We start from the raw sequence: 57,671 nt of genomic DNA, 5'->3' as shown, positions 1-57,671 counted from the left end.
TTGCAAAATGGTTTGCAGGCCTTTCAACTCCCTATCAAACTCAAACAGCCAAAGCTATGGTTCCCAAATGGCATGGGAAAACAGGATTTGTATACGGTCAAGCTAGGTGTTGCTGATGGTCAAAAAATAGTGGTGCAAGCCCAAAAGCGTATAGGCTTGCGCACGGTCGAGTTGCGTCGTGAGCACGATCAATGGGGGCAATCTTTTAGTTTTGTGATTAATGGTATTCCCGTGTTCGCTAAGGGAGCCAATAGTATTCCCTTTGACATGTTTGCCAATCGTATTAGCTCGAAGAAACAGCGCGGTATTTTGCAAGCGGCACGCGATGCAAATATGAATATGGTGCGGGTATGGGGTGGCGGTTACTACGAAAGCGATGCCTTTTATGATGCGGCGGATGAATTAGGTCTGATGATCTGGCAAGACTTTATGTTTGGTGGCGGCGTGGTGCCTGCGTATCAGGAAAGTTTTCGTAAAAATGTCATCGAGGAAGCAAGGCAACAGGTAATGCGCTTACGCCATCATCCGAGTATTGTTTTATGGTGTGGCAATAATGAAGAAGAAACCGCGTGGAAAGACTGGGGTATCGGTAAAACTTTAAGTAAAGATAATCCGGCTTTTGCCGAACAGGTGTGGCAGGGTTATGTTCAATTATTTGGACATGATTTACGTAAGCTCGTCGCTGAGTTAGGTATGAATATTCCGTACTGGTCGAGTTCGCCGAGTAATGATTTAAGTGAAAAATCGAATGACAGTGAGCGCGGTGACAAGCATTATTGGGAAGTCTGGGCGGGATCGCAAGCGGTCGAAAATTACTTGCGCGAGACGCCACGATTTATGTCTGAATTTGGCTTGCAAGCCTGGCCCGATATTAAGACGATTACTAGCTTTAGCAAAACTTCAGAGCAAGCCATTGATAGTCCTGTGATACGCCAGCATCAGAAATTTTTAGCGGGTGAGGGCAATCAACGTATCTTGCATTACATCAGAGCTAACTACGGAGAGCCGCGTAGCTTTAAAGATTTTGTGTACCTAAGTCAGGTCATGCAAGCCGAAGGGATTAGTCTGGCGATAGGACATCATCGTGCCAGTCAGCCGCGCACCATGGGCTCCTTATACTGGCAATTAAACGATGTCTGGCCCGGCGCATCGTGGTCAGGGATAGATTATTTTGGACGTTGGAAGGCTATGCATTTTCAAGTCGCAAGAGCTTTCGCGCCGCGAGCACTGGTGGCTGAGCGTGATGCCGGTTTGACGAAAGTGAGTTTGATTTCTGATGTACTGCCAGATCAGTTGAATCAACAAAAAATGACGGCACAGTTGAGAATGCGAGTGATCAATTTCTTTGGACAGGTGCTTAAACAAAAGGACTGGAACCTCGATGCGCCAGTCAATACTAGTTTGACTGTCGCGACTTTGAGCGATGCTGAATTAATGGGAACGCTGGATCCTAAACAACATGTCGCGGTGTTTGAGTGGTGGCAAGCGGAAAAACGGATCGCCAGTGCGGAATTGTATTTTGCGCCGGCCAAGGATTTGCAACTGTCTGTTGCCGAGATTTTCACTAGTTGGCGTAAGCACGGAAATTATTATGAATTGACATTGAAAAGCCCCGTATTGTGTCGCGCACTGTGGATAGATTTTGCGGGAATGGATGTGAAATTATCTGATAATGCGATCACACTATTGCCGGGCGAGTCGCGTGTCATTAAGGTAGATAGGGTGAATAGGGTGGAAGGCAAGGGTAGTCAATTTACTTTGGCGCGCTTGAAGTCTAATTTGGGTTTGAAATATTTAATGGCGCAATAGTGGCGTAATCGTGGCGCGACAATAGTTTTAGCGTTTAATGATTTCAATATGCAATTCTAATAGGCGCTTCTAATAAATAGATTGAGCTTGCAGACCAGCGTGTTGAATTGTCAGTTAATGAATATTAAATCTTACTTAGCCACCCCCGACAGGCAATGCCGTCGTATCTTTAATCTGCTGCAAGGCAAAGCTGGATTTCACATCTAATACCGCCGGGTGTTTCAAAAGCGTGTCCATCATGAAGCGTGAGAAATGGTTCATGTCTTCGACCCTTACCCTTAGCAGATAATCCATTTCGCCGGTCATGGCGTAGCAGGCGACGACTTCTGGCCATTGTTCTACTGAGGCCGCAAAGTCGATGCGTGGTGAGCGTGTGCTGCCTTTTGATGGGGTGTCGGTATGCTTATCTAAGCGCACGTTGATGTAAGCGAGTAGGCCTAAGCCTATTTTTTCTGCTTCAATCAGCGCAACATACTTGCGGATTACGCCCGCGTCTTCTAGTCTCTTAATACGACGTAAACAAGGCGAGGGCGAAAGATTGACTCTTTCGGCGACTTCCTGATTGGTGAGCCTGCCATCGACCTGCAAAATCGCCAGAATTTTACGATCAATTTTATCTAATTCAATTTGAGTCATTTTATGCTCTGTATTTGATTTTAATGGCAATATTATTGCTCAAATAATTGATTTTGTGCAGTATTTTGGAATTTTATGGCGTTCTCTACGCTTTATACTGGTAAATTAGTTTGGCGCAGAAAAGCAGTTTTATTGCCATGTTGTAGGTCAATAAATCGAGCATCACTGACTGACATCAGGTGCCATAAAAATAATTTTTTACCTAGGAGATAAAAATGGATTTACAAACTTGGGAAAACCCTATGGGTACAGACGGTTTCGAATTTATCGAATATGCCGCACCGGACCCAAAAGAACTGGAAAAATTGTTTTTAGAAATGGGTTTTGCAGCGATTGCAAAACACCGCACCAAGAATGTCACCCTGTATCGCCAAGGCGATGTCAACTTCATTATCAATGCTGAGCCAGACTCTTTTGCGCAACGTTTCGCACGTAAGCATGGTCCTTCTGTATGTGCATTTGCGATCCGTGTTAAAGATGCAAACTATGCTTACAAACGTGCTTTGGAATTAGGTGCTTGGGGCTTTGATAATCAAACGGGTCCTATGGAATTGAATATTCCTGCGATCAAAGGCATCGGTGATTCTTTGATTTATTTTGTCGATCGTTGGCAAGGTAAAGATGGTGCCGCAGAAGGCGCTATCGGTAACATCAGTATTTATGATGCTGACTTTGTAGCGATCCCAGGTGCCGACCCGCATCACAAAGGCAATGGCTTAACCTATATCGATCACCTGACACATAATGTGCATCGTGGCCGTATGGCAGAGTGGTCTGATTTCTACGAAACTTATTTTAATTTCCGCGAAATTCGTTATTTTGATATCGCTGGCAAATTGACTGGTTTGAAATCAAAAGCCATGACATCACCTTGCGGTAAAATCCGTATTCCTATTAACGAGTCTTCAGATGATAAATCTCAAATCTCTGAATACCTCGATCTCTACCATGGCGAAGGCGTACAACATATCGCGATGGGCACGGACAATGTGTACAAGACGGTGGCCGACATGAAGGCGTCTGGCGTGACTTTCCAAGACACGATAGATACTTACTATGACCTGGTTGATCGTCGTTTGCCAGGACACGGAGAGAACGTTGAAGAATTGCGCAAATTGCGTATTTTGGTGGACGGTAAGAGCACAGAAACCTCACGTGAATTGTTATTGCAAATTTTCACCACCACGGTAATCGGTCCTATCTTCTTTGAAGTCATTCAACGTAAAGGTGACCAAGGTTTTGGTGAAGGTAATTTCCGCGCTTTGTTTGAGTCGATTGAGTTGGATCAGATACGTCGTGGTGTATTGAAGGATGAGACTAAAACTACAGCCTAATGTGTGCTGAATTTTAATCGTAGATTAGAAAAAAAGCTGACATCCATGTTGGCTTTTTTTTGGAGATAAAAATGGAAACCACAGTTTCAAACGAAGATTTTCTTGCCACTGTCGCCGAGAAGTCGAATGGCGCGGCTTTGCGCGGCGACTACGAACATATGGATGCACACTATGTCGTGCAACAAGACTGGGCTGCTTATACCGAAGAAGAACATGAGCTCTGGCGCAAGCTGTATCAACGTCAGGCGGCCTTGCTGCCTGGACGGGCATGTGACGAATTCATCGAAGCGCTGGCAAAAATGGACATCAGTGCCGGCATTCCTGTATTTGAAAAAACCTCTAAGGCGTTATTCGCAGCCACGGGTTGGACTATAGTCGCTGTGCCAGGTTTGATTCCCGAATTAACCTTCTTTGATCATCTGGCGAATCGCCGTTTCCCGGTGACTGTTTGGTTGCGCAAGCCAGAAGAATTTAATTACATCGTTGAACCTGATGTATTTCATGATTTCTTTGGTCATGTTCCTTTGTTATTTAATCCGGTCTTCGCTGACTATATGCAACGTTACGGTCAAGGCGGATTGAAAGCAATGCGACTCGGCGGCTTGGATGAGTTGGCGCGCTTGTATTGGTACACGGTGGAGTTTGGTTTGATTAATACGCCAGAAGGTATACGCATTTATGGCGCGGGTATTTTGTCTTCAGGCGGCGAAGTGGAATACTGCCTGACACCAGGTACTAAGTCGCGCCATATCCGTTTGGATATTGAGCGTTGTCTTCGTACTTTGTACAAGATAGATTCGTATCAGGAAACCTATTTTGTGATCGACAGCTACCAACAATTATTTGATGGTACTGCACCCGATTTCACACCTATTTATGAAAGACTCAAATCGATGGATGTATTGCCAGCGAATTCTCTGCTTGATGGAGAAGTTGAATTGTTGCCTGCGCCTTGATGGTTAGAGTTTGCATAGTTGAAAAAAGCAGTGTCCTTAAATGAGGGCACTGCTTTTTTTTTGAGCCTTACGGTTGAGTTTTATCCGCAGGTACTGGCGCGGCTTCTGTCACAGACCGATGTTTATCTAAAAAGGCAAACATCTTTGCATTAAAAATCGCCGTTTGCTCCATGTGGGGCAAATGACCAGACTGATCAATTTCTACATAGTCAAGATTGGCAATAGCGCTTTTCACACTGTCGGCATTGGCGACAGGCAAGACGGTATCTTGTTTGCCCCAAACCAGCATGACCGGCAATTTAGCTTGATTAATAGCGGCGTACATAGCGGGAAAATCAGCGGTTGATAAACGTAAAGCAGAGCGTCGTAAAGCACGTCCGAAACCGTGGTATTGCATTTGTGGGCGATAGCGATCGGCCCAGCCAGGGAATTGCTCAGGATGTAGAAAATCGGAACTTTGGCCTTCTGCTTTGTTTGGCAATTCCGCGACTTGGAATAGATAGGCACCTAGCAAAGGTGTTTTTGAGATCGCGCTCGGTGTGGACTGTTTAGTACTGGGACCAACCAATACCAGGCTGCGAATTTTTTGCGGATAGTTGGCAGCAAAATGCGTGACCACGTAGCCACCAAACGAGAGTCCAAACAAATCGATAGGCTGTTTGATCTGTAAATGATCTAGCAGCTCATTGATTTGCCGCGAGTACATTTCGCCGTCGTATTGTGCATCAGGCCGGTCTGATAAACCACGTCCATAAAGATCGAGTCGGATAACGCGATAACCGGCATCGCGTAAGGCCACAAAAGTAGGATCCCAAATATAAGACGGCACAGAAAAACCATGCACTAACACCGCTACCCGACCTTGTTTCGGGCCGGCTTCCTCATAGTGTGTTACCCCATCGCTGAGCTTGACAAAGGCACCGCTCGCGGCCTGACGGGCTCTATCGCTGATGGCTAGTTTCTCAGGATTTTTGAATTGATAGTAACCGTACAATGCAGCCCCTACTAATGCGAACATTAGGGTAAGGCGATGACCGAGTTTCATAGTTTCGATTCCTTAAATTTGCTGCAAAAATTAGTTAAAGTGAATTGATACAGAGTGCATCACTTAATGGGCGCTGGTACTTCAGTGATGCGTATCTTGAAAGGCTTTCTTTGATTCTTTGTACACATTGGTTTCGCCCTCCGGGCGCGTTTTAAAGCGGCGGTGTGTCCAAAAATATTCGGCAGGCATTTTCAGAATTTCTTTTTCTATATACGCATTCATATGGCGGGTAGAACTGACGATGTCCTCGTGCGGATAATCGCTCCAAGGCTGGTCAAATTTCACGTCCCAACCATCATAGCCAGGGCGGATGCTGGCAATGACAGGAACTACTTTTGCTTGAGTCGCTGCGGCGATGCGTGGTAGCGCAGTTAAAGTCGCGGCGGGCACGCCAAAAAAAGAAACAAACTCGGCATCTTTACGACCAAAATCCATATCTGGCAACATGAAAAAAGGCAGATTGTCGCGCATGGCACGGATGATGGGTTTAACACCTTCTGCGCGGGAAAATAGCTTGACGGGGCGGAAGCGTGAACGTCCCTGACGCAGGGCTTTATCAAAGGTCTTATTGCGTTGTGTCGTGTAGATAGAACACAAAGAAGACTCCAGCATGACGGCAACACCTGCCACGTCGAGGCTAACAAAATGAGGACACATGAAGATAGTCGGACTACTCACCATCTCTGCCATAGGCAGGCTGTATTCGACATGAATCAGTTTGCGTAAACGTTGTTCCGAAGACCACCACAAGATGCCACGTTCCAATACGCTACGTACATAAACCTGAAAATGCCGGCGTGTGATTTTTATTCGCTCAGCTTCAGGCATGTCGGGGAAACAGAGACGCAGATTGGTCAGGCAAATATGGCGACGGCGACTTAGGCTTAAAAACAATAAGCTACCCATACCTTCACCAATACGAGCCAAGATAGGCAGCGGCAACCAGTGCAGCAACCACATAAGTATTAAAGCAAATCTCATGTGTTTTCCTGTACTTGAGTTTCGTCTGGGCCGGTCACGCCGTCCGGTTTTTTGTAGCGGTGATAACTCCAGAAATATTGACTCGGCGCTTTCGCGATAAGTTTTTCCATCGCCGTATTTATTGCTCGGGCCTGCTGCATTGAATCGCCGTCCAAAGACTCTTCAAATGCTACAAAACGTTGAACGAAACCGCGCCCAAATGGCAGGCGTTCGGCATAAGTCAAAATGATAGGTGCATTTGTCATGGCAGCCAATTTCGCCGACAAAGTCATGGTGTAGGCGGGTTTGCCGAAGAAGTCGGCCCACACGCCTTCGCCTTCTTGCGGCACCTGATCGGGAAGTAAACCTATTGCTTCGCCTTTTTTTAAGGCCTTGGCCAACGCACGTACGCCAGATAAATTAGCTGGTGCCAGCAACATACCGCTGGAGGCACGTGCATCTTCGAGTAGAGGTTTGAGTGCTTCTTTGCGAGGCGGACGATACAGAACCGTCATCTTGGTACGTAAGGCGATGGATTTGCCGGATAATTCAAAACAACCTAAATGCGGCGTCAAAAAGATCACCCCTTTTTTTGCGTCGATAGCGGCTTGGGCGATCTCCCAATTTTCTAATATCACTTTCTCGGCAAGGCGCTCAGGTTTGCCCAGCCAGATCAGGGGTAATTCCATAATATTCTTACCCGCTTCACGCAGTGCAATACCAAGTTGGTCTTCGTATCCGGCCAATGCCATATTGCTACGCATACGTTGACGATACTTGGGCGAGGCAGCGTAAACCAGATAGCCGAGGGCGACACCGATAAAGTGCAAAAAGGGTAGAGGGAAAATTGATAAAAAACGGAACAGACGAATTAGCATGAGTCTGGAAACGATAGTGAAATACTAATAATGATGGATATTTTCATATTGATACACCGCAAAAATCTAAGGCAATTCGACATGAATCCTGTAAGAGGCGTAAAATAGCACACATTGGTATCTGAAAGAAATGACTCTACACCGCTTGAGTTCATATCTTGTTCTGAAAAAGGTACCCCCGCCGAGTTAAACAGACAACTTGCGAAGCGGGTAATAAATTTCGCTAAAGCGTCGCAGGATCTCTTTCTTACTGCGACTTAACGTCACATTTTATAGGAGCCTGCGATGGCAAATGATTTTCTCTTCACCTCAGAATCCGTTTCTGAAGGTCACCCAGACAAAGTTGCAGATCAGATCTCTGATGCGATTTTGGATGCTATTTTCGAACAAGATCCACGTTCCCGCGTCGCCGCTGAAACTTTAGTCAATACAGGCTTAGTCGTATTGGCAGGTGAGATCACGACGAACGCCCATGTTGACTATATTCAGGTCGCGCGCGATACCATTAAACGTATAGGTTACGACAATACGGAATACGGTATTGATTACAAAGGTTGCGCCGTTTTAGTCGCTTATGACAAGCAATCAAATGATATCGCTCAAGGTGTGGATCATGCCTCTGACGATCACTTAAATATTGGCGCTGGTGATCAGGGTTTGATGTTTGGTTATGCTTGTGATGAAACTCCAGAGCTGATGCCCGCACCAATTTACTATGCACATCGTCTGGTCGAGCGCCAAGCACAGTTGCGCAAAGATGGGCGTTTGCCGTTCTTGCGTCCAGATGCTAAAGGTCAAGTCACGATGCGTTATGTCGATGGCAAACCACATAGTATTGATACCGTGGTATTGTCAACCCAGCATAGCCCAGATCAAAGTGACGGCAATAAAATGAAGCCTTCGTTTATCGAAGCGATCATTGAAGAAATTATCCGTCCGGTCTTGCCTGCAGAATGGTTGAAAGATACTAAGTTTCTGATCAATCCTACAGGTCGTTTTGTCGTAGGCGGTCCGCAAGGCGATTGCGGGTTAACTGGTCGCAAAATTATCGTTGATACCTACGGCGGTGCTTGCCCACATGGCGGCGGTGCATTCTCTGGTAAAGACCCTACAAAGGTCGATCGTTCTGCTGCTTACGCGGCGCGTTATGTGGCAAAGAATATCGTTGCGGCTGGACTGGCGAAACAATGTCAGATTCAAGTCGCGTATGCAATTGGCGTGGCACGTCCTATGAATGTCACTGTCTATACTGAAGGTACAGGCGTGATTCCAGATGAGCAAATCGCAGCATTGGTGAATGAGTATTTTGATTTACGTCCACGTGGCATTATTCAAATGTTAGATTTGTTGCGTCCGATTTATCAAAAAACTGCGGCTTACGGCCACTTCGGTCGTGAAGAACCTGAGTTCACTTGGGAACGTACCGATAAGGCGCAAATCCTGCGTGCAGCCGCTGGCTTGTAATTGAGTTAGTAAGTGAGTTTGTAAGTGATTTGAAATACGATAGGATATTTCCCTTGATTTTAAAACTCACATTATTGTTGTCCGTGTTTAATAGAAATAAACGAAATATGATGGGAGCGATGTTGCTAGTGAGCGCATCGCTCTTTTCTTTTTCTGGAAGCGCGTGGGCCGAGAGCGCGACTGCAAATGCTACTGTAAGTGCAGGCGCAGCTAACCGATCCATCAATGAGTGGTGCAAGCAGATCACGCCACGTTTACCTAAAGTTTCTTTTAATGATTGTCGCCAAAGTAAATTAAGTCCCAGCGGCGGCAAGTCGATTAAAGGCCAGCCTTTGATGAGCCGGGATTTTGCAGCTGATCCGCGTGCCAAGCAGGCAACCCGTGTGCTGCTGATTGGTGGCATTCATGGTGATGAAAAGACCGCGACTGCTGTGGTTTTTAAGTGGCTGGAGACTATGCAGAAAACTGGGGTTCAAGAATTTCAATGGAAAGTGGTACCCTTGGTTAATCCTGACGGACTGCTTGCCGGATCCTTATCCAATAAGGCGACGCGGGTGAATGCGCGTGGTGTTGATTTGAATCGCAATTTCCCGACCCCCAATTGGGAAAAAGAAGCTCTGCAATACTGGCAAGTTAAAACCAAGAGTGACCCACGCCGCTACCCTGGCAAAGCGCCAATCTCTGAGCCTGAGAGTAAATGGATATTTAATACCATCAAATCATTTAAACCCGATGTGATCATTTCTGTGCATGCACCGTTTGGTGTGCTTGATCTGGATGGTCCGGCAGAACCTCCGACTCGATTTGGCCGCCTGCATTTCAATCGGGTTGGTGTCTATCCCGGTTCACTGGGTAACTATAGTGGCATGCATCAGGAGATTCCGGTGTTGACGATAGAATTGCCGCACGCCTTGACTATGCCGAATCAAACCGAGATCGCCAGAATTTGGCAAGATATGCAGGGCTGGATTCGAAATAATGTTGCCGTACGTAGCAAATAAAAACAAATAAGAATTAAAGAAGCAAGTAAATTTACTGAGATCATCTTGTTTACCTTAGCGTGCTTGCGTTTATACTTTTCTTATTCCTATCTGGAATGAAATCTATTTAATCAATTTCCTTTTGAAAAAACCCTATGAAAACAAGAATGAAATTATTAGCCGCCTGCTTATTGCTGGTCGGTGCGCATAGTGCTATGGCGCAGAGCGATGATAAACATCAATGGCTGGAAGATGTGGGCGGGGACAAAGCCTTAGATTGGGTCAAGGCACGCAACCAAGAGACGCGTCAAAAATTGGATAATGACGCCGGATTTTTAAAGTTGCGCAGCGACTTACAAGTTATTCTCGATTCCAAAGACCGGATTCCAGGCATACAAAAAATTGGTAATGCCGTGTACAACTTCTGGATGGATGCCGAGCACCCACGTGGTGTGTGGCGTAAAACTAGCATGGCGGAATATCGCAAGCCGCAACCAAAATGGGAAACGGTTTTGGATATTGATGCCATCGCCAAAGCGGAAAATGAAAATTGGGTATTTAAAGGTAGCCAATGTCGTGAGCCAGATTATGATCGTTGCATTATCAATCTCTCACGTGGCGGTGCGGATGCGGTGACGATACGTGAATTTGATTTGAAGACTAAGCAATTTGTGAAAGATGGTTTTGCTTTGCCCGAAGCCAAAATGAATGTGTCTTGGCGTGATAAGAATACCTTGTTTATCGGTACCGATTTTGGTGCGGGTTCGCTGACTGATTCTGGCTATCCGCGTATCGTCAAAGAATGGACGCGAGGCACACCGATCAGCACGGCGAAGACTATATTTGAAGGTCAAAAAGAAGATATCAGTGTGTCTGCAGGTCGCAGTAGTCATCGCGGCATCACGCACGAGATCGTGAATCGTGCCGTGACTTTCTATACCTCAGAAGTATTTTTGATGCGCGGTAGTAAATTACAAAAACTCGATATCCCGGCGCAGACAGGTTACGAGTTCTTCGGTAAACAGTTTATCGTGACACCGAATGAAACCTGGACCACCGGCGGTAAGACTTATCCGCAGGGCAGTGTCTTGGCGATTGATTTTGAGGCTTTCTTAAAAGGCGATCGTCACTTTACTGTTTTGTTCCAACCGACAGAAAATGCCTCCTTCACAGGATTGGCATCGACAAAGAATTTTTTACTCATGCAATTGCTGCAAGATGTAAAAAGCAAGCTGGTGGAATTGAAGTTCAGCAAGGGCAAATGGCAAGCGCGTAATGTCGATTTGCCGACTATGGGGGCAGTCGGCGTTAGTCCCTTAGATGCAGATAAATCCGATGAGTATTTGTTGAGCTATTCAGACTATCTGACGCCTAGCGTTTTGCAATTGGCCAAAGCAGGTACTGACCAACGGGAATTATTAAAGTCAGCTCCCAGCTTTTTTGACGCGAGCCCGTATCAAACCGTGCAGCGCTTTGCGACCTCGAAGGACGGTAGCAAAGTGCCTTATTTTATGGTGCATAGAAAAGATATCAAACTCGACGGTAGCAATCCTACGCTGCTCTACGGCTATGGCGGTTTTCAAGTCTCATTGACACCCTCGTATTCAGGTGGCACTGGCAAAGCCTGGCTAGAAAAAGGTGGTGTATATGTGGTGGCGAATATTCGTGGTGGCGGTGAGTATGGTCCGCGCTGGCATCAGGCAGCATTGAAACAGAATCGTCAGCGCGCTTACGATGATTTCGCAGCGGTGGCAGAAGACCTGATCAGTAGCAAAATAACGACGCCGAAACATTTGGGTGCAATGGGTGGCAGTAACGGTGGCTTGCTTGCAGGCGTAGCATTGACGCAGCGTCCTGACCTGTTTAATGCGGTGGTCAGTCAAGTGCCTTTACTCGACATGCAGCGTTACAACAAGTTACTCGCCGGTGCTTCTTGGATGGGCGAGTATGGCAATCCTGATGTGCCTGCCGAATGGGACTACATCAAACAATACTCGCCTTACCATAATGTTAAAGCGGAAGTGAAATACCCGAATGTCTTGTTCATCACATCGACTCGCGACGACCGTGTACATCCGGGTCATGCACGTAAAATGGCAGCGAAAATGCTGGAGCAAGGTCATCAAAATGTTTGGTATTACGAAAATATCGAAGGCGGTCACGGCGGTGCGGCAAACAACGCGCAACGTGCGGATATGAGTGCGATTACGTATTCTTTCTTGTGGAATACGCTTAAGTAAAAAACATTCGCCGCAGAGGCGCAGAGATCGCAGAGAAAATTCTTTGAATAAAAACTCTGCGATCTCTGCGCCTCTGTGGCGAAAGATCTTCAATTGAAAGCTGTCGCATGACCCTGTACCAACTCCTAGCACAATTTATTCGCCAGCATTGGCGTGCTTACGTCGCTGCTGCTGTGATGTTATTTCTGGTCGCGACGTTGACGGTTTTGATTCCCCGCAAGATTGGTCACATCATTGATGCGATGGTTGTGCAGAATTTGGCGGGTGAGGCCTTGATATGGGAGCTCGCGATCGTTGTCATGATGGGTGTTGCGATTTACTTTTTACGTGTCGGTTGGCGTTTGCAGTTATTTGCAGCGTCATATAAATTGGGCGCGCAACTGCGTTTGCGTTTGTACCAACGCCTGAGTATGCAAGGGCCTGCTTTTTTTCAACAGCAACGCACCGGTGATCTGATGGCGCTCGGTACCAATGATGCTGATGCGATCGAACTTGCTGCGGGTGAAGCCGCCTTGGCAGGGTTTGATGGTCTGATGACCTTCGTATTGGTGATCAGTATGATGACGCTGGGCGTAGATTGGCGCCTGGCATTAGCGACTTTATTGCCATTTCCTTTTATGGCATGGGCATTTAAACGGATTACGCACCACGTTCACGATGCGTCCAAAGATTCTTTAGAACGTTTTAGTAAGCTCAACGATCATGTGCAAGAAACCATCTCCGGTGTACGTACTTTGCGTGTGTTGGGTCTGGAGCAGCGCAGCGCGGCACAATTTGCTCAATTGGCAGAAGATGCTGCTGCGGCGAGTTTAAGTTCGCAACGATGGGAAGCCGCTTATGAACCGGCCGTTGGTGTGACTTTGACGGCTGCTGGCGCACTGACTTTGGGTGTTGGTGCTTATTTGGTATGGCAGAACGAAATGACGATAGGTAATCTGACCGCATTCAGTATGTATTTAGGTCAATTGATCTGGCCTATGTTTGCTGCAGGTTGGGTGTTGTCTTTGTTGGAGCGAGGTAAGGCTGCTTGGGGGCGCCTGCGTCCTGTGTTAGAAGCTGACTTGGTGATACAAGATCTCGGGCAATTGAAGATCGATCCAGTTGGTGAACTGCGTTTCGAAAATGTCAGTTTTTCTTATCCGGCGCAAACTAATCTCGCATTGAAGAGACTTAGTTTTACGCTGACGGCGGGGCAAACTTTAGGTATTGTTGGGCCGACTGGCGCGGGTAAATCGACGGTGGTCAGACTCCTGTTGCGTCAGTTTGAAACGGCCCAAGGACAAATAATTTGGGGCAGACATCACTTGAATGCCTATCCCTTAGAGCGCTTACGTAAGGCCATCAATTGGGTTGCTCAAGAACCATTTTTGTTCTCCGCTTCTATCGCTAGCAATATCGCTTTATCGAATCCACAAGCGACACGTGAGCAAATCATGCATGCTGCTGATTTGGCGGCGATTCATGAAGATATTTTGCGCTTTCCAGAAGGCTACGATACGCCCGTCGGTGAACGCGGCGTGACCTTGTCGGGTGGACAAAAACAACGGGTGGCAATTGCCCGTGCTTTGCTGACTGAAAGTCCATTGCTGCTATTGGATGATGCTTTGTCGGCGGTCGATACTGATACCGAAACCCGCATCCTGCGTCACTTGGCAGAACTCAGAGCTGCGAGGCCTGAACGCAGTGCAATTATTGTCAGTCATCGCTTAAGTGCCGTGGCAGAAACCGATCATATTTTGGTCTTGCGAGAAGGGGCTTTAATTGAGCAGGGCACGCATCAACAGCTAATGGAATTCGATGGCTGGTATGCGAGCCAGTGGAAGTACCAACAATTAGAAGCGGCCCTTGAAGCAGCTTGATTTTTGTAAACCGCCTTAAAAAAATAGAATTTGAAGACCAAGCTAATGAAACCAGTAGCATCAGAAAAAAAGCTCGCCGTGCAGCTCTTGCTGCAAGCCGCACAGCCTGAAAAAAGGCATGTTGTGCTGGGTATACTATTTTTATTCCTGGCATCAGGCTTGGAGGCGATAGGTCCAATTTTAGGCAAGGCCTTTATTGATCATTATCTGCTGCCACGAAACCATGATATGTGGATGATGGCGGGCTTGCTACTCACTTTTGTCCTCACTGGCTGGTTAGCGACTTGGTTGCGTTATTTGCAGTTGTCGCGCTTGGCTGGCGTCGCGATGCGCTCGGTGCGTCGTTTGCGTGAGCAAGTGTATGCTCATGTCCTGCGCTTACCTATGGCTTTTTTTGATAAGGCCATTACCGGGCAACTGGTCAGCCGTGTAACCAACGATACTGAAGCGGTTAAGAATTTATATGTGCAAGTCTTATTTGTCATGCTCGATAGCTCGATTGTGGTATTGGGTGCTTTGATCGCGATGGCATGGCTGGATTGGCGTTTGATGTTGATCGTTCTCATGTTAGTGCCAGCGGTGGTGGTGATTGTTTGGTTTTATCAGCGTTGGAGCGCGCCTGCGGTAACACGTGCCCGTCAAATGCGCAGTGACATTAATGCTCAGGTAGCTGAGAGTATAAACGGCATGAGCGCATTGCAAGCTTGTAATGCCGAGCGCGGTTTTGGTGAACGCTTTGAAGCGACCAATCAAAAACATTATGCGGCGCGGGTCGATGAGTTACGCGCCAATGCCTGGCTGTTACGACCAGCGCTAGATTTGCTGAATTCTTTGCTGTTAGTTGTGGTCATATTTGTTTTTGGACAGCGCAATTTTTCTGGCTTGGAAATTGGTATTTTGTATGCCTTCGTCAGTTACATCGCCAGGGTAGTCGATCCGCTGATACAAATTACTTTGCAGTTTGGGCAAATTCAGCAGGCAGTCGTATCGGCCGCGCGGGTGAATACTTTATTGCAAGAAGCCACTGCACCGGCGAAGGACAATGCCGCAGAAATTACGCAAGGTGCATTACATCTGGAAAAAGTATGCTTCGGCTATGACCCTGCGCAAGTGGTTTTACATGATATCGATTTGACGATACCAGCCGGCGGTTTCTACGGTATTGTTGGTCACACAGGCAGCGGCAAATCTACTTTGCTAAGTTTGTTGTTGCGCTTTTATACGGCACAAAGTGGGAAGATCTTAGTTGATGGTTTGGATTTGGCGGAGCTCAGTGATGAGCATTTTCGCGCCAGCGTTGGCCTGGTGCCGCAAGAACCTTTCCTATTAGCCGCGAACGCACGCGAAAATATTGCGATGGGACGCGAAATTAGTGAAGCGGATATTATTGCCGCTGCTAAAGCCGCACGCGCCCATGATTTTATTCTGCAATTAGAACATGGATATCTGACGCCTTTAGGTGAGGGCGGCGCGAAACTCTCTACAGGGCAGAAACAACTAATTGCCATTGCACGTGCCTTGGCAGGAAAGCCGAAGATTTTATTTCTGGACGAAGCGACTTCCCATATCGATAGTGAGACTGAACAAATTGTGCAGTTAGCCTTGAACGACTTGCGCGGTAGCGTCACGGTGGTGGCGATCGCCCATCGACTGTCGACGATACGCGATGCTGATCAAATCATCGTACTGAACCATGGACGATTAGTAGAACAGGGAAATCATACGGCTTTGATGGCGATAGAAAATGGTCTATATCAAAAACTGTATTTATTGCAGACCTTGGAAGACTAATCATCTTAAGCGATCAGCGTGTGCAGATGACTCTGCGTGCCTCTGCTTGGTGTAGGTAGGTGCGTCCGGGATCGGGCGCTTTGTAGCAACGATCGCCTATCTTGGTGATTTGTGTACCATCAGGCGCTTTGAAAGTCTCTACTTGCGGGTCACGTGGCACGCCCGCCTTTTCGATTTTATGCGCTAGCTCTTCCCATTTATCCTTGTAGGGATGGTTTTGTTTTTCCCAATATTCACGCGCAATTTGATTCGGCGGTTTAGCCGCTTCTTCTTTCTGTTTTTCAAAACGCAATTCTCTTTCTAATTGCTGGGTCAATTGTTTAATATTGCGATCCAGTGGAGGTGTGCCAGACGTGGCGGTCTCAGGTGTAATAGGTTCGGGTGTAACAGGTATTGCATTGATCGTAGGCGCATTGCTTGTCATGCTTATTGCACTTGTTTTTGAAGGTACTGATGCGGTTTTAGGGTTTTGAGACGACTTGGGTGTCGTGCGGTTCTGCATCACGGGTGGGAGCACTGGTTTAGTCGCGCTGAGGAAAATTAGATGCGTGCTATTTTGTCTGTTGTTGCGAATGCTTTGTACGGGCATGTCCAGCACCAGAAGCACGCATAAATGCAGCAGCAGGATAGTGATGAAAAGTGCAGGGTTGCGCTGTTGTGCTGGGCTGTACATGAATAGTTGATTAAAAGATTAATCTAACAGACTAAGCTCACTTTTACTGACCGCCTAGGTGTGATTCCAGTAGATTGAACAACGCGCTATGGGGTACTAAATCACAGTACCAACTAAAGAAAAGTCTTGCGGCTCGCTTGAGTCCGTTTACACTGTGCGTTTTCATCATGCCCGCCTACCGGTTGCTTGACACTTATGAAATGGTTACTTGCTTTCGCCGCAGCGCTGACGGTCTTTATTCTGTCCATGTTGGCCTATGTTTTTTTGGTATTGGCACCTGGTCTGCCCGAATTGACCGCAGTGACCGATTACAAACCCAAAATTCCCTTGCGTATTTATACTGCTGACAACACTTTGATTGGTGAATTCGGTGAAGAACATCGCGACTTTGTTCCTATTGCGCAGATTCCCGATGTGATGAAGCGCGCCTTGTTATCGATAGAAGATGCACGTTTTTACGAACATCATGGTGTCGATTACATAGGTATGACGCGTGCGGTCGTGTCGACGGCGACCGGTGACCCCCAAGGTGGTGGCACGATTACCATGCAGGTTGCGCGTAATTTCTTTTTGACGCGCGAAAAAACGATTACCCGAAAACTGCGCGAAATTATGTTGGCGCGACGTATAGAAGATGCCTTGACTAAGGATCAGATTCTAGAGCTATATATGAATCAGATTTATCTTGGACAACGTACGCATGGTTTTTCCAGTGCAGCTCGTACTTACTTCAATAAATCGCTAAAGGATATCTCGATTGCCGAAGCCGCTATGCTGGCAGGGATACCGAAAAATCCTGCGCGTCACAATCCCGCTGTGAATTTTGAGCGTGCCAAGCAAAGGCAAGGGCTGGTGTTGCACAGTATGTTAAGGCACGGTGACATTTCCCAAGCTCAATATGAAACGGCGGTAAAGGAACGTCTACATGTGACTAAAGTTCCGCAGTTCGAATCGCATGCCGCTTTCGTGGCTGAAATGGTGCGTCAGAATATCTATGCCCAGTTTAAGGAAGAGACCTACACCATGGGTCTGAAAGTTATTACGACGATAGACAGAGATGAACAAGATGCTGCGTATGAATCTTTGCGCCGTAATGTTTTAACTTATGATCAGCGTCATGGTTATCGCGGACCCGAGGCATTCATTGAATTGCCAACACGCGAAGACTTGCGTGATGATGCTATTGATGAATTTTTGCAAAAATATCCGTCTAGTGAAGGCTTAGTATCTGCCGTGGTGACCTCAGTTTCTCCTAAACTGATTAAGGCGGATTTGGCGACAGGCGAGTCGGTCGAAATCACGGGAGAAGGCCTGCGCCTGGCAACAGCGGCATTGCAGGCAAAAGCGAATCGCGATTTGAAAATCCGAGTCGGTGCTTTGATACGAGTCATGCAAGACAACAAAGGACGTTGGTCGATTACGCAGGCCCCGGAAGTTGATGCTGCTTATGTTTCGTTAAACGCGAATGACGGTGCGTATCGCGCCCTGGTGGGAGGCTTTGATTTCAATCGTAAGAAATTTAATCATGTCACCAGCGGTTGGCGTCAGCCTGGTTCGGCGATCAAGCCTTTCATTTACTCAGCTGCGATAGAAAAAGGTTTTTCTCCTGATACTCTGATCAACGATGTGCCCTTGTCGCAAACCACAGAAGAAGAGCTTAAATGGGATCCACGCAATGATGATGGTAAATATGATGGGCCAGTTGAGCTACAACGCGCATTAGCACAATCTAAAAATGTGGTGGCGGTGCGCGTCTTAAAAGCGGTCGGTGCCGGTTATGGTCGCGATTATTTGATGCGCTTTGGTTTTGATCAGAACAAGCATCCAATTAATTTAACTTTGGCCTTAGGTACTGGATCCGTCACACCTTTGCAAATGGCGGGCGCCTATGCGGTATTTGCGAATGGGGGTTATCAGGTCAAACCGTGGTTGATCAATAAAGTGATTGATGCCAAAGGCACGGTATTATTTCAAGCGAATGTGCCAGCTTTGCCTACTGAAGATTTACGCGTGCTCGATAGTCGCAATGCCTTTGTGATCGATAGTATGATGCGCGAAGTGGTGCGCTCTGGTACCGGCGCATCTGCTAGTCAGAAATTAGGGCGACGTGACCTGGCGGGCAAGACGGGGACGACCAGTGACGCTATCGATGGCTGGTTCGCGGGTTATGCAGGAAATATTGTGGCGGTCTCGTGGATGGGATTTGATGAACCAAAATCTTTAGGTGGCAGAGAATTTGGTGCGACGGTAGCCTTGCCTATCTGGATTGATGCCATGCGTCATGCCTTAAATGGTAAGCCAGAGTTCGTCCGTGCCGTGCCCGAGAATCTTGTGAATGTTAACGGTAAATGGATGTATGCTGAGTATGAAAATGGCAGCGGTGTAAAGACCTTAGACATTGCCGAACCCTTGACGACCCTGCCACCGGAACAATAGATTTTATCAATTTTAGTTAAAAAAAAAGCCCGCAGCAATTGCGGGCAAAATCCACACCCTTGGAGGAGTAGTCAGATGAGTTCACAGCATAACCATGCATTGTGACCAGATCATGACGATGTACTGCTCGAAGCAATTTCTTCAGGGTTTTGTGAATTTAATGAAAGACGTAAGCCTGAGCCGCAGAGATGTAGCGCGCCGAGAAAGGCAAAAATCAAGTTTTATCTCTGCGTTCTCCGCGCCTCTGCGGCAAAGTTTTGTTCTCTTTTAGGGTAGTTCAACGATTTAGCTGATGTAGCGTATATTTTGTGTTGAATCCTAATTCAATTGCTCAGCCCGCTATTTCTATTGCCCAGACTGATTAGTCGTAGTAGTTGGTGGTGTCACATTTTCCGCTTCATCTGGTTTTTTAACATCATCCAGATAGCGTTCTACCAAATCAAAAAAACGGCCATATAACTTAGCATCAGCAATCGTTTCGCTCGCGACTTTTACCATAGAGTCATTGCTGGCGCCGAAGGGTAGCGAGATCGACCCTATCCCGCCGACACCCAGGCTGGCACTGGAGCTGTTTTTCTTTAGCGAATAGCGGTCACGCACTGCATTGATAAAAATCGTGGTGCTGTTACTGCCCTTGCTATTCGCCGCACATACAACATTGAATTCAATCTCGACATGGGTTTCGTCATCAGATTGGAATTTTCTACGGCCTTTGACATTATTGTCGTTGGCATCGCTGATGATATACCCCTGACTTAATAAAGCGCGTCTGGACGCCTCACAGCCTTCCTTATCACTACTGGGAAAGCTATAAGTGAACATGTCAGCCATACCAAATTCATCTTTGTGCATGATGGCAGTTTTGCCCGAGCTGCCAGTGCTGGTGCAGGCGCCTAACAAGCTACTAAGTAACAGCACGGAGCCAGCAATCAGGCAAGAGTTTGATTTGCTTGAGAAAGTCATAAAATGTATTTTCTAGAAATCCTTGTTGAGATTTTATTGATCGATTTTACACTGACAGATTTTTGTTACGCTGACTTAGGCCACGCTCACGTAAACGTGTTGCGGCTTCACGTATCATCATTTCAGTGCTGGCCCAATCTACGCAAGCATCGGTCACTGAACAGCCATAGATTAATTGCGATAAATCTTCAGGAATTTTTTGATTACCCGCGACGATATTAGATTCAATCATGAGTCCGACCAAAGCCTGATTGCCATTGACAACTTGATTGATCACATCCGCCATAACGAGTGGCTGTAATTCTGGTTTCTTGTAACTATTCGCGTGCGAACAATCGACAATAATATTGGCAGCTAGCTTTGCTTTTTTCAAGGCTTGTTCCGCCATTGCCACCGAGACTGTATCGTAATTCGGACGACCATCACCACCACGCAAAACGACGTGTCCATATTGGTTACCGCGCGTGCGCACTACCGATACTTTACCTTGACCATTTAAACCGAGGAAAGAATGCGGATGCGAGGCTGATAAAATCGCATTGATGGCGATACTGATATCGCCATCTGTACCGTTCTTAAATCCTACAGGTGTGGATAAACCGGACGACATTTCTCTATGGGTTTGTGATTCTGTCGTGCGCGCACCGATGGCAGTCCAGGCAATCAAATCACCCAAGTATTGTGGTGAAATTGGATCTAGTGCTTCCGTCGCGGTTGGTAAGCCGAGCTCGCAGATGTCAAGTAAAAATTGGCGGGCTTTTTCCATGCCAAGATCAACCTGGAAAGAATCATCCATCAAAGGATCATTGATATAGCCCTTCCACCCTGTCGTGGTGCGTGGCTTTTCAAAATACACGCGCATGACCAGTAGCATGCTGTCTTTTACCTCTTCTTGTAAGGCTTTCAAACGACGTGCGTAATCGAGTCCTGCAATTGGATCATGAATAGAGCAAGGACCTACGACAACAATTAATCGATCATCTTTACGATCCAAAATATTTTTCAGCGCCTCACGTCCGGCATCAACTATCGCCGCTGCATGTTCGGATAAAGGCAATTTTGCATGTAATTCTTCCGGCGTTGGCATAGGTGCAAACGAGGTGACATTAATATTTTCTAGATCTTGGCTATTCATAGGTGGCTGGAGTAAACGATAAGGGCAGATGATATTGAGGTAGCTATTATAGGACAGGCTGAGGTTGAAGTTTGTGCACTAAGCCATTGTTAAGATGCTGAAATCACCACAATCTATGCTTGCCTGACACTTGATGTGGGAATTAAGGGCTTTTTTAGCGTCTATTCCTTTGATCAGCTAGCCAACATTTTTCTTACACTAGTTGCAACTCGATTTATTGAAAAAAGAGATTTGGAAATCTAGAGGTGCTTCTATGCAATCAACGTCAACTTCTCAACAGAATGGGCACTATATCGAACCAAAACGCCTGCATGGCGTGCCTGGTAATGTTTATGTGTTGCGTAACACTGGTTTGAAGGAGGGACTGCTACAGATAGGCTTGAGTCGGCGCTCAGGCTGGGCTAAGGCTTTGGAGTTAAATCGCGACAAGAGCAATACCATACCAGGTAGTTTCGAATGTGTATTTGAAGTACGGGCGCAAGATGGTGGCGGCGCTTTAGATGCGATTTTTCAGACCATTCATAGTTTGCGTCGTGGTCGGCGCGATCAAGATTTTTTTGAGATTGATGTGCTGCATGCGCAGGCCATCATTGCCAAATGCGTGCGTGAAGCGGATTTGAAATTTCAAGCCCGCTATCGTCATGAATCCGCCTTACGCGAGTATTTGGCAAAAGAAAAAGCTGAGGCCGAGCCTGAAGCTAGTCGTGCACCGGTAGTGCGCGAAGGCATTTTCAAAAAAGCGATATCCTGGATGTCAAATTGAATCCCCAATTCCCATTCTGCTTTGCCAAACTTAGGCCATAGCCTGCTTGGCAAAGCGATCAATAGAGCGCAGCTAACTTTACTTATGTTTGCATGCCAACCAAGTACTAATTGCTGATAGAAATGTGAGTGACGTCGAGTTGCATTTCGCCTTTTCGTTTAACGCAAGTACCACTGTAATAGGCGCTTGGTTCTTGCTTCCAATTTGCTTTACTTCCTTCTGTCTTTCCTTTACACGCTGCATGTACTTCGTCAGGTATAACAATCTCTGGCGGTTCCGGTGGACTAGGTGGTAATGGCGGACTAGCTAACTCAGCCAACGTAGGTGGCGTCGGTGGTAATGGTGGCGGAGGCGGACTAGGCAAAGAAGGTAAGGCGGGTGGCGCAGGTGGTGCGGGCGGTGGCGGCTTAATACATGCCTTTTTTGTGGATTGATCATTACAAACGACAGTAATGACTTTGCCCGACTTATCATTGAATTCGATGTTAATTTTGTTTTGCGCCAATGTTAAGCCTGTTGCCCCCAAAGTGGCGAACAATAAAATAGCGACGATAGGTTTCATGATATCTCCTGGTGGATTGAGTTAAGCAAACATCAAGCTTTAGTGCTGTCAGATGTTTGCCCAGTGCCCATATGATGCAAATAAATTGTGAGTAAATTGTGGATAGATTTTGAAGAAAAACGATCTTGTCTCGTTTGTTTTATTCTTCGTTTTTATTCGGTACAAAAGTGACGATTGCGCCGACACGCTGGCAAGTTCCACGAATAACTCGATGCTCTTTGTTTAGGACCCACGTGAACTTGGTACCCACCGCCTGGTCGGCGCAGGTGTCATATACTTTTTGTGGAATCAGAATAGGCGGTGGTGGTGGGCAATTTTTCTCTCTGGAGTGGCAGGGATACTTGATGTCTTGATTGGCTGCACTTGCCTGAAAGCTTGCTAGTAGGGCTAAAGAAACGAGTAGGATTTTCATAGTGGTTCCATAGAGTTGAGTGAGTGTTGGTCCGACTATCCAACGCTATGATTTTGCAATTCAATTATGGAGGCATTATGTAGATTGAGCACTTAGGCAAAATTGCACTGGCTAGGTGCGTTGCCGAAGTCAGTACAATCGTAAGGCGAGGCGATTGCAACGACGCTAGCGTCTGTTTTGCGTAGGTCCTAAGATTATTCGTGATAATCGAAACGATAGCCCAGGCCATAAATAGAATGGATAGCCTGAATGTCTGGCAGAATTAACTCTAATTTTTTTCGTAAATTTTTGATGTGGCTATCAATTGCACGATCGGTGACATTGAAATTATCCTGGCTCAGATGGTCTAATAACTGTAGGCGTGAAAAGACTTGCCCAGGGTGGGCGATAAAAGTTTTTAGGATTAGATATTCGCTACGCGTCAGATCTAATATTTTGCCTTTCAGAGTGATGGTCTGTGCTAACTCATCCACGCTAAAGCTAGCTGTGTGACCTGGATTTGAGGCCGTATCTTTGGGTTCGCTACGTCTTAATATGGCTTTGATACGCGCCATCAACTCACGTGGACTAAAGGGTTTGCATAAGTAGTCATCGGCACCGGCTTCAAGACCCAGCAGACGATCAACCTCTTCCACTTTCGCGGTCAGCATGAGAATGGGTACTTGAGAAAAGCGGCGGACTTCCTGACAAAGGCTGAGCCCATCTAATCCCGGCAGCATTAAGTCGAGTACGATGAAATCGGGCACTTGTGCTTTGATTTGCAACAAGGCAGCCTGACCATCAGCAATGACATGTGCATGATATCCGGCGTGACGAGCGTAATCGGCGATCAGCGCAGATAAATCACTTTCATCTTCGACGATCAGTATGTGTTTGCTAGCAGTGGGCATCATGACCTAGTGAGCATTAAGTTTGAGCTAAATGAATTGTCACGCATAGGCCACCCAGATCGGCGTGTGAGAAATGGATGCTTCCACCATGGGCTTCTATGATGCGGCGGCACAGTGCCAGTCCTAGGCCAGAGCCACCGTGTTGGCGATTGCGGGAACTTTCAGTGCGGAAGAAACGCTCACTCAAATTCTTTAATGCAGGCTCAGGTACACCAGGTGCGCTGTCCTCAAGCGCGATTACAAGCTCTGATTTTGAACCTGCTGATTCTTGTGCAATAGTGAGACGGATTTGGCCGCCCGATGCAGTGTAGCGCACGCTGTTTTCGAGTAAGTTAATGAATACTTGGCGCAAGCGTTCGGGGTCAGCCATGATGTAAATTTTGTCGTGGTCTTGGTTTCGGTAAGCCGTCTCCAAAGTTAGCTGCGCTCGCACTAATTTTTCTGAGAAGCTATCAAGCACTTCATCAATTAAATCATTTAGGCAAAGTCTTTGAATTTGAAAAACCTGTTCGCCAATATCAGCTCGCGCTAAAGCATATAAGTCATCAATTAATTTGTTGAGCGATATGACCTGACGTAACAAAAGCGCGATATTCTCGGGACTAGCGGTTCTGACGCCATCTTGTATCGCTTCAATTTGCGCGCGCAGCACGGATACTGGTGTGCGCAACTCATGTGAGGTATCAGCCACCCATTGCTTGCGACTGATTTCCGCTTGTTCTAGCTTTTCGGCTAAGGCATTGAAACTATCGGATAATTCCCCCAATTCGTCACTGCGAGTAATGTTAAGTCGTGTGCTGTAACGGCCTTCAGACAGCTGTTTTGCGCCTTGGGCTAAATGTCGGATTGGCCGGCGAAAATGTACGGCCAACAAGCTCGCTGCAACAGCACTTAACAATACACTGAGTATGCCTATCATCGCGATGGTGCGACCATAACTTTGTAAGAATTCGCTCGCGAATTGATCTGGCTGCGTGGTGGTTTTCTTCACCAATAAATACCCAATTTGCTCGCCATCAAGATACAGGTAACGGAAATTTTTTCCAAGAGGATTATCAGGCAGCCCGGCTAGATAGCGCGAATCTCGGTCAAGTAAAGTTATTCGCAGATAGAGATCACCTTTTTCAATCCCTGCAGTTTTACTCGCTTCCTTACTTTGCTTGCTGGCTATGGATGAAGCTGCTGGTTCTTGCGCACCCATAGGTGTAGGCAATGGTGGTAGTGGTGGGGGCGCGGGCGGTTCTGGAGGACTTGGCGTTGCTGGGGGGGCAGGTGGTTCTGGCGGCGCTACTGTTTTGTTTGTTGTGCCGTGAGTGCTGTTACTGTTTGAGGTTGTTGATGCCGTTGCAGGCGCCAGCTGAAGATCTGGCAGAGGTGCCGTTCTATAGGGTGGAGGTGGTGGTAAACGGGGTAGTTTAGCCGCCTTTACGTCCTCCGCTTTTGCTGTCGCGATTGTATTGGATGTTGAATGAGTAGCTGACGCTCTAAGTTGCGCTTTACGTTCGCGTTTTTCGTGTATACGTGTCAGTTCTTTACCAAACCAGAGACGTTGTTCTTCAGGCGTATTCGGTAAAAAAGACCAATCTCGATTAACCCTATATTGAGCACTCAATTCATTCGATACTTCATGTAAGCGATCGAGATCGATGTTGGCAGCGTAGTCAGAGAAGTTGGATATAACCTTTTCGCTCATGACGAGCAGGCTGACTAATGCAACGCTCAAAATGGAGAGTAACACTGCAAAAAACAGACGTATGCCGATGGAGAATTTCACGGTCAAGTGGACGAGATCTTAGCGAAAAAATAGTGGAATGAAGCCTTGCGTCGAGTGTAGTGTGACTCAGCAAGAATGCCAAGCTTTTAGAGAGATTCAACACATAAAAGATGTTTTTATGGGAGATCGCAAATTCTTTTTTACTTTGATTCATTATCTCCATCATTTCTCCACAATTGAAGATAGTTACTTCGATTGACTAGCTAGGATTGCTCAATTGTCGAGCTTTGCATTCGTCGTATGCTATGGCATTGCTGGCTTTTCACCTTGCAATGTCTCGCGCCGCCATGCATCGTTTTTCATTTAGTGAATTTCACCCAATCTGTGGTTTTTGAGATCGTTCGCTAAGCCTGAGGTGAAATCAACTTAAGTACTACTCATAAACGGGCATGATGAGTGCCGATATGGCCAACTCAAGAAGTGCAGAACACCAAGCGAGGTGTTTAAACTGGCAGGGGGCGGAAACGATAATGCTCTTGCGTGAATAAATCAATTCCACATTGCAGGTTTTCTATCCAGTCTAAAAACGCAGGAATTGCTTCGCCTGTCATGTAGCGGCCATGTTGCGGGACTAACATAGCGACATCCATCTGACGCACCATATTCACCCAAAATCGACAGACTTTATTCGACACCATATAGCGTCGATGAAAGCCGCTCATGGTATGGAGCTGATCATAGAATTCGGCTTTGCTGGTGATAGGCTTATGTATACTTTCCGCTTCCACCAAGGATGCACCCATGTCGCCCGAAAACAGAATTTTTGAGGTGCTGTCATAAAATTGAAAATTACCCTCGGCATGCAAGAAATGGGCAGGAACCGCGTACAAGGTCGACGCTATCATAGGTACTGGCATACCTTCATCGGGAATGCCGATAATGCGGCCATCAGCACGATTTAAATTACAAAAATGCGGTACAAAGCGTGCCCATAATTGTGAAACATAAAGATGACATTCGGTGCTATATAGCCATTTGTCTAGCGCACCGATTATGTCCGGATCTTGATGTGAGGCGAACAGAAATGCCAAATTCTTTTTGGGCAAATACTTTTGCATCGCCAAGGTGAGCGCGTTGTAGGTGATGTTGCCGGATGGGTCAATCAAGGCACCTTGACCGCCGGAGACGATCAAAAATTGGTTGGCTTGCACCGCATCTTCAGTGGAACCGGTGACCAGGTCATTGAACATGATGCAGCTATGTTTGCCATTGTTGAAAAGTTCAATCGCCACATCGACTCCTGTTATTGGGCACTAAGTTGGGATATTAGAAAACCATTTTAGTTGAAGCAATAAATCGAAATTTGATGTGGATTAAGTTTTTGCTGCAAATGCATAAAGAAGCTGCGGGCACCAAGCCAGAAGTACAAAACACAATGAGGATAAAAAAAGCCCCGATCTGGTCGGGGCTCTCAACTGTATGTCGTAGGGACTAATATCCCAAAGCTCGACCATCAGGATTGCGTGGATCGGCAAAAGCTTCAAAGCCTTCTTCGCCTATCTTGATAGTTTGTGTTCTGCCCATAGAACGTCCTATAGAAAACTTGTGTCCTTTTTGTTTCAGAAGTTCCAATGTATCGAGGTTGAAGCCGCGTTCCAGACGTGTGACATCAGGTTCCCATTGATGGTGTATGCGCGGCGCAATAGTCGCTTCTGCAGCGTTTAATTGGTGATCAATGACATTTAAAATGATTTGCAAGGTGGTAGTAATAATGCGGCTGCCACCCGGGCTTCCCGTGACCAAAAATGGTTTGCCGTCTTTTAATACCATGGTTGGCGTCATAGAGCTGAGTGGGCGTTTTTTTGCTGCGACAGCATTTGCTTCGCCGCCAATCAGGCCAAAGGCATTCGGTACGCCCGCCTTGACCGAGAAATCATCCATTTCATTGTTGAGCGTAATGCCGGTTCCGGTGGCAACGATGCCACTACCGAATAAAAGATTGAGTGTGTAAGTGGTTGCTACAACATTACCGAATTTGTCTGCCACTGAATAATGTGTGGTTTGATCACTTTCGTAGGGCAGAGGTTTGCCAGGTTTGATTTGAAGTGAGGGCGTGGCGCGGGTCTGATCAATTTTTTTGACCAATTCATCCGCGTATTTTTTGGAAGTTAAACCATTGAGCGGTACTTTAACAAATTCGGGATCGCCCAAATATTCTGCTCTATCGGCATACGCCAGTTTCATGACTTCTGTCATGGTGTGGATATTCTGCGCGCTGTTTAAGCCTTGTTGCCCTATGGGGAAATGTTCCAGCATGTTCAACATCTGAATGATGTGCACGCCGCCAGAGCTCGGTGGCGGCATAGATACGACTTGATAGCCACGATAATTCCCTTTCACCGCTTCCCGTTCAACAGCTTTGTAATTCTTCATGTCCTCTGCATTGATCATGCCGCCATGATTTTTCATTTCGGCGACAATCTTTTGCGCGATAACACCTTCGTAGAAAGCTTTTGGACCTTGTTGTGCAATCAAGCGCAGCGAATTGGCGAGATCTTTTTGGACTAATTGTTCACCTGCCCGCAAAGGCCTGTCGCCATTGAAAAAGATGGCGCGACTGGAAGGCCATCTGCCGAGTTGGTTGCGGCTGGCTTCCAACAATTGGGCTAAATAGGGCGTGACTTCAAAACCTTGTTCTGCCAGCTTAATTGAGGGGGCGATCAATTCTTTTAAAGACATGCTGCCATACTTGCGCAGAGCCAGATCCAAGCCAGCAACTGTGCCCGGCACACCGACCGCTAAATGGGTAGACGTGGAGCTGCCAGGAATAATTTTGCCATTGGAGTCTAAAAACATATCGCGATGGGCGAGCGCAGGTGCGAGTTCGCGAAAATCGAGAGCGATGTCTTTGCCACTCTTGGCATCATGAATTAACATAAAGCCACCGCCACCAATATTCCCTGCATGTGGCAAGACGACAGCCAGTGCGAAGCCGACTGCAACAGCGGCATCTACCGCATTGCCACCGCGTTTTAACACGTCCAAGCCAACCTGACTGGCCAATCCTTGTTCACTCGATACCATGCCATGTTTAGCACGTACCGGGCTGAGGATGTCGTAACTGGTGTCATATTGAATTTGCGCGCCTGTGCCTTGGGCATAGCTGGTGCTTGCGATCAAGCCGAATTGAGAAACGGCGAAGCTCGCGGCGATGATAGAAAAACCTATTCTTTTTAATGAGGACACTGTGCGTTTCCTTGAGTAATGCATAACCGGGCAACAACGCAAAGTGCTGCGTTTTACCGAGCTTGTGTTGTAGAAAAACTTGATTGTCGCTAACTATCGGAGATAAGTCGAGATTTGATTCCTGAATTCGTCTCGCCATAAAAATATGAGAAGTAAATTCACTATGAATTTGGATTGATTTGTATCTATCTAGAGACGAAAAAAAAGCCACCTGCGAGGGTGGCTTTCAATTTAAAAGAAAAAATCTTTTAAATTATTTTGTTTCAGCTTCTGCAGAAGTTGCGCCAGCTGGTTTGACAGCGATAGCAACAGTTGCGTCATCACCGTGTACTACGGCAGAAACGCCTTTTGGCAATTTCAATGCAGATACGTGTACGGATTGACCTGCTTCAACTGTAGACAAATCAACTTCGATGAATTCTGGCAAATCTGCTGGCAAGCATTCTACGTCCAATTCAACTGCAACGTGGCTGATCACTGCTGCAGACAACTTCACTGCTGGAGAGATGTCAGCGTTGATGAAGTGCAAAGGCACTTTAACGTGAATTTTCTTGTTAGCATCAACGCGTTGGAAATCAGCGTGCAATACTAATTGTTTAAACGCGTGCATCTGGAAGTCACGCAACAATACTTTTTCTACTTTACCATCAACATCCATGTCGAGAATGGAAGAGTGGAATACTTCTTTTTTCAATGCATGAAACAATGCATTGTGATCCAAAGAGATATTCACTGCTGGCTCTGTACCACCGTAGATGATACCTGGTGTTTGACCAGCATTACGCAGGCGGCGGCTCGCTCCGGTGCCCTGTACATTACGTGCAAATGCGACTACTTTCATTTTAATACTCCAAAATAAGCAAACTTATGCGCAGTTTGAACTGCGCTCATTTTGCGTTGACTCTCCCGCGACCAGGAGAGCGAAAAAAGTTTTGATGTGATTTTGTACACCAAAACAGAAAAACCAAATTCTAAATCTTTATTCTGAGAACAAAGAAATGACTGACTCACCTTTAGTAATGCGGCGGAAAGTCTCAGCCAACAAACTATCGCAAGACAGCTGACGAATCTTAGGGCAAGCTTGTGCAGCGGCCGACAAAGGAATCGTATCGGTGACCACTAATTCATCGAGTGGTGAATTGTTGATGCGGTCAATTGCCGGGCCAGACAAGACAGCGTGCGTACAGTAAGCTAAAACTTTTTTCGCACCGCGTTCTTTTAATACTTCAGCTGCTTTAGTCAAAGTGCCAGCGGTATCTACCATGTCATCCATGATCACGCAGTTACGGCCATCGACTTCACCAATGATATTCATGACTTCGGACACATTAGCTTTTGGACGACGCTTATCGATAATCGCCAAATCGCAACCCAAACGTTTTGCCAAAGCACGGGCGCGAACCACACCGCCAACGTCAGGAGAAACTACTAATAAATCATCGTAATTCTTGGCAACCAAATCACCCAACAAGATCGGTGAGGCGTAGATATTGTCTACCGGAATGTCGAAAAAGCCTTGAATTTGATCGGCATGCAGATCCATAATCAAAACACGGCCAACACCGGCTTCTTCCAACATATTCGCTACCACTTTGGCAGAAATCGCAACCCGTGCAGAGCGTGGGCGGCGATCTTGACGCGCATAACCGAAATAAGGAATTGCTGCGGTGATACGACCGGCTGAAGCACGTTTTAAAGCATCGACCATCAACATGATTTCCATCAAGTTGTCATTGGTCGGCGCACAAGTTGATTGCAATACGAAAACGTCTTTACCGCGCACGTTTTCATTGATTTCAACCATCACCTCGCCATCAGAAAACTTGGAAACGTCAGCTTTACCGAGACGAATGCCGAGTTGCTTTGCAACGCCTGCGGCTAAAGCAGGATTGGCATTACCGGTAAAGACCATCATGTTGTCGAGAGCGTGTGCCATGAGATCACCTAAGGGAATAAAAAAGCCACTTCAAGAGAACAATACTCAGTATCACGCTTAGAATTCTTGTTGTAATGATTACTGAAAATACTGCCGTAAAAAACCGAAAAGCCGCCGCATCATTTTGTATGCGGCGGCTTGGGAATTAAATGGCAGGGGAAAAAGGATTCGAACCTTTGCATGCCGGAATCAAAATCCGGTGCCTTAACCAGCTTGGCGATTCCCCTACACAACTTTTTATCAATTGCTTACTTCGTTTCGCATTTTATTTGATAATCAGCGAAGCCGCTATTTTATCTCGAAATCCGCAATCAACCAAATTTTTATATTGCAGCCTATAAATTTATAGGGTGCTGTTGTAAGGCTTTAGCAATCCACGATGTCCAGTGATGCGGTACTTGCTGTAAAACATTTTTTGCCGCGTCTTCATTTTGAAAAGCACAAAAAACACAAGAACCCGATCCCGTCATCTTGGCATCACCCTGATTTACTTCATATTGCTTGAGCCAGTTAATGGCGTTTGCAATTTCAGGATGTAAAGCACAAGCAACAGCTTGCAAATCATTTTTCCATTCAACTTTCGCTGCATTGGAAAAGTCCGTTATTTTGACGGACTTCGTATCTCTTGTCAACTCTTTGGCGGAAAATATTGTAGGGGTTGGCACGTGCACACCGGGTTCTATGACAAGAAACCACTGCTCGGCAGTATTCACAGCTTGCATTTGCTCGCCTATGCCTTCCACGAAAGCATTTTGTCCAAAAATGAAAAAAGGGACATCTGCACCCAATTGCAAGCCTAGTTGCATGAGTTGTGCCTGATCCAGGCCACATTGCCACAAATGATTTAAGGCCATCAAGGTGCTTGCTGCATCGGACGATCCGCCGCCAACACCACCGCCCATAGGTAGGTTTTTGTGCAGGTAAATATCGGCGCCGAGTTGGCTATGACTATGTTGCTGCAGCAGACGCGCTGCACGTATGACTAAATCAGTTTGTTCAGGCACACCGTGGACTTGATTCATTCTTCGAATGACGCCATCGTCGCGTACATGAAAGTCCAAGCTGTCGCATCGGTCTATCAATTGAAATACACTTTGCAATAAGTGGTAGCCATCGGCACGCCGACCCGTGATGTGTAAAAACAAGTTCAGTTTGGCAGGGGCTGGGCAGGCTAGCCACTGACGATTGGTAGGTGTTGAAATGCTCATGCGATTTGTCAGATGATGGGACTTATTGAGACTTATTGGTTCAAATAGTCAAAACTTCATTGTGGCGGCAATTAAGAAACTTACATGATTATGATGCCGATTTTGACCAAGCCAAACTGCTCGGTCATTTTTTCCAAGTCTATGCGTTTAGGGCGAATTTGTCCTGCGTCTTCCTGCCATTTTACGAAGCGCAGTTGCCAGCCTTTTGATTGCAATTGAAAATCATCTTGGGCTGGGATAGCGACGGCCACTTTGTTAGCTTGTAAATCAAATCCTTGTAACCAAGTTCTTAAATCGTCAATAGGAATAGACCAACCTAAGTTGTCGATCAGTAGTTGTTCGATATCGGGAGCGTAACGGGTATCTTGTTTGGCTTGCTCCAGACTCGCCCCCATGGGCGTTTGGTGAATATTCGCGACAGTTTGACCCAGAAAAGAGCTCAGACTGATATGTAGCTCTGTCGGCGATTGTTGCCATTCATAATTAAGATTGACGCTTTGCTCTTGCTGATCTTGTTGATATCGTATCGAGAGGCGTCCATTCAATTGCAAATTTTCTTGCAGCTTGCGCGGCATTGCAGCTTGTTGTGGTGTCAGCGATTTTGTGCTGCTGCAAGCACTTAAGAGCGTGCAACAGGCTAGCAGCAATAGTCCACAGATCAAGTTGAAGTAGCGGCGTGTAGGGTGTGCGGGGGCAATATTCATTATTTGTTGGTTTTACGCGTGTTGATTAGTTTTTTGCCTAAAATCACGGCAAGATCAGGCCTAAGCGTTCTAAGGTTGATTTCAGTAAGGCATTGTTATTGTCTTTTTTTCTGGCTTCGCTAAATAATTGCATGGCCTCAGTTTTCTTGTCTTGCACCCATAGCACTTCTGCTAAATGCACAGCGACGTCAACATCCTGCCGTAGAGCGAAGGAGCTACGTAAAAATTGCTCGGCTTCTGCCATTTTATTGAGACGAAATTTAACCCAGCCCATACTATCCAAAATATAGGGATCGTTTGGATTGAGTTGATTAGCGGCTTCTATTAGTTGCTGAGCGCTTTGCAGTTCGATATTTCTATCGGCATAAGAATAGCCCAGCGCATTATAGGCAAGCGCATTATTGGGTACCATTTGAATTAATTGCTTGAGCGCGGCTTCCATTTCTGGATATTGTTTTTGCTGCTCTGCCAACATGGCAAAGTCATAGAGTAATTCTGTGCTGCCCGGGTACTCACCTAGTGCTAATTGCAGTACGACAAAGGCTTCTAGATGCTGTCCGGCGTCCCGCATGATTTGAGCTTCGGTCTGCAATAATTGAACTTTTTCAGCATCTTTTTCCGGTGTCACAGTTTGCAGGAATTTGCGTGCCTCGGCGTAGTTGCCATCGCTGGCAATTAGCATGGCGCGCCGCATTTGAATATTGAACCAAGCGGGGTTCCTGCCATCTCTTCGTTCTACTTTCGATAGCCATTGGTCAGCCGCTTTTTTGTCTTTGCGTTGCAAGGCAATTTGTGCCAGATTGACGTAGACGGGGCTGGCATCATCTTCTTCGGTAGTACGTTTTAAGAAGAGAAGAAAGTATTTTTCTGCTTCATCAAGCTGACCTGATTCCATCTCGATTGCCCCCAATGTGTAGAGACTTTGGGTCGTGGAATCACCCTTGCTTTCTTGTGCGTTCAGCAAATACAGAAACTCCTGCTTGGCCGCTGCTAATTGTTTATTTTCAATTAGCATGGTGGCGTAGGCAAGACGAACCTCTTTTGCTTGCGGTAGTCTTTGTAAATAAGTGGCAATCAGTTTTAATGCCTCCTGCGGTTCTGATGCCTGAGCCAAGCTTAATACCGCTAACTCTGAATCTGGGCGTAACTGTGTTGCTGCTGTTGCTTCAGCTAGGGCGCGGACACTATCTTTATTCCGGTAAGCGCCACGGGACAGCGCAATACGAGCGTCAAAGCTTGAGGCATAAGGACGCAATATTGCTTCCAGCGTGCTGAAGGCCTGCTTGTTGTCTTGCATACGTGCCAAGACTCGCTGCGCCTGATGGATCAGTGCTATCTGTTCAGTGAGATCGCTAGTGCGCAATTTTTCTGAGAATAATTTTTGTATCTCAGCGAAATTATTTTGTACCACCATCAGGCTGAGATAGTATTGTTCAGCTTCGCTTGAACCCGGTGCTAACTCACGCCACAAGCGTAAGGCTGCCATGGACTCATCCATCTGCTGCGCACCCATGGCAATTTCCATGGCACGTTTGGCCAGGCGTGGATCGCGGGTTTGCTGTGCAACTGAAAGAACTGTGACAAAAGCACTCTGCCATTCACCTCTTTGTACTGCTAATTCAGAAGTGGTTAGTTTGTACAGAATATCTTTGCTTAATTCTACATTTGGCAATTGCGTTTGATTGTCTGTCAGAGTCTTTGCTGGCGCGGGTTTGTTCTTGATAATCGTGGCTCCGGCTTGACGTGCTTGCACTGGAGCATGGGCTATCGCACCGTAAATAAGCGTAGCAATTAGTGATGGTAAAAGCAGGCTCTTGACGCGCCGCGACCCGGAAAGATGTCCTTTTATCTTGAATTGTGCGGGGTTTGTCTGTCTGGCGAGCTTTGCTGGCATAACTCTGGGTACAATAGTCATAGTGGGACTTTGAGCGAGAAACAAATTCTTCAATGCCATTCCTTCTGTGAAACTATCGTCAATATTTTATTGACGATAGCTGGTATGAGCGGGCTTACTAATTCTTGTGATTGGTGACACTAAGCTTTGATTTTACGCTGTATTCAAAGCGGGCTTATAGCAAATTGTATCAGCCAAAACTGGAATGGCAGGACTAACTAAGCACAGAACCCAAACATCTATTTGGCTTGCTAATACATTTTTTAAAGTACGAATTTGACGATTAAACGAGTGCCCCATGCCTGAACTACCCGAAGTTGAAGTGACACGATTAGGACTTGCTCCGCATATTGAAGGTTATGTCGTAACAGATCTGATTCTGCGGCGTGAAGGCTTGCGTTGGCCTTTTCCTTTACAGCTAAAAGACAAGATAGTGGGACAACGCTTGCAAAAAACGGGGCGCCGGGGCAAATACCTTTTGTTACATTTTGCATCCGGAACGGTGTTAATACATCTGGGCATGTCTGGCAATTTGCGCGTCATGCCTCTCGGAACGCCAGCGCAAAAACACGACCATGTTGATATCGTATTTGGCAATCAACTAATACGATTGACTGATCCACGGCGTTTTGGCGCTGTGCTATGGCATGACGTTGCCGAAGGTGCGATCGATGAACATCTTTTGTTACGTAATTTGGGCGTAGAGCCTTTGCAGGATGGTTTTGATGCGCAATTGCTATTTAAACAGACGCGTCAGCGTAGTGCTGCGATCAAACAAGTTTTACTGGCGGGCGATGTGGTGGTCGGTGTTGGTAATATTTATGCTTCCGAAAGTTTGTTTCAAGCTGGAATCAATCCCAAAACCTCGGCCAAGCGCATCAGCCTTAAACGTTATCAAGGCTTGGTGATAGCGATACGACAAATTTTGGCGGCGGCTATTGTACAGGGTGGCAGTACTTTAAAAGATTTTGTCGGTGCTGACGGCAAAACAGGCTATTTCCAGCAGTCGTATTTCGTTTATGATCGTGCTGGAGAGCATTGCCGTGTTTGTCAAGGAATAATTAGACACATTAAGCAGGGGCAACGTAGCAGCTTTTATTGTGTTAATTGTCAAAAATAAGCCAGAATGGCGTTTTGCCATAAGTCACTTAGGTATGGCTTTAATTCGATATGAATGAAAGCTAGGTCAAAAGCGTGACTATTCGGACTGTAATGTGGTGGCAATGCTGGCAGCAGCGGCAATAAATGTTGCAAGAAAAATATTGAGGATGATATGAGTAATTTGGTTCAGAATTTCCAGGAATACAGTGCTTGGCGTAAAGAAGTTGCGCATGCCATAGAGCAATATCGTGCTTGGATTGCTGGATCTGATTTTGCTGACAGTGCCCTTGATCAAAAAATAGCGCGCCTGAAAGAGCGCCTGGTCGATGATAAATTGACCATTGCTTTTGTCGCTGAATTCTCGCGCGGCAAATCCGAGCTTATCAATGCGATTTTTTTTGCTGACTATGGACAGAGGATATTGCCTTCATCAGCAGGCCGTACCACCATGTGTCCGACTGAGCTCATGTATGACGAAACTATTCCGCCTTGTATACGTTTGTTGCCGATAGAAACTCGTAGCGAAACTCTGAGTACGACTGAATACAAAGGTCATCATCATATCTGGACTGTGCTGCCGCTCGATCCGAAATCGGGTGATGGTATGTTGGAAGCTTTTAAGCAGGTAAGCTTGACCAAGAAAGTGACTAAAGAAGTCGCGAAGTCTTATGGTTTATACGATGAAGCCGATCCCGATGCCGCTTTAGAAGTTGATGAAGATGGTTTGGTTGAAATTTCACAATGGCGCCATGCGATTGTTAATTTCCCCCATCCATTATTGAAGCAAGGTTTGATTATCGTCGATACGCCGGGTTTGAATGCGATTGGTACTGAGCCGGAATTGACCTTGAATTTGATACCGAATGCTCATGCAGTCTTGTTTATCTTAGCCGCAGATACAGGGGTTACCAAGAGTGATATTGATGTCTGGCGCAATCATATTGGTGGCGGCCCGGGACGTATGGTGGTCTTGAATAAGATCGATAGTATGTGGGATGAATTGCGTACGGTAGAAGAAGTTGAATCGCAGATTCAACATCAAATTACGACGGTGGCACACAATCTGTCGACAGAAGAAAATCAGGTTTTCCCCATCTCAGCGCAAAAAGGATTGGTGGCGAAGATCAATAAAGACGCACCTTTATTGGCCAAGAGTCGTTTGCCAAAATTGGAATACGCTTTATCGAAAGAACTCATTCCGTCTAAGAAGAACATTATTCGATCTCAATTGAGTACGGACATACATGAGATCGCAGATGGTCAACAAGCCATCATTGTGGCGCGCGCACGTGGTGTCGACGAACAACTACATGAGCTCAAGAGCCTACGCGGTAAGAATCAAAATGTGGTGGAACACATGATGAAGCGTGTGACCATGGAAAAGCAGGAATTCGATGCTAGCTTGATTAAGATGCAGGGTACGCGTGCCGTGTTCACGCGCTTATCGACCGAGGTCTACACCACCTTAGGCATGGACATGTTGAAAGCTGAAATTGCGACCGCACGTGAAGCGATGGAAAAGAGCCGCTTCTCTTTAGGCTTGAAGGAAGCAATTAAAGATTTTTTTGAACAGATTAAGCTGAACTTGGCGGCTTCCAATCGTAAGACTGATGAGATATCAGAAATGATGTCCATCATGTACCGTAAATTCTCAACTGAACACGGTCTCGCGTTGACTTCACCCATGCCTTTTTCACTCGAAAAATACTTGCAAGAAGTAAGTACTATCGAACAGGTTTTTCTGCGCCAATTTAACACCATCACTTTGATGACGACATCGCAAAAAGTGTTGATGCAAAAGTTTTTTGATTCGATTTCTGCACGTGTTAAACAGAGTTTTTCACAGGCAAATCGTGACGTGGAAGCTTGGCAAAAAGTGGTGATGGCGCCGATAGAAGCACAGATCCGTGAACATAAAAATCAATTAAAAAATCGTATGCAGTCTATACAGCGCATCCATGTTGCCACTGATAGCCTGGAAGAGAAAATTGCCAGCTTCGAGAATCTGCATGCAGAAGTAGAAGTACAGAAAAAAACTTTAGAGGAACTTCGCAATAATATCAATAAAGCTTTGGCTTCTGAGATGAGTGCAGTTTAATTTATTAGACTTAAGAAACCTGACGGACGCTTGGTCAAAAATGACCGGCGTCTTTTCTATTTGGAGCAACCGAAAAAATATGAAACTGATCACTGCACAAAAATTAAAAAAAACGACGATCGTTTTAACTTTATGCGCACTTGGTTTGCCTGCATTTGCACAAGATGCCTGGAAAAAAATCGATAGTGGCGTCACAGTTGAACTACGTGGTCTGTCAGTGGTGAATCGCAATGTTGCCTGGGCTAGCGGTGCAAAGGGAACTGTATTGCGTACCGTGGATGGCGAAAACTGGGAAAACGTCTCGATCGCCAGCAAAATTCCGGATGCGGCTAGTTTAGATTTTCGCGATATTCAAGGTATCGATAAATTTACCGCCATCGCAATGAGCGCCGGTCCGGGAAAAGCATCGACCATATACAAAACCGTCGATGGTGGCGCACATTGGGAATTGATGACAGTAAATGGCGATGCGAATGGATTTTGGGATGCGATCGATTTTTGGGATGCGCAAAACGGTGTAATCTTCGGCGATCCTATCAATGGTCAATTTCAAGTTTTGATCACCCATGATGGTGGTAAAAGCTGGCAAAACGCGGCGCGTGATTTAAATCAATTGAAAGCTTTAGCAAATGAAGGCGCATTTGCTGCCAGCGGCACTTGTATTGCGATTCACGGCAAACAAGATGTCTGGTTCGCTACCGGCGGTGCTGAGAAAGCACGCGTATTTCATTCTAGTGATCGTGGTCAAACCTGGAGCGTGGCGGAAACTGCGATACCTGCTGGTGCGCCGCCCAAAGGTTTGTTTTCAGTCGCGTTTGCAGATGGACAAACTGGTTTTGCTGTAGGTGGAGATTATCAGAAAGCGAAAGCTGAAACGCTCAATGCGGTTATTAGTCAGGATGGTGGAAAAACATGGCGTGCGAATCCTGCTTTACCTATGGGGTTTTTATCGGTAGTGATGGCAGTTCCCGGACAAAGCAATACTTTTGTCGTGGGCGGACTAGCGGGTTCCGGTGTCACGAAAGATGCTGGCAAGAGTTGGGAGGTGCTGGGGGAAACACCTTTGAACGCACTTGGATTTGCTGATGCTTTACATGGATGGGCAGTGGGCCCTAAGGGCTTAGTCATGAAGTATGCCGGTAAGCGTCTGGCAAAATAAGTCGGTGCAAAGTAAAACAATAAGTCGAATTCGAATCGAGTCTTGGGTACATGAAAAAAGCTTCAGCGAAGTTAAATGGCAGGCAAGAAGCTAGCCCTGCCAAGAAAGTGATTCGTAGTCATAGCGTATTGCAGGAAGCGTCGCCGTATTACGATCCCAGTTTTTCAAATGCAGTGATCGCTTGGCAAAAACAGCATGGACGGCATAGTTTGCCCTGGCAGCAAACTAGCGACGCCTATCGTGTCTGGCTGTCTGAAATCATGCTGCAACAAACTCAGGTTGCAACGGTCATTCCCTACTACCAGCGGTTTTTGGAGAGCTTCCCGACCGTACATGATCTGGCAGCAGCCCCATCTGAACAAGTGATGGCGCTGTGGGCTGGTTTGGGCTACTACACTCGCGCCCGTAATTTGCATCAATGCGCTAAACAAGTCGTGGAAAAATTTAAGGGCAATTTCCCCAGTGATCCACTTTTATTGCAAGAATTGCCCGGCATAGGCCGATCGACCGCGGCAGCGGTGGCGGCATTTTCGTTTGGTACTTTGGCCGCGATTTTGGATGGTAATGTGAAACGCGTTTTTGCCCGCGTGTTTGGAATCGAAGGTTTTCCAGGTGCTAAGGCCGTGGAAGATGATTTATGGCTGCGCGCGAATGCTTTATTACCAAAGCAAGATATTCAATCTTATACGCAAGGCCTGATGGATTTGGGTGCCACTTTATGTACCCGCAGCAGTCCTGCCTGTCAGCGTTGCCCATTGCAACAAAGCTGTATCGCACACCAGACTCAGCGTACGGCTGAATTACCTGTACGCAAACCTAAGCGCGAGCAAAAAGAAAAACACGCTGTACTCTTAGTTTTAGAACACGAGGGTGACATATTGTTGGAGCTAAGGCCTGATAGTGGCATTTGGGGTGGACTCTTGTCTTTGCCTGAGCTTGACGGCATGCGCGAAGGCAATGGCAAAGCAGCTGCGCCGGATTTGTTTCAAACCGATGTTGCAACGCCTCTATTGGCTGATCCCTATCTCATGAGTTCGGATGAACAAGTAGTGAATTTTGTCAGGCAATTTGGTGAGATTGCCTCGTCGCTTGATTTGCCCGAGTTGATGCATGGTTTTACGCATTTCAAACTTTATATACGCCCACTGCATTTTCGCTTATCGCAACGCCTGCATTTTATTGCAGAAAAAAATGTCGCATGGTATCCCTTGACCCAAATTGAGCAAGCCCCATTACCTGCGCCAGTAAAGACCCTGCTATTAAGTTTGAGAAGACAGTAACTTTGATTGACGTATAGTCGCATCGGTCAAGTGGGTTAAGTATTGTCGAACTTCATTCCAGATTTTTCGTACTTCGTCACGTCTGTTCGGATTTGGTCACATTTGCACATTTTTCTTATACTAATCGCTAGAATGATGCTCTGTTGTTAGAGTCATTTTTTCGAATTGGTAGTTAAGGAGTGTATCTTGTTCAATCCAGCATTTAGACGTGCGCTCAGCCTGGCGACCTTGAGCCTGCCCTTGAGTCTCTTCACTTATGGGCAAACTGCGCAGGCTGAAACCAAGCCTTGCCGTATTTCCAGTTTTCCACAAGAAGTGCAATGTGGGCAAATTCAAAGAGCGCTTGATCCGGCTAAGCCGGACGGCAAAAAAATCGACGTACATTACGTCGTGTTGCCATCCAAAGATAGAAATAAATTACCTGATGCCGTGTTTTTATTGGCGGGTGGCCCCGGTCAAAGTGCCGTCGAAGCAGCGGGTTTTGGTGAAGCTGTTTTAGGCAAGCTCAATCGTCGTCGTGACCTGGTTTTTGTCGATCAACGCGGCACTGGAAAAAGCGCTCCCTTGCGTTGTACAGAATTAGAAGCCAGCGATAAAATTCTCGATAAAGAAGGTGCGCTGAAATTGACTCAAGCCTGTATGCAGAGCTTACAGAAATTGCCTCACGGTGATTTGCAATTTTATAGCACCAGTATCGCCGTTCAAGACTTAGAAGCCATTCGTGTTGCACAAAATTACAGTGCGGTTAATCTGGTTGGTGCATCCTATGGCACGCGAGTTGGATTGGAATACCTGCGTCAGTTTCCTCAGTCTGTACGTCGTCTGGTGATAGATGGCGTGGTGCCGCCAGATCTGAACTTATTGGCATCTGATGCTAAGCCGGCCTTAGAAGCTGTGTTTGCAGATTGCTTAAAAAATACCCGTTGTAATTCCGCCTATCCTGATTTGGCTGGGACTTGGAAGCGACTATTGAGCAATACGCCGCGCCAGTTTACGTTCACTAATTCGCGCGCGATCAGTACGATAAGTACAAAAATTCTGAGTGATGATTTGATTGGTATGGTGTTCAAAGCTTTGTACTCACCGACCATGACTGCTGCTTTGCCGTATGCAATTACGCAAGCGGAAAAAGGAAAATTAGACCCTTTGCTGAGTTTAAGTGGTAGCTTTAATCAGGCAGGACCCGGCGGTTTAACTATGGGTATGCATTATTCAGTTTGGTGTAGTGAAGCCTATGCGAAACCAAGAGCGGCAAGTAGCAATACTGATGAATTCACCGCAAGAATGGGCGAGATGTATGACAAGGTTTGTGCAAATTGGCCTCGTGCAGAAATTCCCAAGGAATTTTTTACTACGCCTGTCTCTAAATCACCCGTTCTGCTCTTGAGTGGCGGCATCGATCCGGTTACGCCTACCCGTAATGGTGATCAGATTGCCAAAGCCTTGGGTAGTAAAGCCCGTCATATCAGTGTGGAAAATGCAGGTCACGGTTTATTGAGCCATGGTTGCATTCGCGAAGTGTTGGATAAATTTCTGGCTGCTAAAACCGACGAAGAGGCTCTGAAAGTGGATGCAACTTGTGTGCGTCAGATTCCACGTCCTTTGGTCTGGCTCCCGCCGGTACAGAATAGCGACAGCCCTAGCGCAGTCGATGCGAAGAAAGCAGGAGAATAAGATGATTATTGTTGAAGACTTACACAAAGAATTTATTAAATTAGGTAAGCCAAAATTTGGTATCGGTGCACGTAGTTCAGAAAAAGTGAAAGCAGTGAATGGCGTTAGTTTTACTGCGCATGATGGCGCGATATTAGGATTGCTCGGTGCGAACGGTGCCGGTAAAACGACCAGCCTGCGTATGGTTGCTTCAATGCTGAAAATGGATAGCGGTTCTATCAAGATTGACGAGGTTCAAGTCAAAGAAGGCCAGACCGCTTCGCAAGCTCGCCTTGGCATTTTGTCCGATGCCCGTGGTTTGTATCCTCGCCTAACTGCACGTGAAAACATACAGTATTACGGCAAGCTGCATGGCATGGACAAGGCGACGATAGAGAAACGTACTAATCAGTTGGCGCATTGGTTGGAAATTCATAATTTGCTAGAGCGCCGTACCGAAGGTTTTAGTCAGGGTGAAAGAATGAAGATCGCCTTGGCGCGCGCCTTGATTCACGATCCTAAAAATATTATTTTGGATGAACCAACAAATGGCTTAGACGTGGTTGCGACCCGCGCATTGCGTGAGTTTTTACGCTGGTTGAGAACACCGGAAGGCGGTGGAAAATGCATAGTCTTTTCCACCCATATTATGCAAGAGGTGGAACGCTTGTGTGACACCGTCGTGATCGTGGCGCAAGGTAAGACCGTCGCTTCAGGCACAGTAGCGGAATTGATGTTGCAGGCACAGGAAAATGATTTTGAAGATGCTTTCGTCAAACTGGCATTTTTAGATAAACAACAATCGGTTCATGCTGACGCGACTAAAGTGAATGTGAGTAATGCGATAGCAACATCGAAGCAAGGGAGTATGGCATGAGAGAAATACTAGCAATTTATTGGAAAGAAATTTCTGATGCGATGCGTGATCGTCGCACTTTAATGATGGTGTTGGCGAGCTCATTATTGTTGGTGCCCGTGTTGTTGTTTGTATTTTCTACCGTGATGTCGCAGGTTGAATCTCAAGCGGTCGACCGTACGGTGCTGGCTGTGAACATGAAAGATGCACCGGGTCTGGAAAATTACATTTTGCGTCAAGGTTATCAAATCAAACAGGCCCCTGTTGATTATGAAGAAAAATCACGCAATAAGGAATTGACTAAGCCAGTCTTGCTGATCGCTGAAAATTTTGAAAATACCATGGCGCAAGCTAAACGCGTGGAGTTGGAAATTGCTTATGACACTTCGAATCGTCAGGCAGAAATGGGCTTGGGGCCGCTGCGTCGTTTGCTGAATGGCTATGTGCAAGAACGTAGTAGTTTGGATCTAATGATGCGTGGTGTTTCTCCAGAACTGCTGCAGATGATTACAGTCAAAGAGCGTCATATCAGCCGCCCAGATGAGCGCAAAGTGACGATTACAGGCATGTTACCCATGGTCTTGATCATGGCCATAGTGATGGGCGGAATGTTTGCCGCGATTGATAGTACGGCTGGAGAACGTGAGCGTGGCTCTTTGGAGCCATTGATGATGAATCCGGTTTCGGGTCTGCAGTTGGCGATTGGTAAAACAGCGGCAGTGGCTTCGGTCAGTGTATTGATTGTGATTTTGACTGTGACCAGTTTTTTTCCCGCACAATCAGTGATAGCGAATGAAGCACTGCGTGCTGAGTTTCAATTTGGCGTCAAAGATGCCTTGGCATTTTTGGTGGTGTTGGTACCTTTGGCAGCAGCGCTATCTGCCTTACAGGTGGCATTGTCTTTGACGTGCAAGACCTTCAAAGAGGCCAACGTGCGCAATCAGTTGTTGAGTTTGACGGTGTCGTTCTTGCCTTTGTTTTTTATTTTAAATCCGGGCAAGGAGCCTGCATGGTTGGGTTGGGTACCTGTGATGGCGCAAACGCAAATGATGAATCAGGTGCTGAAAGGCGAGCTAGTCAGTCTGAGTGCGATTGCGATTGCGCTCGCCGTGTGTAGCGCGATTGTCGCCGCAAGTCTATTGTTCGTTGCTAAGAAAATGCGTCAGGTTGTGATGGAGTAAACCCTGATATGTAGACAGATATTAAAAAGCCGTTCAGCCAAAATGCTGAACGGCTTTTTTTTTAGTGAGTTTGACGGTGTCGAATTAAAACTTTTTCTGTTTGTTGAAAATGTTTGGCGAGTTTTTCGACCATATACACAGACCGGTGTTGGCCACCTGTGCAACCTATGCCTATCGTGAGATAGCTACGGTTGTCTCGCTTAAATGAGGGGAGCCACTTTTCGATAAAGCGGTGGATGTCAGCGTAGAGGTCTTGTGCCATCGCCTGCGCTTCAAGAAAATCAATGACAGCTTGATCGCGACCCGTCAGAGGACGTAAGGCATGGTCATAGTGCGGGTTGGGCAAAATTCGTACATCGAACACAAAATCAATATCGAGTGGCACGCCGACTTTAAATGCAAAGGATTCAAACATCAGTATCAGTGGCGCTTGTTCAACACCGATCTCATCTTTGATCCAGCTACGTAAAGTATTGGCGCTCAGATAGGACGTGTCGATCACGTGACCAAGAAACTGTAAAGGCTCAAGCAATTCGCGTTCTTTAGCAATGCACTCTGTCAAGCTCAATGGCTCGCTGGCAAGTAATTGTTGTTGTAAATGATGAGACAGAGGATGGCTGCGTCGCGTTTCCGAAAATCGCGCGATGAGGGTTTCTGAACTTGCTGTCAAAAACAATACCTTTAATTCATGCCCGGCTTCACGCAGTTTTTGGATATTGGCGGGAATGGATTGCAATTGTTGAATACTGCGAGAATCAATGGCAATCGCAACGTTTTTAACACCTTCAGTTTGCAACGTGGAGATTAATTCCATCAGTAAGCTGGGTGGCAAATTGTCTACGCAGTAAAAACCCGCATCTTCAATGACATTAAGTGCCACTGATTTGCCAGAACCCGATATACCCGAAATCAATAAGATGCGCATACTAGCCTAGCCCAGGGTTTCGTCCATGGCACGACGTTGACGTTCCATAAATTCTTCCAGTGTATTGATGCCGCGTAATTGCAAAATGGTATTGCGAACTGCGGCTTCCAGTAGAACCGCGATATTCCGGCCAGCGGCCACAGGAATGACGACCTTTTTGATTTGCAAACCTAAGACATCTTCGGATTGAGAATCAATCGGCAGGCGCTCATAGTTTTCTTCTAGCGTGCTGCGACGAACCAAGTGCACAATTAATTTCAAACGCATCTTACGACGTACCGAGGTCTCACCGAAGATCGCTTTGATATCGAGCAGGCCAAGACCGCGCACCTCCAATAAGTTTTGCAGAATAGGCGGGCAGCGGCCTTCTATCATATTCGGCGCAATGCGTGAAAATTCCACAGCATCGTCGGCCACCAGACCATGACTACGTGAAATCAATTCCAGGCCTAATTCGCTCTTACCTAAGCCAGATTCACCGGTAATCAAGACGCCGACACCCAATACATCCATGAACACGCCATGCATGGTGACTTGCGGTGCCAGTTTTTTGGAAAGATAGACACGCAGATAATCGATGACCTGTGCTGCAGGTAAGGTCGTCGAAAACAGTGGAATATTATTGTCGTCACAGACATTCAAAAATGTCTGTGGTGATTCCAGTCCTTGCGCCACGATGAGGGCAGGAGGTTGACCAGCAACTAACTCTTTAATCAGATTGGCGCGTGAGCCGGGCGATAAACGGTGGAAGTAATTGATTTCCTGATGACCTAGAACTTGTATCCGGCCAGGGTGAATTAAGTTTAAATGACCGACTTGATCAGACGATGCGGTGGCGTCATCGGTAATCTGTTTGTCGCCACCGGAAAAACCTGCGAACCAACCTAGTTGTAAAGTATCGCGATTATCGTCAAAGATTTTTTGTATGGTTAATTCTGTCGCTAGTGGCATAAGGCTTACTCGGCTTCTTCAAACATCAAACGTCAACTCAGAGGAAAATCACTTAGTGCCCACCGCCTAACAGCAATTATCAGTTATGTCGCGGTATGCCTGGTGTCGTCCTTATCGGGAACTGGTTTACTACGCGAGCATGAATTCAGGAACCCGACTTACAGTAGCTTAGGTTCCCAAGTAATAATGTGCTTGTAAACCAAGCTGGCATCTTGTTCTGTTTGCAAGGCATCACGGAAGGCATCATCAGATAACATCTCGGCGATTTCTGACAAAATTTCTAAGTGTTGTTGCGTCACATTATCGGGCATTAAGAGAAAGATCAAGACCTTGACTGGCAGTCCGTCCGGTGATTCGAATGGAATTGGGTCTAACAAACGAACAAATGCCGCGATGGGATTTTTTAAACCTTTGATGCGACCGTGTGGAACTGCCACGCCGTGTCCCAAACCCGTGGAGCCTAAGCGCTCGCGGGCAAATAAATTTTCTGACACAGTCGAACGTGCGATGCTGCAATTGTTTTCAAACAGCAGTCCGGCTTGTTCAAAAGCGCGCTTTTTACTGGACACATCTAAGTCGAGTAAGACATTCTCTAGGGGAAGAATTTTTGCGATATTCGTCATGTTACTTAATCTGAGACTACTGCTCGTTGGTCTTGGGTTTTGGTGGTCTCTCTGTTATTGATATCCCACTTTTTTACCAAGGAGATAAGTTTGTGCAAAGATACATGTTGCGATTCACCATAGACCACGATTATAGGCTTCTTTTATGGACTAGGCGAATATCGCCTTGATTAATATGAGCCGCTTATAGCTTATCGACACTGTGCTGACGCAGCAACGCAGAAAAACTCTCTACCGAGATAGGACGGCTGAAATAGAAGCCTTGAATCTCATCGCAGCCAGCATCTTTCAAAAATTCCATCTGTTCCATATTTTCTACACCTTCAGCCGTGACACTCATTCCTAATGCGCTAGACATTGCGATAATGGCTTTGGTGAGTACCACCGAGTCTTGATTTTCGGGGATTTCACGGATAAACGAACGATCTATCTTTAAATTATCAATGGGGAAACGTTGCAGGTAGGATAAGGACGAAAATCCCGTGCCAAAATCATCGAGCGAAATACTAATTCCCAACGTCTTGATGGCGTCGAAGACTGAACTTAGATGTTCTGCTTCAACCATTAATAAACCTTCGGTAATCTCCAATTGCAAGGCATGTGCTGGTAAGCCGCTTTGTAGCAAGACTTCTAAAATAAACTGAGGCAATTTAGGATCTTGAAATTGACGCGGCGAGATATTGACGCTGATTTTGAAATCGACTTTGTAGGTTTGACGCCATTGCTGTGCTTGTTCACAGGCTTTGGCGAGTACCCAACGTCCTATAGGGACGATCAATCCTATCTCTTCGGCGAAGGGAATAAATTCATTCGGCTCCACTAATCCAATATCGGGCATTTGCCAACGTACCAAGGCTTCAGCACCCAGAATGCTGCCGTCCACCAGGCTGACTTTAGGTTGGTAGTAGAGAATGAATTCATCGTCGACCAGCGCGCGGCGCAGATTGCGCTCCAAGGTGTAGCGATGTTGTGCCCGTATCATCAGATCGGAGGTAAAGAACTGATAATTATTTCTCCCTAGTTCTTTCGCCAGATACATAGCAGAGTCGGCGCAACGTAATAAGGTCGGGCCGTCGGTACCGTCATGGGGGAAAACGCTAATGCCGATTGATGTGCCTAAATGATACTGGTGCTGTTCGATGACAAAAGGTTCGCGCATCTTCATTAAAATGCGGTCTGCCAATTCCTTTAAATGTTGAGCAGTGGCAAATTCCTCCACCACAATCACAAATTCATCACCGCCAAGTCTTGCCAGCATATCAGTGGCGCGAATACATGAGGATAAACGCTTGGCAACATCGCACAACAAGCCATCGCCAGCAGCATGACCGGCTGTGTCATTGACGTTTTTAAAATGGTCGAGATCCAAAAATATTACCGCGACTTTTTGTTCGTCCGCATGAGATAAAGCGTATCCCAACCTTTGTTGTAATTGATGTCGGTTTGGCAGCCCGGTCAAAGCATCATGCGTCGCGATATATTGCAACTGGCGTTCAGTCTCGCGTACCTCGGTTGTATCAGTGAAGGAAATTAAAACGGCTTCGGTCTTATTGCTATTGCGCGAGGAATTAATGGGTTGTGCATTGACCAGTAACCAGACTATGGTGCGATCCACCAATTCCAAGCCTAAGGATAGGTTGGTGATAGGTTCGCCGTTGCGTAGCACTAAAGAAGCGGGATCATCTCCAATTTTGATTTCGCTGCCATCTTCACGGAAGATGCGCTTGAAATAACGATGGCGGCGTCCCATGCTTTCTATATCAGTGATCTTCAGAATTGATTTTGCACTGGGATTACATGTCAGGATCTTGCCGCCAGGCGCGATCACCATAATGCCTTCGGTCAGATTGTTGACCACGGAACGATAGCGATCTTCACTCGTCGCCAAACTCTGTTCCATGTTTTTCTTATCGATAGCCAAAGCGATGACGTGCATCGCATCCATAATCAGGGTTTGCTCATCATCACTAGGATGACGATGATTGCGGTGATAAATATCGACCGTGCCTAGTAAGGTATTAAACGCGGTTTTAATGGGTACCGACCAACAGGAGCGAAAACCATAACGTGTTGGTGTTTGCTTGTTTTTATACCAGAGATCACTGGCGGCAATATCTTCCACGATTTTGATATTGCCTGTTTGTATCGCCAGCCCGCAAGACCAGCTATCTAGACCAATTTCTAAATGATCAATTTCATTTAAAAACTCCGCTTCCATCGAAGGCGCTGCAGCGAGCTTTAATTTTTGGGTTTCATTGTCATACAACATGACAGCACAGATTGAGCCGTTGTCTAGTAGACGCTCCATACGGTCACAGACATCTTGCAAGATTTGTGTCAGCGGATTGTCGAGTGCAATCATCTCGAGAATCTCTTTCTCGTGATGCAGTGCTTCGTGGCTCAAGCTATTGCGTGGTAGGACAGGTCTAAAATTTTGCAGCTGAAATGATTTTGCGAGAGGTTGTGTCTGCAAGTCGCGCAAACGCAAGACATAGGCAGTTTGTCGCTGCAGTGGAAAACTATGTAGCCGGACTTCGACTTCCAAGCTGTGCCCATCACGGGTTTGCAATTCGCAAAATTCGGCAATCGCATGTGGCAACAGACTATTTCCTGACTGCAGATGAGTTTTGAGTTGGTTGGCTTGTTTGAAATTTAAGAAAGAATTCCAACGTAATCCCGCGATTTCATTGAAATTTTTTGCATGCAAAAACTTAATCCCTACGGGATTGGCGTGCACTATCGTTCCATCAACTAAAACGATCGTCGCGTCTTGCGCATGTTGCTCTAACAGCTGTTGCCAATTCTGGAGATACATAAATCTGTGGTCAGTACAGGAAGCCTAGATGAATATGCTAATGAATGTGCGTGTATTTATTCCTAGCAATCTGGCTAAGTTGCAATCACAGCAAGTCTATTTAAAAAATCAAGTAAATGTACTCTATGCTGTATCTATCAGCAAGTATAAATGCTGTACTGATTGAAAGAAAATTTACAAAACACTGACTTAAGTTAAAACCTTTCAATTTTGCGCATCGTTTTATTGATCTTAGGAAAGAATTATTGTCGTGCACTGCGTAAATTGGAAGGCATTTTCCCTGTGGAAAAATTACTGCGCCAAGGGTTGATATCTAATCCACCGCGTCGCGTATAGCGCGCATACACAGAAAGTTTTTGCGGTTTGCAATACTGCATGATGTCGCAGAAAATTCGTTCTACACATTGCTCGTGAAATTCATTGTGATTTCTAAAACCAATTAAATAACGTAACAAAGCTTCTTGATCAATCGGTGCACCAACATAAGAAATTTGTACGCTGGCCCAATCGGGTTGACCTGTTACCAGGCAATTTGATTTGAGTAAGTGCGATACTAGTGTTTCTTCAATGGCTGGTTGGCTGTGATCGGCATGCAGAACTGTTGGAATCGGTGAGTACTGATCTACTTCGATATCGAGTCGGTCTAGCAACATCCCATCTAACTCTTGAAATGTGGCTTTACCAAATTGTTCTTGGGGCGTAATCGTGATCTGCACAGGCGCACCGAAACCATTCGACAAATCAGTTTGCAACAAACTCAATAAGGCTTCGGTGCTGGCTAGTTTGGTTTGGTTAAATGAATTCAGATAAAGCTTGAAGGATTTTGATTCGACGATATTCGGCGAGTCCGCGGGGGCAAATACACTGATGATAGCAACCTGAGGTTTGCCGCGCATATTCAGCCATGAAACCTCATAGGCATTCCAAAAATCCATCCCGAAAAAGGGCAGATTGACCGCTTTACCATCGACAATTTTTAAACCAATTTCAGCGCGCTTTTCGGCACGAGGAATCGGGAAAATTAAACTGGGGTCGTACTGCGTTTGGTAGGCAGATGTTTTCCCTAGTTGGGATTGTTCAGGTGAATTGTTGGAAGTGCTCATGGTGCGTGTGTTTCAATCAAAAAAGTGCTGGATGATGAATATCTACGTCACTAAGTTAAGGTAGTCATGTAGGGCGGGTGAAACCCGCGCTGCTCAAGTGCCAGATGGTCTGGCGGCGTGGGTTTCCCCCGCCCTACATTTCTTAACTCAGTAAGTGACAAGTTTTACCCAGCTTCCTGGTTTTTACCCCAGGAAAAGTTTATAAACCGGATTATCGCTTTCATCCCAATAGCGATATCCAAGGCCATTCAAAAATTCTTTAAACGCCTTCATTTCTTTCTTTGGTACTTGCAAGCCAACTAAAGTGCGACCATAGTCAGCACCGTGGTTACGGTAGTGGAATAGGCTGATATTCCAATTCGGTGCCATGCTGTTTAAGAAGCGCATTAATGCGCCCGGACGTTCTGGGAATTCAAAGCGATACAGCAATTCGTTTTCAGCTAATTCACTCTTGCCGCCGACCAGATGACGAATATGCAGTTTCGCCAATTCATCATCGGTTAAATCCAAAGTCGGAAAGCCATGCTTCACAAAATTCTTGGCGATTTTGCTGGACTCTTCGCGATTGGTGACTTGCACGCCGACGAAAATGTGCGCCTCTTTTTTATCGCTGATGCGGTAGTTGAATTCGGTGACATTGCGCGGACCAACCAGTTCGCAAAAGCGTTTGAAACTGCCCTGAATTTCCGGGATAGTGACAGCAAATACTGCTTCACGTGCTTCACCCACTTCAGCACGTTCCGCGACAAAACGCAGGCGGTCGAAATTCATATTGGCGCCGCAGGCGATGGTCACCATCGTTTCATTTTTTAACGGTTTTTTATTCGCTTTGGCGCGTTCGATATAGGCTTTACAGCCAGCAACCGCGAGTGCACCAGCCGGTTCTAAAATCGAACGCGTATCTTGAAATACATCTTTAATCGCCGCACAGACTTCGTCGGTATCGACCAAGATCACTTCATCGACATATTGCTTCGCCAAACGGAAGGTTTCTTCGCCCACTAGTTTGACCGCAGTTCCGTCTGAAAATAAACCAACATCGGTCAGTGTCACGCGTTTGCCCGCTTTCAGACTGCGATACATGCCGTCGGAATCGACAGTTTGCACACCGATAATTTTGATATCAGGACGCACGGCTTTAACATAAGCAGAGACGCCGGCGATTAAACCACCGCCACCAATGGCTACAAAAATCGCGTGAATAGGGCCTGCGTGTTGACGCAAAATTTCCATCCCAACCGTGCCCTGACCAGCGATCACATCTGGATCGTCAAAGGGATGAACGAAAGTCAGCTTACGTTTTTTTTCTAAAGTTAAAGCATGCTCATAGGCATCGGAATACGACTCCCCGTGCAAAACAATTTCCACCGCATCGCCGCCGTGGGCGCGCACCGCATCGATCTTGACTGGTGGTGTGGTGGTTGGCATCACGATCACTGCCTTGCAACCAACCCGTTTGGCACTCAAAGCCACGCCTTGCGCGTGATTACCTGCGGAGGCACAAATAACGCCGTGTTTTAATTGAGCAGGTGTCAGGTGTGCAATCTTATTGTAAGCACCGCGCAATTTAAAACTGAACACACTTTGCATGTCTTCACGCTTAAAGTGAATTTGATTGTCCATGCGTTTGGACAGCGTCGGTGCTAGTTCTAATGGGGTTTCTATTGCCACGTCATAGACGCGGGCGGTGAGGATCTTTTTCAGGTAATCGGTAGCCATGGATGAATTCTATTTTCAAAAACGAGAGTCAAATGTCAAATTCGGACATCATGCAACATCGCTCTTTTAGCGGATGTAGCGATTCTGTTTTGATTAGTACAGAATCGACTTTGTTGCCAGCTTGATGGTGCCAGCTTTCAATCGTATTTCAGCTCGCAGGCAAGGGTAGTGCCCAGCAATTGCAATGAAATAAGTGCAAATTATTTAAGTCCTGTTCGAAGCATTATAATGTATCCCTCACCATCCTTAATGAAAAAGCCATGATAGATGCGGCTATTGCCTGGTTGTTTAGTGTTTTAGCTATTTCAAAAATCGGTTTAACCGCAGTCTTTGTGATCAGCTTTGTGTCGGCAACCTTACTGCCACTTGGCTCGGAGCCGGCAGTCTTTGCCATGATCAAAGCAAATCCAGACTTGTTTTGGCTGACAATTTTGGTGGCGACCATTGGCAATACGCTGGGTGGTATGTTGAATTACTTCATTGGGTATGAAGCTAAACAGACCTTTGCAAAAGAGCGCAGTAGCCGCTGGTTTAGCTGGTTGGAGCGCTACGGTGCAAAGACGATGTTATTGGCGTGGCTGCCGGTGATTGGTGATCCCATTTGCGCCTTGGGTGGCTGGCTAAAGCTGCCCGCCTGGCCTTGTATGTTGTACATGGCCATCGGCAAATGCTTGCGTTATATCACTATGACTTATTTGCTTTTAAGAGTACCTGAAGGATTCTGGCATAGTATTTCTTCGTGGTTCGGTTGAGTCAATTCTGTTCGCCAGCGAGACGCTAGCGAACAGGCGTCTTCATGAATAAATTAGTTTGCCTGCCGCGCAAAAAAATCCCAAATCAATGCAGGTCCATTCGGTGCCATTGGTGATGGACCAACTAGTCGTGGATGTTTCCAATAGGGCTGCGGCATGCCGTGTCCGCCACCGTGTATGGTCACAAGTTCCACCTCCATTTTGCGCTCATTTTTCCAAACTGTACGTTTGAAGTTTGATTGATTTTCCTTATTCAGCAGGATCGAACTGGATGCTGGATTAGTCACAGGATCGCCGCCAATTTTATTCAGATCGGCAAAAAATTGTGCAGTACCCTGCGATGACCTGAGTATGCCGCCCTTGTAGAACAGGCCAAACAGACTGGTCTCGCCACCCTCATACTGAACGATGGGGTCATCGGTGCCATTCATCAACATCACCGATGTACTTGTTCCGCCGATAGTGCATTTAAAATTATCCAGGATGGGCACGTTGGCTGAGACTGCCGCCACCGCGCGAAAGCGGGTCGGGGCTTCTATCGCTAAACGCAAAGACATAAACCCACCGGAAGACACCCCGGTTGCAAAAACACGTTGCGGGTCGAAACCGTTTTCCGCAATCAGCTTATCGGACAGTTGCGTCAAAAATTTAACATGGTCAAGCTCGCGTCCATTCACTTTGAAATCGCCCACTTTGCTACAGTCATTCCAATCAAAAGAACTTGCGCTCGGGTAGACCACGCCAAAACCATATTGATCTGCCAGGCGATCAAATCCGTACCCAGTTTCCAAGCGAATCTGTGTGCCATTTTGCCCAGAACCATGCATGACGATGACTAAGGGAGCATTTTTTGCCAAGCCTTTTGGCAGGTAAGTGCGGTAAGTCATCTCCTTGCCGTCAATTTGAATGGTGGCCTTAGTCAATTCGCCGGAGAGTTCAGGCGTATCTGGATCGGGCGTGTAGAGAAAATAGGCGAACAAGCCACCCGCTAGTGCGATCAAGCCAAGTAGAGCAAACAAACTTCTGAGTAGGATTTTTTTCATGATTCTGTTTCTGGATATGGGAGTGATAGTGAAAGAATTACTTCCTCTAATTTTTACTTCGCTCTGCGCCACTGATCAGCTTGTTTTTTCACATAGTGACGATAGACATAAGACCAAGGTAGGGCGGCATACACGAGAATGACCAAACCAATTGCAAATACATTGGGCAGTAACTTATCATCGAACGTGCCATTTAACCAGAGCGGCAACGGTACTGCAATCAACCAGATTGTCTTCCACAGCAATTCCCACATGAGTATGGGTAGAAGCTGTAATGGATAGCGAATTCCCACAACACATAGCAACCAAAATGCCGCCATCATCGAGGTTTCTACGCTGCGAAAAAACTCCCAAGCGGCAAATGGCTTTTTAGAAGCGATGACACCTGGCCATAAGCTGAGTGCTAGCCCGATGACTACCAACAAGTACATCGCGCGCAGTATATAAAGGCGGGTCAGCGAAACTTCATTCATGAATTTTCTCCTATCTTTTTTTATCAGTTTTGTGGAAGAGAGCTTACTTCAGCAGTTTCAATTGTTCTTCAGCGTCAGCACGGGTTTTTGTGCCCAACGCCGGGGTAAAACCTAGTGCTTTTTCGAAAAATGAAATGGCTTTGTTTTTATCGCCCAAGGCTTGCCATGTTTTACCGAGTCGATAAAGCGCCGCACCAGTCACTTCGATACTTAATGATTTTTCTAAATGTGGCAGCGCTTCTTTGGCTTTTCCTTGCTCTTGCAATGATCTGCCCAGTCCCAAACAAGCGACTGAAGACTCAGGAGAACGTTGGATTACTTCGCGAAACATTTTTTCGGCATCGACGAATTTTTTGTCCTTGACGTAAGTCTGAGCGATCTCTACGGCGATCTCGTTCTGTAACTGGGCGACGACGGGACTGCCGTTGGGATTGGCCGCCAGCACACCGCTTTTCGCTTTTTCAATTTTGTCGTCTTTGAGATCAAACTTCGCTTGCAAAAGACTCGCTACTGCTGGATTGACTTTCTGAGTTTCTGCAATCACGTCTTTTGCTTTCGAATTACTGCCGCCCATCAGGCCAGGCACTTCTAAATAAAAAGTCATCAAGGAGTTAGCCGCACTGAAATTTTTGGGATCTAGTTCTATGGCTTTTTTGAAGGAATCACGAATTTTTCCAAGAGAGCTAATCCCCGCCATCATGCCGCCTTTTTCTGCTTTGGTACCAAGCACATTGCCAAGTGCTTCATGACATTCAGAGTTTTTAGGATTGCCTGCTATGCATTGTTCGGCAAGCTTCACACCCTCATCAAGACGAGCCACTTTACCCTCGACCAGAATCAAATCGACTTTGGCTACCAGAGCATCGGCATAATTGGCATCGGTGGCCAGTTTTGCGCTGATTGCGCGTTCCACTTCGGCATATTTTTTTGCTTTGATGAGCGCGCTATATTCATGGGCATGCGCTGACTGCATGCTAAGCAATGACGTGAGCAAGAGCGAAGCCATGATGGCGTAACGAATACTGGATGCATGATGAGAGAAGTTGGTCATAATAATTTCCTTAATGAATGAGTCTGTGCCAAGTGATTGAAGCGAACTCAAGCCGCAATCGATGATGAAGTATCCGCTCTAACACCCTAGGCTCTCTACCAAAATGTGATGGGTTACGGTCTGATCGCCATGAGTTGCGGTAGATGTGCGGTGAGATACACTCGGAAATTGAATTGCCGGGGCGAGGTTGGGAGGGAGGCTAGATCTAGCTTAGTGCGTTGTTTAGGGTGAGCCAAACATAGGTGGATTTAAGCCCAGATTGGGATCGCGAGGCAGCGCAGCCAAAGAGTGCGGTATGTCTTGGACAATCAGAACGTAAGCTGACAACTTCTTGTCTGTTTTTTTGTGAGTTGTTGACTTTTACTTTCGCTAACCCCCGTTGCCATAGAGTGGCTTGTTGAAATAGAGAGTCTAACGGGGCGTAGCTTGGTTGGCGAAAGGTTTGAAATAGCGGATACTTAATTTGATCTGGTCTTGGTCATTATTAGTTCTTGTAGGGCACGATTTAAAACAGGATCTATCCCATTGCGTATATCTGAAATAGTAGGTTTAACTTCTATGTCAGCTTGTAAGCCTTTTCCGACGAAGTCGCTGCCATCAGGATAAGTATCTCGTTTGACACAAATACGCGCGGAACCGCCGCCGGGTAGATCAAACCCTAATGGTTGACCGGTACTTCCACCGGTGGCTTCGCCTATGGTTAATCCACGCTTTAATAATTGGTAGGAAAGAACAAAATCTTCAGCGGCAGAGAACGTTGCTGCACCAGTTAGAACTACAACTGGGCCAGTATAAATATCTTGATTGGTATAGCTAGTTTTGGAGCGTTTGCCCTCCAAAATCTTCCAAGTAATGGCTGAGCCACGCGTCAGAGTATAGCCATTATCCGCCCTGATATATGAGTTCGAAGATGGTAGGGCTTGACTCGTAAGGTAGCTTAGTATTTGCAAACCATATGAACTAGAACCGCCACCATTTTTTCTTACATCGATAATTAAACCTTTTGCCTTTTTAATTTTCGGAAATGCATCCATAAATGTTTTAACGCTATTTTTATCTTCAAAATGATCTATTGAGATATAGGCGATATCGCCATCAAGCATCTTAAAACTTTTGTTTTCAGAAACTTCTAAATCTGTATAACCACTGCGCGCAACTTGAATTTCTTTTTCTTTGCCGTCTAAAGATCGAATCTTAAACTGTAGAGCTTGCTTTTCACTGCCAGATAAAAGTTGATAACTAAAAGTACGCAAATTAAAATCTTGTATAGTGGAACTACTGACGTAAGGTGCAATTTTTTTCATCGCATAGTCTTTTACTGGCATACCGTCAATCGCAACAATCTCATCACCCACACTTATTTGGCTTCTGATTGAAGGGCTGCTAATTGCGCTGACTATTACCTTATCCTCAATCAAGTGCGTTCGCATAGGTGGTCTTCTATAGAAATCTTTTTCCAGTTGGTCTGGCGGGTAAATGTTCGTATGTCCGTCTTTAAGTAATGGCGCGATTTGCATAAGGACGCGATAGTATTGCGCCGTAGTTTGCGTTGCCATCACCTTACTTAAGTATTCCATGTACACCTTATCCCATTGCAAGTTAGGGATTTTGTCAAAGTGGACGAAACTATCACGTGCCCTAGCCCAAAACAAAGAGAGCCCCGCTATTTTTTCTTCTGTACTGATGTTTTCCTTGTAAGGGCTAGCTAGATCAGAACTTTTATATAATTGAGTTGGCACCTCAGATGTCTTGATTAGTTTTTGTATGCGTGGGTCAGGAAGCAACACAGATAATTCTTTGTCTTTGCTAATAATTTCATTTAATCGTGGAAACCAAATGGACTCGCTTATACCTTCCAATGCACGTATCGCTTTTTCCTTTTGATTTGATGCCAAATACAGCTTTGCAATATCAAGTCGCAAATCCAAAGGTTTTGCATGCAAAGAAAAACTGCCATTAGCCAAATCCAAATTAACTTCTTGATCGAGAAAAGCCAGGGCTCCCTCAAGATGTAAAGCCGCTTTTCGATTTGCTTCAACAGTAGTGTCTCCACTTTTCACTATATTTTGAGCTTCTTTCCTCATTTGTTGTACGTATTGATAAGCCTTAGCCGCCGAATGATCTTGAGGAGCATCTCCCGCATGAGCGTGATTAAAAACTAACATGCATACTAATAAAGAGCTTAAGCTTTTCATAAAGGTAACCAGTAATTTAAAAATGTAAAGATACTAAACAAAGCATACTTGTTTGGCAATAATAGGTCGGGCTTATTGTTTTCTTGTTGTTTTTTGAAGCCGGTTTTCGTCTCAAGACCGTTAAGCTCAAGAAATTGGTGAGGTGAAGTGGGTTTTATCTATCGAACCATTCCAGCCTTCGAGTCACTAAATGGTGTCGTTAAGT

Annotated in this window: 46 protein-coding genes and 1 tRNA gene (1 of these 47 only partly in view); 18 read left to right on the top strand and 29 right to left on the bottom strand. The window is 46.2% G+C overall.

Annotated elements, in window-relative coordinates; all coding sequences use genetic code 11:
* On the top strand, positions 1-1,809 hold the 3' portion of the coding sequence (locus AC1RR2_RS15725; RefSeq protein WP_493223216.1) for a beta-mannosidase. It extends 942 nt beyond the left edge of the window; the window shows 1,809 of its 2,751 coding nt (coding positions 943-2,751); its start codon lies off the left edge, out of view; it ends in the stop codon at positions 1,807-1,809.
* Between the two features lie 135 nt (positions 1,810-1,944).
* Here the strand turns inward: AC1RR2_RS15725 and AC1RR2_RS15720 are convergent, their stop codons facing one another.
* Positions 1,945-2,445 carry an Lrp/AsnC family transcriptional regulator gene (locus tag AC1RR2_RS15720; protein WP_493223215.1) on the bottom strand — a complete coding sequence of 167 codons (501 nt, stop codon included), beginning with the start codon at positions 2,443-2,445 and terminating at the stop codon, positions 1,945-1,947.
* Between the two features lie 215 nt (positions 2,446-2,660).
* On the opposite strand from AC1RR2_RS15720, the gene hppD reads away from it, so the two are divergent.
* Together hppD and phhA are read left to right on the top strand one after the other, a co-directional pair.
* Entirely contained in the window at positions 2,661-3,779 is a 1,119-nt protein-coding gene (hppD, locus tag AC1RR2_RS15715; RefSeq protein WP_493223214.1) for a 4-hydroxyphenylpyruvate dioxygenase, read from the top strand.
* A 71-nt stretch (positions 3,780-3,850) separates the two neighbouring features.
* Positions 3,851-4,735, top strand: coding sequence for a phenylalanine 4-monooxygenase (gene phhA, locus AC1RR2_RS15710; RefSeq protein ID WP_493223213.1), 885 nt, complete (start codon positions 3,851-3,853; stop codon positions 4,733-4,735).
* A 67-nt stretch (positions 4,736-4,802) separates the two neighbouring features.
* On the opposite strand, the gene AC1RR2_RS15705 is transcribed toward phhA, so the two are convergent.
* From AC1RR2_RS15705 to AC1RR2_RS15695, 3 genes are all read right to left on the bottom strand, one after another.
* A complete protein-coding gene (locus AC1RR2_RS15705) occupies positions 4,803-5,780 on the bottom strand; it encodes an alpha/beta fold hydrolase (RefSeq protein WP_493223212.1) in 978 nt (325 codons plus the stop codon).
* A gap of 81 nt (positions 5,781-5,861) precedes the next feature.
* A complete protein-coding gene (locus tag AC1RR2_RS15700; protein WP_493223211.1) occupies positions 5,862-6,761 on the bottom strand; it encodes an LpxL/LpxP family acyltransferase in 900 nt (299 codons plus the stop codon).
* A complete protein-coding gene (locus AC1RR2_RS15695) occupies positions 6,758-7,618 on the bottom strand; it encodes a lysophospholipid acyltransferase family protein (protein ID WP_493223210.1) in 861 nt (286 codons plus the stop codon). The genes AC1RR2_RS15700 and AC1RR2_RS15695 overlap by 4 nt, the downstream gene beginning before the upstream one ends.
* 285 nt (positions 7,619-7,903) lie before the next feature.
* Here AC1RR2_RS15695 and metK point away from each other — a divergent pair, with 285 nt between their 5' ends.
* From metK to AC1RR2_RS15670, 5 genes are all read left to right on the top strand, one after another.
* On the top strand, positions 7,904-9,082 hold the full coding sequence (metK, locus tag AC1RR2_RS15690; RefSeq protein WP_493223209.1) for a methionine adenosyltransferase: 1,179 nt from the start codon (positions 7,904-7,906) through the stop codon (positions 9,080-9,082).
* 53 nt (positions 9,083-9,135) lie between these two features.
* Entirely contained in the window at positions 9,136-10,083 is a 948-nt protein-coding gene (locus AC1RR2_RS15685) for a M14 family murein peptide amidase A (RefSeq protein ID WP_493223208.1), read from the top strand.
* A 134-nt stretch (positions 10,084-10,217) separates the two neighbouring features.
* The gene (locus AC1RR2_RS15680) at positions 10,218-12,302 is read left to right on the top strand and encodes a prolyl oligopeptidase family serine peptidase (protein WP_493223207.1); all 2,085 of its coding nucleotides are present in this window, start codon (positions 10,218-10,220) and stop codon (positions 12,300-12,302) included.
* A gap of 107 nt (positions 12,303-12,409) precedes the next feature.
* On the top strand, positions 12,410-14,161 hold the full coding sequence (locus tag AC1RR2_RS15675; RefSeq protein WP_493223206.1) for an ABC transporter ATP-binding protein: 1,752 nt from the start codon (positions 12,410-12,412) through the stop codon (positions 14,159-14,161).
* A gap of 45 nt (positions 14,162-14,206) precedes the next feature.
* On the top strand, positions 14,207-15,952 hold the full coding sequence (locus AC1RR2_RS15670; RefSeq protein WP_493223205.1) for an ABC transporter ATP-binding protein: 1,746 nt from the start codon (positions 14,207-14,209) through the stop codon (positions 15,950-15,952).
* A 13-nt stretch (positions 15,953-15,965) separates the two neighbouring features.
* On the opposite strand, the gene AC1RR2_RS15665 is transcribed toward AC1RR2_RS15670, so the two are convergent.
* Positions 15,966-16,376: a hypothetical protein gene (locus tag AC1RR2_RS15665; protein WP_493223204.1), complete on the bottom strand. Its 411-nt coding sequence runs from the start codon at positions 16,374-16,376 to the stop codon at positions 15,966-15,968.
* Between the two features lie 444 nt (positions 16,377-16,820).
* Between AC1RR2_RS15665 and AC1RR2_RS15660 the strand changes: the two genes are divergently transcribed.
* On the top strand, positions 16,821-19,061 hold the full coding sequence (locus AC1RR2_RS15660; protein ID WP_493223203.1) for a penicillin-binding protein 1A: 2,241 nt from the start codon (positions 16,821-16,823) through the stop codon (positions 19,059-19,061).
* A 345-nt stretch (positions 19,062-19,406) separates the two neighbouring features.
* Here AC1RR2_RS15660 and AC1RR2_RS15655 read toward each other — a convergent pair whose 3' ends face one another.
* Both AC1RR2_RS15655 and AC1RR2_RS15650 read right to left on the bottom strand, forming a co-directional pair.
* Positions 19,407-20,024 carry a DUF2242 domain-containing protein gene (locus AC1RR2_RS15655; RefSeq protein WP_493223202.1) on the bottom strand — a complete coding sequence of 206 codons (618 nt, stop codon included), beginning with the start codon at positions 20,022-20,024 and terminating at the stop codon, positions 19,407-19,409.
* A 46-nt stretch (positions 20,025-20,070) separates the two neighbouring features.
* Positions 20,071-21,159: a 3-deoxy-7-phosphoheptulonate synthase gene (locus tag AC1RR2_RS15650; protein ID WP_493223201.1), complete on the bottom strand. Its 1,089-nt coding sequence runs from the start codon at positions 21,157-21,159 to the stop codon at positions 20,071-20,073.
* A 253-nt stretch (positions 21,160-21,412) separates the two neighbouring features.
* Between AC1RR2_RS15650 and AC1RR2_RS15645 the strand changes: the two genes are divergently transcribed.
* Positions 21,413-21,922, top strand: a complete 510-nt coding sequence (locus tag AC1RR2_RS15645) for a hypothetical protein (protein WP_493223200.1) — start codon at positions 21,413-21,415, stop codon at positions 21,920-21,922.
* Positions 21,923-22,028: 106 nt separating this feature from the next.
* On the opposite strand, the gene AC1RR2_RS15640 is transcribed toward AC1RR2_RS15645, so the two are convergent.
* The 12 genes from AC1RR2_RS15640 to AC1RR2_RS15585 all read right to left on the bottom strand — a co-directional run bounded on the left by AC1RR2_RS15640 (position 22,029) and on the right by AC1RR2_RS15585 (position 34,509).
* Positions 22,029-22,484 (bottom strand): hypothetical protein, encoded by a 456-nt coding sequence (locus AC1RR2_RS15640; RefSeq protein ID WP_493223199.1) that lies wholly within the window; start codon positions 22,482-22,484, stop codon positions 22,029-22,031.
* Between the two features lie 139 nt (positions 22,485-22,623).
* A complete protein-coding gene (locus tag AC1RR2_RS15635) occupies positions 22,624-22,896 on the bottom strand; it encodes a hypothetical protein (protein ID WP_493223198.1) in 273 nt (90 codons plus the stop codon).
* A 194-nt stretch (positions 22,897-23,090) separates the two neighbouring features.
* Positions 23,091-23,786 carry a response regulator gene (locus tag AC1RR2_RS15630; RefSeq protein ID WP_493223197.1) on the bottom strand — a complete coding sequence of 232 codons (696 nt, stop codon included), beginning with the start codon at positions 23,784-23,786 and terminating at the stop codon, positions 23,091-23,093.
* Between the two features lie 16 nt (positions 23,787-23,802).
* Entirely contained in the window at positions 23,803-25,560 is a 1,758-nt protein-coding gene (locus AC1RR2_RS15625; RefSeq protein WP_493223196.1) for an ATP-binding protein, read from the bottom strand.
* Positions 25,561-26,003: 443 nt separating this feature from the next.
* Positions 26,004-26,792 carry an oxygen-binding di-iron domain-containing protein gene (locus AC1RR2_RS15620; protein WP_493223195.1) on the bottom strand — a complete coding sequence of 263 codons (789 nt, stop codon included), beginning with the start codon at positions 26,790-26,792 and terminating at the stop codon, positions 26,004-26,006.
* A 199-nt stretch (positions 26,793-26,991) separates the two neighbouring features.
* Entirely contained in the window at positions 26,992-28,770 is a 1,779-nt protein-coding gene (gene ggt / locus AC1RR2_RS15615; RefSeq protein ID WP_493223194.1) for a gamma-glutamyltransferase, read from the bottom strand.
* A gap of 229 nt (positions 28,771-28,999) precedes the next feature.
* Positions 29,000-29,587: a 50S ribosomal protein L25/general stress protein Ctc gene (locus AC1RR2_RS15610; RefSeq protein WP_493223193.1), complete on the bottom strand. Its 588-nt coding sequence runs from the start codon at positions 29,585-29,587 to the stop codon at positions 29,000-29,002.
* A gap of 138 nt (positions 29,588-29,725) precedes the next feature.
* Positions 29,726-30,682, bottom strand: a complete 957-nt coding sequence (locus AC1RR2_RS15605) for a ribose-phosphate pyrophosphokinase (protein ID WP_314858166.1) — start codon at positions 30,680-30,682, stop codon at positions 29,726-29,728.
* A gap of 150 nt (positions 30,683-30,832) precedes the next feature.
* Positions 30,833-30,909: transfer RNA gene (locus tag AC1RR2_RS15600), tRNA-Gln, on the bottom strand.
* Positions 30,910-31,017: 108 nt separating this feature from the next.
* Positions 31,018-31,890, bottom strand: coding sequence for a 4-(cytidine 5'-diphospho)-2-C-methyl-D-erythritol kinase (gene ispE, locus AC1RR2_RS15595; RefSeq protein ID WP_493223192.1), 873 nt, complete (start codon positions 31,888-31,890; stop codon positions 31,018-31,020).
* 80 nt (positions 31,891-31,970) lie between these two features.
* Complete coding sequence (gene lolB / locus AC1RR2_RS15590) at positions 31,971-32,594, bottom strand: lipoprotein insertase outer membrane protein LolB (RefSeq protein ID WP_493223191.1); 624 nt, start codon at positions 32,592-32,594, stop codon at positions 31,971-31,973.
* Between the two features lie 43 nt (positions 32,595-32,637).
* Positions 32,638-34,509: a tetratricopeptide repeat protein gene (locus tag AC1RR2_RS15585; protein ID WP_493223190.1), complete on the bottom strand. Its 1,872-nt coding sequence runs from the start codon at positions 34,507-34,509 to the stop codon at positions 32,638-32,640.
* 277 nt (positions 34,510-34,786) lie between these two features.
* On the opposite strand from AC1RR2_RS15585, the gene mutM reads away from it, so the two are divergent.
* The 7 genes from mutM to AC1RR2_RS15550 all read left to right on the top strand — a co-directional run bounded on the left by mutM (position 34,787) and on the right by AC1RR2_RS15550 (position 43,816).
* Positions 34,787-35,608: a bifunctional DNA-formamidopyrimidine glycosylase/DNA-(apurinic or apyrimidinic site) lyase gene (gene mutM, locus AC1RR2_RS15580; RefSeq protein WP_493223189.1), complete on the top strand. Its 822-nt coding sequence runs from the start codon at positions 34,787-34,789 to the stop codon at positions 35,606-35,608.
* Between the two features lie 153 nt (positions 35,609-35,761).
* Positions 35,762-37,687: a dynamin family protein gene (locus tag AC1RR2_RS15575; RefSeq protein ID WP_493223188.1), complete on the top strand. Its 1,926-nt coding sequence runs from the start codon at positions 35,762-35,764 to the stop codon at positions 37,685-37,687.
* Positions 37,688-37,766: 79 nt separating this feature from the next.
* The gene (locus tag AC1RR2_RS15570) at positions 37,767-38,846 is read left to right on the top strand and encodes a WD40/YVTN/BNR-like repeat-containing protein (RefSeq protein WP_493223187.1); all 1,080 of its coding nucleotides are present in this window, start codon (positions 37,767-37,769) and stop codon (positions 38,844-38,846) included.
* A gap of 50 nt (positions 38,847-38,896) precedes the next feature.
* Positions 38,897-40,126 (top strand): A/G-specific adenine glycosylase, encoded by a 1,230-nt coding sequence (mutY, locus tag AC1RR2_RS15565; RefSeq protein ID WP_493223186.1) that lies wholly within the window; start codon positions 38,897-38,899, stop codon positions 40,124-40,126.
* A 186-nt stretch (positions 40,127-40,312) separates the two neighbouring features.
* The gene (locus AC1RR2_RS15560) at positions 40,313-41,800 is read left to right on the top strand and encodes an alpha/beta hydrolase (protein WP_493223185.1); all 1,488 of its coding nucleotides are present in this window, start codon (positions 40,313-40,315) and stop codon (positions 41,798-41,800) included.
* A gap of 1 nt (position 41,801) precedes the next feature.
* Complete coding sequence (locus tag AC1RR2_RS15555) at positions 41,802-42,656, top strand: ABC transporter ATP-binding protein (protein WP_493223184.1); 855 nt, start codon at positions 41,802-41,804, stop codon at positions 42,654-42,656.
* Entirely contained in the window at positions 42,653-43,816 is a 1,164-nt protein-coding gene (locus AC1RR2_RS15550) for an ABC transporter permease (protein WP_493223183.1), read from the top strand. The genes AC1RR2_RS15555 and AC1RR2_RS15550 overlap by 4 nt, the downstream gene beginning before the upstream one ends.
* A gap of 61 nt (positions 43,817-43,877) precedes the next feature.
* On the opposite strand, the gene rapZ is transcribed toward AC1RR2_RS15550, so the two are convergent.
* The 6 genes from rapZ to ilvA all read right to left on the bottom strand — a co-directional run bounded on the left by rapZ (position 43,878) and on the right by ilvA (position 51,952).
* The gene (gene rapZ / locus AC1RR2_RS15545) at positions 43,878-44,741 is read right to left on the bottom strand and encodes an RNase adapter RapZ (protein ID WP_493223182.1); all 864 of its coding nucleotides are present in this window, start codon (positions 44,739-44,741) and stop codon (positions 43,878-43,880) included.
* A 6-nt stretch (positions 44,742-44,747) separates the two neighbouring features.
* Positions 44,748-45,692 carry an HPr(Ser) kinase/phosphatase gene (gene hprK, locus AC1RR2_RS15540; protein WP_493223181.1) on the bottom strand — a complete coding sequence of 315 codons (945 nt, stop codon included), beginning with the start codon at positions 45,690-45,692 and terminating at the stop codon, positions 44,748-44,750.
* Between the two features lie 158 nt (positions 45,693-45,850).
* Positions 45,851-46,315 (bottom strand): PTS sugar transporter subunit IIA, encoded by a 465-nt coding sequence (locus tag AC1RR2_RS15535; protein ID WP_493223180.1) that lies wholly within the window; start codon positions 46,313-46,315, stop codon positions 45,851-45,853.
* A gap of 184 nt (positions 46,316-46,499) precedes the next feature.
* Entirely contained in the window at positions 46,500-49,130 is a 2,631-nt protein-coding gene (locus AC1RR2_RS15530) for a sensor domain-containing phosphodiesterase (RefSeq protein WP_493223179.1), read from the bottom strand.
* A 242-nt stretch (positions 49,131-49,372) separates the two neighbouring features.
* Positions 49,373-50,233: an NADPH-dependent 7-cyano-7-deazaguanine reductase QueF gene (gene queF, locus AC1RR2_RS15525; RefSeq protein ID WP_493223178.1), complete on the bottom strand. Its 861-nt coding sequence runs from the start codon at positions 50,231-50,233 to the stop codon at positions 49,373-49,375.
* 183 nt (positions 50,234-50,416) lie between these two features.
* Positions 50,417-51,952 (bottom strand): threonine ammonia-lyase, biosynthetic, encoded by a 1,536-nt coding sequence (gene ilvA / locus AC1RR2_RS15520; protein WP_493223177.1) that lies wholly within the window; start codon positions 51,950-51,952, stop codon positions 50,417-50,419.
* A gap of 260 nt (positions 51,953-52,212) precedes the next feature.
* Between ilvA and AC1RR2_RS15515 the strand changes: the two genes are divergently transcribed.
* Complete coding sequence (locus tag AC1RR2_RS15515; RefSeq protein ID WP_493223176.1) at positions 52,213-52,704, top strand: YqaA family protein; 492 nt, start codon at positions 52,213-52,215, stop codon at positions 52,702-52,704.
* 53 nt (positions 52,705-52,757) lie between these two features.
* Here the strand turns inward: AC1RR2_RS15515 and AC1RR2_RS15510 are convergent, their stop codons facing one another.
* The 4 genes from AC1RR2_RS15510 to AC1RR2_RS15495 all read right to left on the bottom strand — a co-directional run bounded on the left by AC1RR2_RS15510 (position 52,758) and on the right by AC1RR2_RS15495 (position 57,466).
* A complete protein-coding gene (locus AC1RR2_RS15510; RefSeq protein WP_493223175.1) occupies positions 52,758-53,747 on the bottom strand; it encodes a CE1 family esterase in 990 nt (329 codons plus the stop codon).
* A gap of 53 nt (positions 53,748-53,800) precedes the next feature.
* Complete coding sequence (locus AC1RR2_RS15505; RefSeq protein WP_493223174.1) at positions 53,801-54,220, bottom strand: hypothetical protein; 420 nt, start codon at positions 54,218-54,220, stop codon at positions 53,801-53,803.
* Between the two features lie 43 nt (positions 54,221-54,263).
* Positions 54,264-55,271: a tetratricopeptide repeat protein gene (locus tag AC1RR2_RS15500; RefSeq protein ID WP_493223173.1), complete on the bottom strand. Its 1,008-nt coding sequence runs from the start codon at positions 55,269-55,271 to the stop codon at positions 54,264-54,266.
* 458 nt (positions 55,272-55,729) lie between these two features.
* Positions 55,730-57,466, bottom strand: a complete 1,737-nt coding sequence (locus AC1RR2_RS15495) for a S41 family peptidase (protein WP_493223172.1) — start codon at positions 57,464-57,466, stop codon at positions 55,730-55,732.
* Positions 57,467-57,671 lie beyond the last annotated feature (205 nt).

It is taken from the genome of Undibacterium sp. GW821-FHT11H02 (genome assembly GCF_058808015.1).
This window is presented reverse-complemented; position numbering and strand designations above follow the sequence as displayed.

What these genes read in the sequence shown, in the direction of transcription:
- AC1RR2_RS15720 (WP_493223215.1), bottom strand. Translation starts at nt 2,445, where the DNA reads ATGACTCAAATTGAATTAGATAAAATTGATCGTAAAATTCTGGCGATT.
- hppD (WP_493223214.1), top strand. Translation starts at nt 2,661, where the DNA reads ATGGATTTACAAACTTGGGAAAACCCTATGGGTACAGACGGTTTCGAA.
- phhA (WP_493223213.1), top strand. Translation starts at nt 3,851, where the DNA reads ATGGAAACCACAGTTTCAAACGAAGATTTTCTTGCCACTGTCGCCGAG.
- AC1RR2_RS15705 (WP_493223212.1), bottom strand. Translation starts at nt 5,780, where the DNA reads ATGAAACTCGGTCATCGCCTTACCCTAATGTTCGCATTAGTAGGGGCT.
- AC1RR2_RS15700 (WP_493223211.1), bottom strand. Translation starts at nt 6,761, where the DNA reads ATGAGATTTGCTTTAATACTTATGTGGTTGCTGCACTGGTTGCCGCTG.
- AC1RR2_RS15695 (WP_493223210.1), bottom strand. Translation starts at nt 7,618, where the DNA reads ATGCTAATTCGTCTGTTCCGTTTTTTATCAATTTTCCCTCTACCCTTT.
- metK (WP_493223209.1), top strand. Translation starts at nt 7,904, where the DNA reads ATGGCAAATGATTTTCTCTTCACCTCAGAATCCGTTTCTGAAGGTCAC.
- AC1RR2_RS15680 (WP_493223207.1), top strand. Translation starts at nt 10,218, where the DNA reads ATGAAAACAAGAATGAAATTATTAGCCGCCTGCTTATTGCTGGTCGGT.
- AC1RR2_RS15675 (WP_493223206.1), top strand. Translation starts at nt 12,410, where the DNA reads ATGACCCTGTACCAACTCCTAGCACAATTTATTCGCCAGCATTGGCGT.
- AC1RR2_RS15670 (WP_493223205.1), top strand. Translation starts at nt 14,207, where the DNA reads ATGAAACCAGTAGCATCAGAAAAAAAGCTCGCCGTGCAGCTCTTGCTG.
- AC1RR2_RS15665 (WP_493223204.1), bottom strand. Translation starts at nt 16,376, where the DNA reads ATGACAAGCAATGCGCCTACGATCAATGCAATACCTGTTACACCCGAA.
- AC1RR2_RS15660 (WP_493223203.1), top strand. Translation starts at nt 16,821, where the DNA reads ATGAAATGGTTACTTGCTTTCGCCGCAGCGCTGACGGTCTTTATTCTG.
- AC1RR2_RS15655 (WP_493223202.1), bottom strand. Translation starts at nt 20,024, where the DNA reads ATGACTTTCTCAAGCAAATCAAACTCTTGCCTGATTGCTGGCTCCGTG.
- AC1RR2_RS15650 (WP_493223201.1), bottom strand. Translation starts at nt 21,159, where the DNA reads ATGAATAGCCAAGATCTAGAAAATATTAATGTCACCTCGTTTGCACCT.
- AC1RR2_RS15645 (WP_493223200.1), top strand. Translation starts at nt 21,413, where the DNA reads ATGCAATCAACGTCAACTTCTCAACAGAATGGGCACTATATCGAACCA.
- AC1RR2_RS15640 (WP_493223199.1), bottom strand. Translation starts at nt 22,484, where the DNA reads ATGAAACCTATCGTCGCTATTTTATTGTTCGCCACTTTGGGGGCAACA.
- AC1RR2_RS15635 (WP_493223198.1), bottom strand. Translation starts at nt 22,896, where the DNA reads ATGAAAATCCTACTCGTTTCTTTAGCCCTACTAGCAAGCTTTCAGGCA.
- AC1RR2_RS15630 (WP_493223197.1), bottom strand. Translation starts at nt 23,786, where the DNA reads ATGCCCACTGCTAGCAAACACATACTGATCGTCGAAGATGAAAGTGAT.
- ggt (WP_493223194.1), bottom strand. Translation starts at nt 28,770, where the DNA reads ATGCATTACTCAAGGAAACGCACAGTGTCCTCATTAAAAAGAATAGGT.
- AC1RR2_RS15610 (WP_493223193.1), bottom strand. Translation starts at nt 29,587, where the DNA reads ATGAAAGTAGTCGCATTTGCACGTAATGTACAGGGCACCGGAGCGAGC.
- AC1RR2_RS15605 (WP_314858166.1), bottom strand. Translation starts at nt 30,682, where the DNA reads ATGGCACACGCTCTCGACAACATGATGGTCTTTACCGGTAATGCCAAT.
- ispE (WP_493223192.1), bottom strand. Translation starts at nt 31,890, where the DNA reads ATGAGCATTTCAACACCTACCAATCGTCAGTGGCTAGCCTGCCCAGCC.
- lolB (WP_493223191.1), bottom strand. Translation starts at nt 32,594, where the DNA reads ATGAATATTGCCCCCGCACACCCTACACGCCGCTACTTCAACTTGATC.
- AC1RR2_RS15585 (WP_493223190.1), bottom strand. Translation starts at nt 34,509, where the DNA reads ATGACTATTGTACCCAGAGTTATGCCAGCAAAGCTCGCCAGACAGACA.
- mutM (WP_493223189.1), top strand. Translation starts at nt 34,787, where the DNA reads ATGCCTGAACTACCCGAAGTTGAAGTGACACGATTAGGACTTGCTCCG.
- AC1RR2_RS15575 (WP_493223188.1), top strand. Translation starts at nt 35,762, where the DNA reads ATGAGTAATTTGGTTCAGAATTTCCAGGAATACAGTGCTTGGCGTAAA.
- AC1RR2_RS15570 (WP_493223187.1), top strand. Translation starts at nt 37,767, where the DNA reads ATGAAACTGATCACTGCACAAAAATTAAAAAAAACGACGATCGTTTTA.
- mutY (WP_493223186.1), top strand. Translation starts at nt 38,897, where the DNA reads ATGAAAAAAGCTTCAGCGAAGTTAAATGGCAGGCAAGAAGCTAGCCCT.
- AC1RR2_RS15555 (WP_493223184.1), top strand. Translation starts at nt 41,802, where the DNA reads ATGATTATTGTTGAAGACTTACACAAAGAATTTATTAAATTAGGTAAG.
- AC1RR2_RS15550 (WP_493223183.1), top strand. Translation starts at nt 42,653, where the DNA reads ATGAGAGAAATACTAGCAATTTATTGGAAAGAAATTTCTGATGCGATG.
- rapZ (WP_493223182.1), bottom strand. Translation starts at nt 44,741, where the DNA reads ATGCGCATCTTATTGATTTCGGGTATATCGGGTTCTGGCAAATCAGTG.
- hprK (WP_493223181.1), bottom strand. Translation starts at nt 45,692, where the DNA reads ATGCCACTAGCGACAGAATTAACCATACAAAAAATCTTTGACGATAAT.
- AC1RR2_RS15535 (WP_493223180.1), bottom strand. Translation starts at nt 46,315, where the DNA reads ATGACGAATATCGCAAAAATTCTTCCCCTAGAGAATGTCTTACTCGAC.
- AC1RR2_RS15530 (WP_493223179.1), bottom strand. Translation starts at nt 49,130, where the DNA reads ATGTATCTCCAGAATTGGCAACAGCTGTTAGAGCAACATGCGCAAGAC.
- queF (WP_493223178.1), bottom strand. Translation starts at nt 50,233, where the DNA reads ATGAGCACTTCCAACAATTCACCTGAACAATCCCAACTAGGGAAAACA.
- ilvA (WP_493223177.1), bottom strand. Translation starts at nt 51,952, where the DNA reads ATGGCTACCGATTACCTGAAAAAGATCCTCACCGCCCGCGTCTATGAC.
- AC1RR2_RS15515 (WP_493223176.1), top strand. Translation starts at nt 52,213, where the DNA reads ATGATAGATGCGGCTATTGCCTGGTTGTTTAGTGTTTTAGCTATTTCA.
- AC1RR2_RS15510 (WP_493223175.1), bottom strand. Translation starts at nt 53,747, where the DNA reads ATGAAAAAAATCCTACTCAGAAGTTTGTTTGCTCTACTTGGCTTGATC.
- AC1RR2_RS15505 (WP_493223174.1), bottom strand. Translation starts at nt 54,220, where the DNA reads ATGAATGAAGTTTCGCTGACCCGCCTTTATATACTGCGCGCGATGTAC.
- AC1RR2_RS15500 (WP_493223173.1), bottom strand. Translation starts at nt 55,271, where the DNA reads ATGACCAACTTCTCTCATCATGCATCCAGTATTCGTTACGCCATCATG.
- AC1RR2_RS15495 (WP_493223172.1), bottom strand. Translation starts at nt 57,466, where the DNA reads ATGAAAAGCTTAAGCTCTTTATTAGTATGCATGTTAGTTTTTAATCAC.